46 protein-coding genes (2 of these 46 only partly in view) are annotated in these 57,671 nt (G+C 41.3%); 32 read left to right on the top strand and 14 right to left on the bottom strand.

Annotated elements, in window-relative coordinates; all coding sequences use genetic code 11:
* From E0F88_RS22645 to E0F88_RS22635, 3 genes are all read left to right on the top strand, one after another.
* A protein-coding gene (locus tag E0F88_RS22645) for a DMT family transporter (RefSeq protein WP_131960560.1) crosses the window boundary here: on the top strand, window positions 1–49 show its 3' portion. It extends 398 nt beyond the left edge of the window; 49 of the gene's 447 nt are visible here — the last part of the coding sequence; its start codon lies beyond the left edge, outside the window; it ends in the stop codon at window positions 47–49.
* A 102-nt stretch (window positions 50–151) separates the two neighbouring features.
* A complete protein-coding gene (locus tag E0F88_RS34670; protein WP_220466366.1) occupies window positions 152–259 on the top strand; it encodes a type II toxin-antitoxin system HigB family toxin in 108 nt (35 codons plus the stop codon).
* Between the two features lie 24 nt (window positions 260–283).
* Window positions 284–667 (top strand): helix-turn-helix domain-containing protein, encoded by a 384-nt coding sequence (locus E0F88_RS22635; RefSeq protein WP_131960559.1) that lies wholly within the window; start codon window positions 284–286, stop codon window positions 665–667.
* Between the two features lie 73 nt (window positions 668–740).
* On the opposite strand, the gene E0F88_RS22630 is transcribed toward E0F88_RS22635, so the two are convergent.
* Window positions 741–6,203 carry an alpha-2-macroglobulin family protein gene (locus tag E0F88_RS22630; protein WP_131960558.1) on the bottom strand — a complete coding sequence of 1,821 codons (5,463 nt, stop codon included), beginning with the start codon at window positions 6,201–6,203 and terminating at the stop codon, window positions 741–743.
* A 217-nt stretch (window positions 6,204–6,420) separates the two neighbouring features.
* Between E0F88_RS22630 and E0F88_RS22625 the strand changes: the two genes are divergently transcribed.
* The 7 genes from E0F88_RS22625 to bshC all read left to right on the top strand — a co-directional run bounded on the left by E0F88_RS22625 (window position 6,421) and on the right by bshC (window position 16,993).
* Window positions 6,421–6,654, top strand: a complete 234-nt coding sequence (locus E0F88_RS22625; RefSeq protein ID WP_131960557.1) for a PspC domain-containing protein — start codon at window positions 6,421–6,423, stop codon at window positions 6,652–6,654.
* Window positions 6,655–6,897: 243 nt separating this feature from the next.
* A complete protein-coding gene (locus E0F88_RS22620) occupies window positions 6,898–8,076 on the top strand; it encodes an acetyl-CoA C-acyltransferase (RefSeq protein WP_131960556.1) in 1,179 nt (392 codons plus the stop codon).
* Window positions 8,077–8,178: 102 nt separating this feature from the next.
* A complete protein-coding gene (locus tag E0F88_RS22615) occupies window positions 8,179–9,189 on the top strand; it encodes a glycosyltransferase family 2 protein (RefSeq protein ID WP_131960555.1) in 1,011 nt (336 codons plus the stop codon).
* Window positions 9,190–9,203: 14 nt separating this feature from the next.
* Window positions 9,204–10,316 (top strand): glycosyltransferase, encoded by a 1,113-nt coding sequence (locus tag E0F88_RS22610; RefSeq protein ID WP_131960554.1) that lies wholly within the window; start codon window positions 9,204–9,206, stop codon window positions 10,314–10,316.
* A 13-nt stretch (window positions 10,317–10,329) separates the two neighbouring features.
* The gene (locus E0F88_RS22605; protein ID WP_229213875.1) at window positions 10,330–13,206 is read left to right on the top strand and encodes a putative Ig domain-containing protein; all 2,877 of its coding nucleotides are present in this window, start codon (window positions 10,330–10,332) and stop codon (window positions 13,204–13,206) included.
* 146 nt (window positions 13,207–13,352) lie between these two features.
* Window positions 13,353–15,167, top strand: a complete 1,815-nt coding sequence (locus E0F88_RS22600) for an acyl-CoA dehydrogenase FadE (RefSeq protein WP_131960552.1) — start codon at window positions 13,353–13,355, stop codon at window positions 15,165–15,167.
* 266 nt (window positions 15,168–15,433) lie between these two features.
* The gene (gene bshC / locus E0F88_RS22595; protein ID WP_131960551.1) at window positions 15,434–16,993 is read left to right on the top strand and encodes a bacillithiol biosynthesis cysteine-adding enzyme BshC; all 1,560 of its coding nucleotides are present in this window, start codon (window positions 15,434–15,436) and stop codon (window positions 16,991–16,993) included.
* Between the two features lie 3 nt (window positions 16,994–16,996).
* Here bshC and E0F88_RS22590 read toward each other — a convergent pair whose 3' ends face one another.
* From E0F88_RS22590 to E0F88_RS22580, 3 genes are all read right to left on the bottom strand, one after another.
* Window positions 16,997–18,049: a hypothetical protein gene (locus E0F88_RS22590; protein ID WP_229213874.1), complete on the bottom strand. Its 1,053-nt coding sequence runs from the start codon at window positions 18,047–18,049 to the stop codon at window positions 16,997–16,999.
* Complete coding sequence (locus tag E0F88_RS22585) at window positions 18,009–18,623, bottom strand: hypothetical protein (protein ID WP_131960550.1); 615 nt, start codon at window positions 18,621–18,623, stop codon at window positions 18,009–18,011. Before E0F88_RS22585 ends, E0F88_RS22590 begins: the two co-directional genes overlap by 41 nt.
* A gap of 108 nt (window positions 18,624–18,731) precedes the next feature.
* The gene (locus E0F88_RS22580) at window positions 18,732–19,298 is read right to left on the bottom strand and encodes an RNA polymerase sigma factor (protein WP_131960549.1); all 567 of its coding nucleotides are present in this window, start codon (window positions 19,296–19,298) and stop codon (window positions 18,732–18,734) included.
* A gap of 222 nt (window positions 19,299–19,520) precedes the next feature.
* Here E0F88_RS22580 and E0F88_RS22575 point away from each other — a divergent pair, with 222 nt between their 5' ends.
* The 3 genes from E0F88_RS22575 (at window position 19,521) to E0F88_RS22565 (ending at window position 25,113) form a co-directional block, all read left to right on the top strand.
* Window positions 19,521–20,756 (top strand): 4-hydroxy-3-methylbut-2-enyl diphosphate reductase, encoded by a 1,236-nt coding sequence (locus tag E0F88_RS22575; protein WP_131960548.1) that lies wholly within the window; start codon window positions 19,521–19,523, stop codon window positions 20,754–20,756.
* 213 nt (window positions 20,757–20,969) lie between these two features.
* The gene (gene secA / locus E0F88_RS22570; RefSeq protein WP_131960547.1) at window positions 20,970–24,314 is read left to right on the top strand and encodes a preprotein translocase subunit SecA; all 3,345 of its coding nucleotides are present in this window, start codon (window positions 20,970–20,972) and stop codon (window positions 24,312–24,314) included.
* Between the two features lie 139 nt (window positions 24,315–24,453).
* On the top strand, window positions 24,454–25,113 hold the full coding sequence (locus E0F88_RS22565) for a phosphatidylserine decarboxylase family protein (protein WP_131960546.1): 660 nt from the start codon (window positions 24,454–24,456) through the stop codon (window positions 25,111–25,113).
* Between the two features lie 77 nt (window positions 25,114–25,190).
* On the opposite strand, the gene E0F88_RS22560 is transcribed toward E0F88_RS22565, so the two are convergent.
* Together E0F88_RS22560 and E0F88_RS22555 are read right to left on the bottom strand one after the other, a co-directional pair.
* Window positions 25,191–25,811: a rhomboid family intramembrane serine protease gene (locus tag E0F88_RS22560; protein WP_131960545.1), complete on the bottom strand. Its 621-nt coding sequence runs from the start codon at window positions 25,809–25,811 to the stop codon at window positions 25,191–25,193.
* Between the two features lie 27 nt (window positions 25,812–25,838).
* Window positions 25,839–26,813, bottom strand: a complete 975-nt coding sequence (locus E0F88_RS22555) for a polyprenyl synthetase family protein (RefSeq protein WP_131960544.1) — start codon at window positions 26,811–26,813, stop codon at window positions 25,839–25,841.
* Between the two features lie 218 nt (window positions 26,814–27,031).
* On the opposite strand from E0F88_RS22555, the gene E0F88_RS22550 reads away from it, so the two are divergent.
* A complete protein-coding gene (locus E0F88_RS22550) occupies window positions 27,032–27,862 on the top strand; it encodes an aminotransferase class IV (RefSeq protein WP_131960543.1) in 831 nt (276 codons plus the stop codon).
* A gap of 157 nt (window positions 27,863–28,019) precedes the next feature.
* Here E0F88_RS22550 and E0F88_RS22545 read toward each other — a convergent pair whose 3' ends face one another.
* Window positions 28,020–28,859, bottom strand: coding sequence for a hypothetical protein (locus E0F88_RS22545; RefSeq protein ID WP_131960542.1), 840 nt, complete (start codon window positions 28,857–28,859; stop codon window positions 28,020–28,022).
* Between the two features lie 189 nt (window positions 28,860–29,048).
* Window positions 29,049–30,068, bottom strand: a complete 1,020-nt coding sequence (gene thiL / locus E0F88_RS22540) for a thiamine-phosphate kinase (protein WP_131960541.1) — start codon at window positions 30,066–30,068, stop codon at window positions 29,049–29,051.
* Window positions 30,069–30,240: 172 nt separating this feature from the next.
* Here thiL and E0F88_RS34805 point away from each other — a divergent pair, with 172 nt between their 5' ends.
* The 3 genes from E0F88_RS34805 (at window position 30,241) to E0F88_RS22525 (ending at window position 32,484) form a co-directional block, all read left to right on the top strand.
* A complete protein-coding gene (locus tag E0F88_RS34805; protein ID WP_131960540.1) occupies window positions 30,241–30,516 on the top strand; it encodes a helix-turn-helix transcriptional regulator in 276 nt (91 codons plus the stop codon).
* A 145-nt stretch (window positions 30,517–30,661) separates the two neighbouring features.
* Window positions 30,662–31,885 carry a hypothetical protein gene (locus E0F88_RS22530; protein ID WP_131960539.1) on the top strand — a complete coding sequence of 408 codons (1,224 nt, stop codon included), beginning with the start codon at window positions 30,662–30,664 and terminating at the stop codon, window positions 31,883–31,885.
* Complete coding sequence (locus E0F88_RS22525) at window positions 31,882–32,484, top strand: hypothetical protein (protein ID WP_131960538.1); 603 nt, start codon at window positions 31,882–31,884, stop codon at window positions 32,482–32,484. The genes E0F88_RS22530 and E0F88_RS22525 overlap by 4 nt, the downstream gene beginning before the upstream one ends.
* Before the next feature lie 154 nt (window positions 32,485–32,638).
* Here E0F88_RS22525 and E0F88_RS22520 read toward each other — a convergent pair whose 3' ends face one another.
* Complete coding sequence (locus tag E0F88_RS22520) at window positions 32,639–33,088, bottom strand: hypothetical protein (protein ID WP_165940130.1); 450 nt, start codon at window positions 33,086–33,088, stop codon at window positions 32,639–32,641.
* 136 nt (window positions 33,089–33,224) lie between these two features.
* On the opposite strand from E0F88_RS22520, the gene E0F88_RS22515 reads away from it, so the two are divergent.
* From E0F88_RS22515 to E0F88_RS22460, 12 genes are all read left to right on the top strand, one after another.
* Entirely contained in the window at window positions 33,225–33,458 is a 234-nt protein-coding gene (locus E0F88_RS22515; protein ID WP_131960621.1) for a cytochrome b5 domain-containing protein, read from the top strand.
* A gap of 43 nt (window positions 33,459–33,501) precedes the next feature.
* Window positions 33,502–34,347: an N-acetylglucosamine kinase gene (locus E0F88_RS22510; protein WP_131960537.1), complete on the top strand. Its 846-nt coding sequence runs from the start codon at window positions 33,502–33,504 to the stop codon at window positions 34,345–34,347.
* A 110-nt stretch (window positions 34,348–34,457) separates the two neighbouring features.
* Window positions 34,458–35,714 (top strand): sensor histidine kinase, encoded by a 1,257-nt coding sequence (locus E0F88_RS22505; RefSeq protein WP_131960536.1) that lies wholly within the window; start codon window positions 34,458–34,460, stop codon window positions 35,712–35,714.
* A gap of 27 nt (window positions 35,715–35,741) precedes the next feature.
* On the top strand, window positions 35,742–36,428 hold the full coding sequence (locus E0F88_RS22500) for a response regulator transcription factor (protein ID WP_131960535.1): 687 nt from the start codon (window positions 35,742–35,744) through the stop codon (window positions 36,426–36,428).
* Window positions 36,429–36,521: 93 nt separating this feature from the next.
* Window positions 36,522–36,761 (top strand): 50S ribosomal protein L28, encoded by a 240-nt coding sequence (rpmB, locus tag E0F88_RS22495; protein ID WP_131960534.1) that lies wholly within the window; start codon window positions 36,522–36,524, stop codon window positions 36,759–36,761.
* Window positions 36,762–36,839: 78 nt separating this feature from the next.
* Window positions 36,840–37,331, top strand: a complete 492-nt coding sequence (folK, locus tag E0F88_RS22490) for a 2-amino-4-hydroxy-6-hydroxymethyldihydropteridine diphosphokinase (RefSeq protein ID WP_131960533.1) — start codon at window positions 36,840–36,842, stop codon at window positions 37,329–37,331.
* Between the two features lie 225 nt (window positions 37,332–37,556).
* Complete coding sequence (locus E0F88_RS22485; protein ID WP_131960532.1) at window positions 37,557–39,929, top strand: TonB-dependent receptor; 2,373 nt, start codon at window positions 37,557–37,559, stop codon at window positions 39,927–39,929.
* Between the two features lie 12 nt (window positions 39,930–39,941).
* Window positions 39,942–40,877, top strand: coding sequence for a DUF4249 domain-containing protein (locus tag E0F88_RS22480; RefSeq protein ID WP_131960531.1), 936 nt, complete (start codon window positions 39,942–39,944; stop codon window positions 40,875–40,877).
* A 178-nt stretch (window positions 40,878–41,055) separates the two neighbouring features.
* Window positions 41,056–42,171 (top strand): DmpA family aminopeptidase, encoded by a 1,116-nt coding sequence (locus tag E0F88_RS22475; protein ID WP_131960530.1) that lies wholly within the window; start codon window positions 41,056–41,058, stop codon window positions 42,169–42,171.
* 144 nt (window positions 42,172–42,315) lie between these two features.
* Window positions 42,316–42,708 (top strand): hypothetical protein, encoded by a 393-nt coding sequence (locus E0F88_RS22470; RefSeq protein WP_229213873.1) that lies wholly within the window; start codon window positions 42,316–42,318, stop codon window positions 42,706–42,708.
* Between the two features lie 149 nt (window positions 42,709–42,857).
* Complete coding sequence (gene secDF, locus E0F88_RS22465) at window positions 42,858–45,827, top strand: protein translocase subunit SecDF (RefSeq protein ID WP_131960529.1); 2,970 nt, start codon at window positions 42,858–42,860, stop codon at window positions 45,825–45,827.
* Window positions 45,828–45,956: 129 nt separating this feature from the next.
* Complete coding sequence (locus tag E0F88_RS22460; RefSeq protein ID WP_131960528.1) at window positions 45,957–47,423, top strand: amino acid permease; 1,467 nt, start codon at window positions 45,957–45,959, stop codon at window positions 47,421–47,423.
* An 87-nt stretch (window positions 47,424–47,510) separates the two neighbouring features.
* Here the strand turns inward: E0F88_RS22460 and lhgD are convergent, their stop codons facing one another.
* The gene (gene lhgD / locus E0F88_RS22455) at window positions 47,511–48,710 is read right to left on the bottom strand and encodes an L-2-hydroxyglutarate dehydrogenase (RefSeq protein WP_131960527.1); all 1,200 of its coding nucleotides are present in this window, start codon (window positions 48,708–48,710) and stop codon (window positions 47,511–47,513) included.
* A gap of 272 nt (window positions 48,711–48,982) precedes the next feature.
* Here lhgD and E0F88_RS34800 point away from each other — a divergent pair, with 272 nt between their 5' ends.
* Both E0F88_RS34800 and E0F88_RS22445 read left to right on the top strand, forming a co-directional pair.
* Window positions 48,983–49,183 carry a response regulator transcription factor gene (locus E0F88_RS34800; protein WP_131960526.1) on the top strand — a complete coding sequence of 67 codons (201 nt, stop codon included), beginning with the start codon at window positions 48,983–48,985 and terminating at the stop codon, window positions 49,181–49,183.
* 377 nt (window positions 49,184–49,560) lie between these two features.
* Complete coding sequence (locus tag E0F88_RS22445; protein ID WP_131960525.1) at window positions 49,561–50,508, top strand: carboxypeptidase-like regulatory domain-containing protein; 948 nt, start codon at window positions 49,561–49,563, stop codon at window positions 50,506–50,508.
* Window positions 50,509–50,829: 321 nt separating this feature from the next.
* Here E0F88_RS22445 and E0F88_RS22440 read toward each other — a convergent pair whose 3' ends face one another.
* The 4 genes from E0F88_RS22440 to recQ all read right to left on the bottom strand — a co-directional run bounded on the left by E0F88_RS22440 (window position 50,830) and on the right by recQ (window position 56,893).
* On the bottom strand, window positions 50,830–52,026 hold the full coding sequence (locus tag E0F88_RS22440; RefSeq protein WP_131960524.1) for an anhydro-N-acetylmuramic acid kinase: 1,197 nt from the start codon (window positions 52,024–52,026) through the stop codon (window positions 50,830–50,832).
* A gap of 86 nt (window positions 52,027–52,112) precedes the next feature.
* The gene (locus E0F88_RS22435; protein ID WP_131960523.1) at window positions 52,113–53,315 is read right to left on the bottom strand and encodes a PSP1 domain-containing protein; all 1,203 of its coding nucleotides are present in this window, start codon (window positions 53,313–53,315) and stop codon (window positions 52,113–52,115) included.
* 15 nt (window positions 53,316–53,330) lie between these two features.
* Window positions 53,331–54,620, bottom strand: a complete 1,290-nt coding sequence (gene purD, locus E0F88_RS22430; protein ID WP_131960522.1) for a phosphoribosylamine--glycine ligase — start codon at window positions 54,618–54,620, stop codon at window positions 53,331–53,333.
* Between the two features lie 59 nt (window positions 54,621–54,679).
* Entirely contained in the window at window positions 54,680–56,893 is a 2,214-nt protein-coding gene (gene recQ / locus E0F88_RS22425) for a DNA helicase RecQ (protein ID WP_131960521.1), read from the bottom strand.
* Window positions 56,894–56,987: 94 nt separating this feature from the next.
* Between recQ and E0F88_RS22420 the strand changes: the two genes are divergently transcribed.
* Window positions 56,988–57,671 carry the 5' portion of a KpsF/GutQ family sugar-phosphate isomerase gene (locus E0F88_RS22420; RefSeq protein WP_131960520.1) on the top strand. It continues 291 nt past the right edge of the window, so 684 of the gene's 975 nt are visible here — the first part of the coding sequence; the start codon lies at window positions 56,988–56,990; its stop codon lies beyond the right edge, outside the window.

Here is a 57,671-nt window from a genome sequence, read left to right as displayed (position 1 = left end):
TGGTGCTGTGTTACTGGTTGCAGGTGTTTATTTGATTTTGAAGAATTGAGTAGTAGTAATGACCAAAATTAGAACCAGAGCAAAAATGCTTTTCCAATTTGTTTGCTGTCGCAGTATCAGTGCAGCAGGGCCAGATTTAAAATAGTAGGAAATAAAATATCGTCTGATTGTTGAAATAGACTATGACGATGAAATTGTGGAAATAAGATTTATAGGAACACATAGCGAGTATGATACAGTCGATGCTTCAACAGTCTGAATACTTCCATTCACCATCCTTTTTATGAAAAATAGAATAAAATCTGATTGGTTTCTTATTGACAATGAGCAAGAGTATGAAAATGCACTTACCCGATACCAGGAAGTTAAGTACGCTGTTCAGAACTCAAAAGAGCACAAAGAGAAGCTTCTATTAGCTCATCTGATTGCTGAATACGAAGAAAAAACGAGTGAACTACCAGAGGTAGATCCGGTGGAGTTAATCAAAATCAGAATGGAAGATTTTGGTTATAAATCCGTTGACCTTGCCAAAGAATATGGAGATAAGGGTACAATAAGTAAGGTACTAAACTACAAACAGGCGCTTTCTTTAACAATGGTTCGTAAGTTTAGCAAATTCCTCCACATCCCGGCAGATGCCTTAATTACAGAATATGAACTGAAATGAGGCACAATAAGAACATCGTTAATTTGTTTGCCATTGGCTCTGGTTATTATTTTTGAGTCAATATTTAAAATACTCAATCAACCTTCACTTTCCTGCCACCGGAATAACTCCGGTACTCCCCCTGGTACATAGCATCTGCGGCTACTGGCCCGACGGTGAATGTTCCTTTGGAAACAATCCTGATCTGGTAGTAAAAAGTCTTTTCTGTTTTACCGGCAGTTGTGAAAAAATGAATCCGGTCATCACGAATATCCAGGTAATCCGGTACGGACGCCTGTTTGATCCAGGGCATATCACGGGGTTCGGTAATCCGTGGGTTTTCTATTTCAAAACCTGCCGGAAGAATATCTGTAACCACCACATTTTCCACCGATAACCCATTGGTACTCGAAAGTGAAAGTTTGACGACAACCAGATCATTCTGATGTAATGATCCAACCGGTTTTCCATCTCTTGTCAAAAATTCCCGGCGGATTCGCAAACCCTGGTCTTCTTCAACAAAGGCTCCTGTTGCCGACATGCCTTCATTTTGTGCAAACCAGTATAAATTCCCTTTTCCCTGAGCGTTCACGACAACTTTTTGGTTACTGATACCTTTTGATAACTGCAATTCTTTACCACTAAATACCGCCAGATTTTTGCCGTTTGCATTGATATTTGCTGTCACCGTAGAGGCGGAAGTTTGCTTTGCCACTTTTCCCAGCGCCAGCACGGCAAAAGCTGCTTCCTGCGTGTTGAGGTAAGAAGCTGATTGAAGTGCCTTAGACAATTGCCGGGCGAGAGGTGTTATCTGTAACTGGTCCGCATCCGATTCGAGCAAAGTGTTCAGCACTAGAGCGAGATTCCTTAAAGGTGATGAATAGCTGTCATCAAAGACCTGGGAGCCGTTTTCTGTTGTTAAATTCTTTGGTAATAAAGCATTAAAACTTCTCGAATCTCCGGCCAGCTGAAACGCTCCGGCCAGCAAATATCTGGCGTCGATGGTTAACAACTGCGGATTTTGTTTGTAATAATTCATTGAAGCCCGGTTTGGATTTCCGGTTAACGCCAGTACATACAAAGAGTAAATGGCTTCTCTGCGTGCAACTGTTTTTCGAACCTGCGAACCGGATGAAGGCTCACTTCCATAAGCCAGCCCGTTTCCTGTACTAGCCAAAATAACTTCCTTCGTTGCCGCTATGCTCGTTTTTCCGGTTAAATAATCCGTTGCTTTGCTTAGCGTTTTGCCATTCACTTCAAATCCTGCACGACGCGCTTCCTCCAAAAAATGAACTGCATAAGCGGTTGTCCACCAATCTTCCCGGGTGGTTCCCGGCCACATAACCATGCCGCCATTGAAAATTTGCTGTGATTCTATCTTCCGAATCGCCTGTTGTACATTGGTCATCGGGTTAAAATCACTCTCTCCGTTTTTAACCATGTAAACAGGCGCCGCCATTGCTTTTGTCAAATCAGCGAAGTAAAGCTGTGGAAATGCTTTGGATATGGTTTGCTCCAGACAGCCAAACGGATAACCCAGCAAAGCGGCCAGTGCTTTTCCTCCGCCCTGCACCAGTGGCGAACGGGAAAATACGACCTGGCTCCGGCTTGTTGAAGGAATGAAGGAATTAGCAAGATTGATAATTCCCTGCTGTCCGCTGGCAATTAATCCCGACTGGCTGGTTTTTAACAACGGAGAAGCGGGGCGCACCGTTATTTCAGTTTCCTGTGAAAATGTTTCGCCAAAGGCATTAACTTTCACAGTGACTTTCCCTGACCCGATTGTATTTAATGCTTTCAAAGCAAAAACAGCCCGCGTCTCTTTACCGGCCGGGATTGCTATTTTTTGAACAGAAGGAATTACTCCGGCTGCTAATGGACCGCTAAGCTGTAAAGTTACCGTTGCGCTGGCGGCTTTGTTTTCGGTGTTGCTGATGTTAACAGGAAGTATCAGTTCGTCACCCGGACTTAAAAAACGGGGTAAGCCTGAACTGATCACAACCGGATCTGCTACCTTCATATTTTTTGTTGCAGATCCAAAAGCGTTGTCTTTGTAAGCAACAGCCATCACCCGGAGATCTCCGCTAAATTGGGGGATATTAATATTAAAAGTAGCTTCACCATTTCCATTTGTGGTAAGAACTCCGCTCCAGAATGACACCAGTTCGGTACGTCCGTTGCTTAGCGGGTTGACCCTCCGTTCAAGATCATAACCATCACCGCCACTGCTGGATGTTCCGGAAATATTTAATTCAGGAAAAAGCAACGCATACAAATCATGGCTGGTAACTTCCAATGCCCGTTTTTGATAAAAATGACCGTGAATGTCCGGCGTTTTGGTGTTCTTGATTTGCAGAATTCCTTCATCTACAATGGCCAGCGTTACCTGTGTATTCGGCTGTGTTTTAACCCTTATCTGCTGTTTGGTATTCGAACGGGATTTTTCGATCGCTGTAATCGTGACAGGCAGTTTTCGTTTGGTATCTTCTACCAGAACAGGTGCAAAACCATGCGCAACTGTAAGCGGCATATCTGAAGCGTCTAAGGGTCTTATCAGTGTAGCTGTGACGAAAACATTGGGCAAATGTTCTTGTTTAAGATCAATTTTTAATTCTGCTGCTTTCTTTTCAGTTGTTAAAATATGCTGCTCAAGAATGTTGTTTCGTTCGATTGTTACCAGCAGTCTTCCGTCAAATGGTGTTTTGAAAAGTATTTTTGCCGATTCTGATAAGTTGTATTTTGGTTTATCTGTTTCGATCAGGATCCGTCCTTCATTGCTCACTTCAAAGGAAGAATATTGGGTGTAACCTGAGCCATAGGCGTAGAAGTTTGATACGGTGTAATGCTCCGCACCCGGGCGTCTTACACGAACTTCATATTCTCCCGACACCACCGGGACATACCGGAATGTGCCCTTACCTTTGGAAAGGCTTAAAATATTGGAATAAACAATCTTTTCATTTTTGCGGGAGGTATACTGAAGCCGTTCGTTTTTCTTTTCAACCACCGTTTGATATTCCAATCGTACCACTTCAACTTTTGCCGAAGATCCGCCTTGTAAATTCCCTTTGCTGTTTACTCCGATAATATCAACTGCAACGGGAGCATTCACGCCTACGTAGGAAGCCGGAAGTCTGACCCCGTACATAACAGGTTGTGTAAAAACTTCGAACTGATGAAGCCTGTTGACCGGTCTGCCGTTTTCATCAAAAACGGTAACATAAATTTTCCCTTCCAGTACACCAATATCTTTAAGACCCGGGGCTAGGGCGAAACGTTCTGTTGCCTGCCCCTGCGCGTTGGTTGTTCCCTGTCTTCGTTCTCTTTCGAAAGAGGTTACTGCCGGAATGTCGAATGAGAAATCCGGGAAACCGGCTGCAAAAAAGCCTTTTCTTTTAAGCTGCGACTCCATTTCGTAAGTCCGGTCAGCAGCTGGCGGGCCAAAAAGATTAATGGCCGTTGCTGTAAGGACCACCGTTCCGCCAGAAATATAGCTTTTTAGTCCCCCGGATAAGTCTACTTTAATGCGATCCGGAATGAATTCTTCCACACTTACGGGATGTGAAGCAAGCAAAACGTCGTTGCCGTTGTAAACTTCCAACATATATGTCCCTGTAAGTACCGCTGCATCCAGCTGAACATCAGTCTGTACGGCTCCCTGCTCATTGGTACTTTTACGCCAGGTTTTAAATTCCCTTCCGTTTGGTGTTACAAGTCGTAATTTTAGTGGTATCTCTTTTGCAGTCTGCCAGTTTTGCGTTCTTATTACTGTATTAAAAAACATGGTTTCACCGGGACGATAGATATCACGCTGGCCATAAACGAAAGCCTGTAAACCGGAAATGTTATCTCTCTGACCTTCCACTTCAAACCGGGATGTTGCCACGCGTGTATCGTCCAGCAACAGATAATTGAAATCGTCCTTATTGCCGGCAGTAATCATGGCAATTTTAAAACCCGGCGCCTTTTCGTTCAGTTTATCAGCATGCCCAATTCCTTTTGAATCTGTATTAAATGTATGTACGGACTGATTATTGGAACTAACCAGCGTTATTTCCAGATTAGCCAGCGGTTCATTCGTTTTAATGGAATTGGCAAAGACCCAGATCTCATCTTTTCCCTGTTTGGCAATCAATCCAATATCCGAAATCGAAACGAGCTTGGTGGCACTCATGTAAGCTTCATCTTTGGAACTCACCGAAACAAGATAGATTCCTTTGCGCTGGTTGTCATCCGGTAAGGCGATGTTAAGTGCGGAAATTCCTTTGGCACGGGGCAGATTTTCAGTTTCAACCGTTTTATCAACAACTATATCACTGAAATTACTTTCCGTATCATCGCCATATTGAAAAGCACCGCTCGGCTTCCATTCATCACCTGCATAAGCATAGTCTTCCCAGCGATTGTTGCGAACGTAGGTGAGTATATTATTGGCATAAAGCTTCGCAATTTTGACCTGTACCTTCGGGACATTGACGATCTGCACGCCCATATTTCGCGAGCCTTTGGGCGTCATATACAATGCCTTTTTATTGGCAAAAGAAATTCCGGCGGGCATTTTACCAAAAAACAGATCGCGTGAAGTTTCTTCTCCAAGCGCAGGTCCGAGAATTCCTTTTAAAGATTGATTTATCAAAAGTGCATACGTATCCGTTTCATTAAAATCTCCGCGAATCACAAATCCATTTTCAGTAATTTCAGTTTTTTGAGTTAATACAGGATTTATGCTGAAACCGCTTTCGATACTTTCAGGATTCAGTTCCTGTGTGGTAAGGATCCGGGCGAAGGCCGTATTGTTTTCAAATCCTGTTTTAATATCTACTATTTCAAGATGCAGGGGAGAAGGTAAACTGGTGCTGGAAGAAATGTCGTTCTGGGTAACGTACGATGTGTTTTGCGCCTTGATACCCTTTGCCAATTGTATGGTAACGGGCGTTGGGTTATGATCAGCTTTCCCGATATTGGCTAATGACAGCGTTAAAGACTTTTCATCTGTTGTTGGCAGGATTTTATAGTCAGCAGATTTGCCGACAAGCACAATTTTAAGTCTTTCAGCAACATTTTGGCTGTTTACAGGATAATTGAAAATCAGTTTCAGTCGTGCTTCCTGTCTGCCTGTTTCTTTGGATAGGGTCCACCAGCTCTCTGTTTCAATGAGGTTTAGATATGGGGTGTGAAATTGAATTGGTTCTTTGGAAACACTAAATTTTTTTTCCTTACCCATATTTTTTAAAAGCTCGGAAGATAATTCAGCCTTGTAAGCAGTAGCCGGTGTAAAACCTGCCATCGGCGAAAAAACAACTTCATTTGGTGCAGTCCATTTGAACTTCCCTTTTACCGCAGGCTCAAATGTTAGATATCGGGTAGAATCCCAGCTGTCGAGCTGACTTTTGGTAACAAGGTCTTTGTTAAAAGTAAAAATCAGGTTTTGCGACTGACTAATTTCCTCCTGGAAATTCGTACCTGCAATTTTGATCTCACTGAAGGTTGAGCAGTTTTGAAAAAAACATACAACCATTGTAAGCAGAAGAAGTAACCCGACGGTATTTTTTTTCATCGTGAAGGAGAATTTGAGCTGAGTGTAAATAGTGTGGCAGCCTGATTTGTAAAAATACGGAGTGTAAACATAATTATTTTCCTTCTTGCCAAAATTCTTTATTCCTTAAAAATAACCATTTCTAAATCGGTTTGACCATTCATAACAATTGCGATTTGACTACCAGGCATAACATAGTACCTTTGAATCAACAATAACGATAAAACAGCAAATAGCCATGAACAACAATAGATTATTCCGCAATACAGACAGCAAAGTAATTGGAGGTGTGGCCTCCGGATTTGCAGATTATTTTCAAACAGACGTAACCATCATCCGGGTACTTTTGGTACTGGCCTTTTTTATTCCAAAACCTTTCCCAATCGTATTGATTTACATTATTTTCTGGATTGTTATGCCAGCAAATAACACGCAGCACAAAAGACTTGAACAGGGGCATTCCGTCTCCTGACATCTCAGGTTAGACCTGGCGAGACCCAAATCATTAATCAGAACTTACTGGTAGTTGCAAACCGTCGGATAAAACGAAATCCGGCGGTTTGTTGTTTTGTGGATAATTACTAATTTTACAAATGGTATGCAGGCATACTAATTTGCATTGTTTTGCAACCGACCTCGGAATTCTGTTCATGCGGTTACCTGTAAGTTGTAAGACATTTCCTGAAATATAACTGAACTAAAACCAACCTTATATATGAACGCATACATTGTTGCCGGATACCGTAGTGCTGTTGGAAAAGCGACACGGGGAGGTTTCCGGTTTACCCGTCCTGATAACCTGGGAGCAGAAGTAATTAAATATCTTTTAGAAAAAGTGCCGAATCTGGATCCAGTCCGTGTTGATGATGTGATTGTAGGTAATGCAGTACCAGAAGCCGAGCAAGGCATGCAGATGGGGCGCTATGTTGCGTTGCTGGCGTTGCCAAAAAATGTGTCAGGAATTACAATTAACCGCTATTGCGGATCCGGAGTAGAAGCCATTGCGATGGCAGCTGCAAAAATTCATTCGGGTATGGCGGAGTGTATCATCGCCGGAGGAACAGAATCGATGTCGATGGTTCCGACAATGGGGTGGAAAACAGCACTTAATTATGATATCGCGCATAGCAATCCCGATTATTATCTGAGCATGGGTCTGACGGCTGAGCAGGTTGCAAAAGATTTTAATATCAGCCGCGAAAAACAGGATGAATTTGCATTCCGTTCTCATCAAAAAGCTTTGAATGCGCAGAAGGAAGGATATTTTGCTGATGGAATCGTGCCGATTAAAGTAACCGAAACCTATTTCGATGCAGCATCAGGCAAGAAAAAAACAAAAGAAACGACCATAACACAGGATGAGGGGCCACGGGCAGATACTTCGTTTGAAGCCTTAACAAAATTGAAGCCGGTTTTTGCGGCAGCTGGATCTGTTACAGCCGGTAACTCATCTCAAACTTCTGATGGAGCTGCTTTTGTGATGGTTATGTCTGAAAAAATGGTAAACGAGCTTGGCCTTAAGCCAATAGCCAGAATGCTTTCCTACGCTACCGCTGGTGTTGATCCGCGCATCATGGGAATTGGTCCGGTTGCAGCTATTCCGATTGCTTTGAAACAAGCCGGATTGAAGTTGGCAGATATAGAACAAATTGAATTAAATGAAGCTTTTGCTGCCCAGGCGCTGGCTGTAATCCAGGAATTGGATATCAATCCGGATATTGTGAATCCTAACGGCGGAGCAATTGCTCTGGGACATGCTCTGGGTTCAACCGGGGCGCGTCTGTCTGTACAGATTTTTAATGAAATGCAAAGGCGAAATCAAAAATATGGAATGGTAACAGCCTGTGTTGGAGGTGGACAGGGAGTTGCAGGGATATACGAAAGACTAAATTAGGCCGTTTGATAACTGCAATACTATTTTGAGAGTCTCCCCGGAAGATATAGCAGTCTTCCGGGGAGATTCTTTATTTTTGCCCTTCAAACATTGTATTCTATTATGGATGTATCCATTATTATTATAAATTTTCGCACACCACAGCTTATTATTGATTGTTTAAAATCTATTTATACACACACATTTGATGTAAAATTTGAAATAATTATTGTTGACAACGATCCTGAAAACGGGGGAGGGGATCTGGTTAGAGCCATCTATCCGGAGGTTAATTGGATTGACATGGATTACAATGCCGGCTTTGGAAGAGCAAACAACCGGGGAATGTCCGTAGCCAACGGAAAATACTTTCTGCTTCTGAATGCCGATACACTTCTAACAGATAATGTCATCAAACGCTGTTACGAAAGACTTGAAAATAGACAGGATATAATAGCCTGTGGTGCTTTGCAACATTATGAAGATGGCTCGCCCATGCCATTTTACAAAAGCTTCAACGATTTCCGGAGAACATTTTTTATTCTGCCTCCCGGGGGTGTTGTGGATAAGATCATGCACAGGTTATTTCCCGAACCGTCCCACTCCGATCCGGATCAGTATGACTGGCTGGTTGGGGCTTTCGTTTTTGTCAGGAGAGAGGGATTTGAACAGACAAAGGGTTTTAGTGAAGACTTTTTTATGTACGGAGAAGATGTGGAATGGTCGTGGAGACTTGGGTTACTGGGTAAGCTCTGCATTTTTGAAGATTGCACATTCATACATCTTGAAAATAAAAATCCTTTTCGCAGAACCAATATTTCCTGGATTAACCGGTTTAGTACACAAATGCAGGTTTCAAATTTTCTGTGGATCCGTAAGCAATATGGCGTATTTTCCTATCTGATACTTGTTTTTCATTATCTTCTGATGATTCCGGTTGTGTATATCTGGAAAATGGTATTGAATTTGAAAAACTCCGGTAACCCGTTTTCGGAGCTAAGAACCCAACAAATTTATTACAGAAAAACGAAGGTCTTGTTAAAATACTTTTTCAGGACTTTATTTTTGAAAAAGGAACTATACAAAATTACGCCTGATGAAAATATCGATTTGCTAACTTCATCACATTCATAAGTTTAAATTCAAATATGAAAAAAGATAAACAGCGCATCCTTTTTTTTACACCTTTTGCAACCCGTACCGGTTCGGAAATGATGCTTCTGTACATTTTACAGCAAATAGACCGCAGTCGCTTTGATGTAGGAATCGTGAGTTTTGCAAATGGTGAATTGCTTAAAGAATTTCCTTCGGATATACCCGTTTTTATAGCACCGCGAAAATATAATCTCACGCAAAAGATTATGTTTCACCTGGGAAACAACCCGACGTTGAATTATCTCAGGAAAGTTGCAAAGGAATTTAAGGCTGATTTTTGGTATATTAATACAACAGTATTACCGGAAGTTTTCACGGTTGCCAGAGAATTTCCTGTAAAAATTATTACGCACTTTCATGAATTACCTCTGACGTATGCTTATCTGAGCCGGAACGATATGGAAAATATCATCACACGTTCCGATTTGCTGATAGGTTGCTCTCAGGTTACCTGTAAAGCCATTGAACAGGCGGGAGGCAATAATGTTGCGCTTTTATACGAATTTATAGATACTGGAAAAGTGGTACCTCAACCTGATAGAACAGCCCAGCTGAGGGCTGAACTTGGTATCCCTCAGAATGACTATATTTGGGTATTATCAGGAATGACGTCTGAAAGGAAAGGGTTTGATTTGTTGCCTGATATAGCAGAGGAGTTAGACGATGCGCAGGTACATTTGATTTGGGTGGGAAACATAATAGACGACGGGCTTGTTTATTATATTCAGCGCAGATGTTCCAACAATAAAAGCAAAACGAGAATTCATCTGGTCGGAAAACAAAAGGAGGACTACTACAATTATCTTGACATGGGTAATGGCTTTTTACTCACTTCGAGGCAGGATCCATTTCCTCTGGTAATGATTGAAGCCGCGCTATTGTCGAAACCCATCGTATCTTTTCCTTCCGGCGGAGCTTCTGAGTTTATACAGGAGGGAATGGGATTTATAACCGAAGATATTAGTGTGAAACAGATGGTTCAGGGAATGCGTAAAGTTATGAGTGGAGAGATTGTGACAGTACCTGAAAAAAGTAAAAATCGTGCTGCCGCATTCAATGTTAAAAATGGGTATGAGCAATGGATCGAAATCATTGATAAAATGTAATGGCATGTTAAATATGACTACAATTTTAAAGTTTTTGAAAAACAACAGCATAGCCATTCTGGTTACTCTCTTATTTATCTCAAAAAGCCTGATCACTTATTCGCAGAGCACATCCGAACCGGACAGGCAGCGATATCTGGCATTAATGTGCCTGAACCTGACCGCAGATAAAGGCCCGGAAATTGAGTTGATTAAAATGGCCAAACAAGCTGGTCTTAATTCCGTGTATCTAACCATTCCGTGGGATAAAATATACATTAATTCACCGACAGAAACACCAAGCTGGGCAAGATTTGATGAGCAGATCAAAATGGCAACCAGCCTGGGAATGAAAGTGGCATTACGTATTCATCTTGGGAGGCATACCACGAGAGTCAAAAATTTTTGGGATACTTCTCAGAATCAGGTTAATCATGCCGGACAACCTTTGCTGGCAGGATATCTGGATACTTTTTATGGATTTGACAATCAAACTCTTGTAAATCTTGGAGCAGCATTTGTAAAAGAAGCGACAACAAGATATAAGTATCTACAGACAGAGAAAAATTTATTATTTATTTCTGTCACCAATACATCAACACAGGAAGGCGAATATTCGCATACAATTATTGAAAACGGGAAAGATGAAATCTCGGTTTATGATTTTTCTGCCAGCATGACAAAAGGTTTTCAGCTTTGGCTAAAACCACATTATACAAAAATAGAACGGCTTAATTTCTTATGGGGAACGCATTTCAAATCATTTGACGAAGTTTTGCTTCCTAATAGCAGGTGGGACTTTACGCAATCGTTTAAGCAGCGTTTTGGTAAAGATCTTTACATATACCGGCATACGGTTTTTAAACAATATTTAAACCAAATGATCGCCACCGTAAAATCGGTCGATCCCTCAATTAAATTTGTGGCAGATTACGGGTCCGTATATGATGGCGTTTCAGCAATCAGAGGAACATCCGGATATAAGAGTCTTGGCGAGAAAGCGGATGGTATAAAAGTTAATGATGACCTGCTTGCACATGACCACAGATGGGCTGTGGATGTCATAAAAAGTGATGCACCTGCAAATTTTATCTTTTCAAACGAGGTTTTTCTGCTCGCAGAAGCGGATGACGCCACCCACCTTAAACAGATTAATGAAAATTTCGCTCATGGGACAAATATAATTCCGATAGTCATATCTACCGAAGCTTCTATGCGTCGTGCTACTTCCTTTTTGCAGCAGGCTGCTGCAAATTGGTTGAGTAAGCCTATTACACCTATTGAATACAAGGATGAAGTAACGTACCGGCTTTCCGCGGCTGTTGAAAAAGGAGGGGCATCCAACATTATTTTTAATGATTGGTACAAAAAAGCGTATGCAGATCCCTCCAATCCCAAGCCTGTAAAAGTGAAACTTGAAGAAGACCTGCTTTCTGCTGCCTATTGGAACGACGCCTCTAACTACTCGCCCTATGTGTTCAAGCCAATTCCAATGCAGATCATTCCGGTAAACAGAGATTTTAATTATAAACTTCCGGCAGACACGTTTTCGGATGTTGACGGAACGATTGTGAGGATGGACCCTTCATTGCTTCCTTCCTGGCTGAGATTTGAAGGCGGGCAGCTGAAAGGCAGGCCTACTGTTTTGGGTGACTATCGTATTTTGGTTACCGGTGTGGATGATGAGGGTGGCAAAAGCGAGGCATATTTTACGATACGCGTAGATACAAGAGAAAATGCAAATAAGCCACCTCTTGTCAATACCAACTTTACAAATCAAACCATTGCGATAAACAAGGCTTTTAGCTTTACTATTCCAAAGGACGCATTTTTGGATGCGGACGGTTCGGTAACAAAGGTGGAAATAATCGAGCTGCCATCCTGGTTAACATACAATAATGGAACTCTGAGCGGAACTCCGGTTGCTTTGGGAGAATACCGTGTCAGCTTAAAAGCCTATGACGATCTTAATGCTTTTGTTGAAACGTATTTTAGTTTAAAAGTAGTTGAGCCCCAGTTTCTTAATAGTCCACCTTATGCCAATGGTGCACTGCCGGTAAAATATACCGCACTGAATCATCCATTCTCTTATATTTTACCGGGCGATATTTTTGGCGATAGTGATGGCTACATCTCATCGATCAGTATCCAAAACCGTCCTTCGTGGCTGACTTTGTCTTTAAATGAGCTTTCCGGAACGCCCACTCAGGAAGGTGAATTCAGGATGATTGTAAGAGCTTATGATAACTTTGGTGCTTATGTTGAAATCCCTTTTATCATCAACGTAGAAATTCCAAAGCTGCGATTCGAGCTGGTTCGGGGAGGAAGTGCTGTAAATCAGGAAATTATAAGACCATTACAGCAGGATGATGTACTGGCTTCCAGTGCAATGCCGCCTTTACTTAATATCTTTGCCTATGGTAACTTTGATTACGACCAGGTTATTTTTAATCTGAAAGGGCCTGTTAATATCAGCAGTAAAACATCACGTTTTCCTTATGCACTTTATGAAAATGAAGGTGGTTTTGTGCCGTTTGTGGGGCGATATACATTAACAGTTACGGCAACTGAAAAAGATGCTTCGATTGTGTCGAATTCAATGGAATTTAGTATTTCTTACGGTGACTCAATCAATATCACCAGGGATATGGAGGAATGGCGGTTTTATCCAAATCCGGTCGAATCTGTTTTTAATATCAAACTGCCAAATGACTTGTCGGGAACAGAAATATCATATTATCTGATCACGGCATCCGGAAAAAAAATGCAGATCCCGTCCGTTTACATTGGTAATACCGATCACCTTGCCAATCTGGATCTGACATCCCTGGGAATTCCATCCGGGATTTATCTTGTCCGTCTTGAGAGCAACGGAAAACTTCTTAAACAATTCAGAATCTTCAAAAAGTAGTTTAGCTCGCAGGAACGCCAGGTATCTGCAAAAAAATCTTTCGACAGTATGCTTGCATAATAATTTAGTGATATATTTGCGTTTCAATTATTAGTATGCTTGCATACTAATAATTGAAACCTCAGATCATTCAAAATTTCCTAACCATGGCCATTGCAGAAGATAAAAAAACGTCGATTAAAGGAGGTGAATTTTTAATCAAGGAAACACCTGCATCACAAATTTTTATTCCTGAAGAGTTTAATGAAGAGCAAAGGATGATCGCAGAGACCTGTCGTGATTTCTTAAAAGCCGAGGTGTGGCAAAGACTGGACGAAATTGATCAGGCAAAAAGTCCGGATTTGATATCATCTCTGATGGATAAGGCGGGTGAGCTAGGGCTTTTAGGAACGGTGGTTCCCGAGCAGTATGGTGGTTTTGGAATGGACTTTAATACTTCCATGCTTGTTGCGGAAGCCACAGGAGCCGGAAATTCCTTTTCAGTAGCGCTGTCTGCACATACCGGAATCGGAACCTTGCCAATTCTCTATTATGGAAACGAAGAGCAAAAACAAAAATACTTGCCTAAACTGGCTTCCGGTGAATGGAAAGCGGCATATTGCCTGACCGAACCGGATTCCGGGTCCGATGCCAATTCAGGCAAAACAAAAGCCATACTGACACCGGATGGAAAGCATTATGTGGTTAACGGCCAGAAGATGTGGATCACCAACGGCGGTTTTGCGGATGTTTTTATTGTTTTTGCAAAAATTGATGAAAACGGGCAAACAGATAAAAACCTGACAGCATTTATCATCGAAAAGTCATTTGGTGGATTAACGATGAATGAACCCGAGCATAAGATGGGCATAAAGGGTTCTGATACGCGTCAGATCTTTTTTAATGATTGTTTGGTACCGGTGGAAAATATGCTCTCTGCACGGGAGAATGGCTTTAAGATTGCCGTAAATATTCTCAACATTGGCAGGATTAAACTTGCAGCAGCTGCATTGGGCGGATCAAAAAGAGTGACCATGCAGGCAATCAATTATGCCAATGAAAGGAAACAATTTGGTACTTCCATTTCGAATTTTGGTGCAATAAAATTTAAGTTGGCCGAAATGGCTGTGGCTATGTTCACCACCGAATCTGCCGCTTATCGTGTCGGGCAAAGTATTGATGACCTTACTGCTTCTTTCCTGGAAAAAGGAATGCCGGAAGCAGAAGCGAAACTGAAGGCTCTGGAAGAACTGGCGATTGAATGCGCCATTATGAAAGTGCACGCTTCCGAGGTACTTGATTATGTCGTGGACGAAGGGGTTCAGATTTATGGTGGAATGGGCTTCTCTGCCGACGCGCCTATGGACCGTGCTTATCGTGACAGCCGGATCAACCGGATTTTCGAAGGTACAAATGAGATCAACAGGCTGCTTGTGGTGGATATGCTTTTAAAGCGTACCATGAAAGGCCAGTTGGATCTGATGGGGCCCGCTATGGCTGTCGGTAAAGAAATTATGTCTATCCCCGATTTCAATACAGAAGATGACGACGAATTGTTCGCAGCGGAAAAAAAGGTAATCAAAAATCTGAAAAAAGCAGTTTTGATGATTGCCGGTGCAGCCGTTCAGAAATTCATGATGAAGCTTTCCGACGAGCAGGAAATTATTATGAATATCGCCGACATGGTAATCGAAACCTATGTTGCTGAATCAGTGATTCTTCGTGTAGAGAAACGAATCGGTCTGTTGGGTGAGGAAGCAAACACGCTTCAAAGAGACATGGCAGTAATTTACCTGAACAAAGCCGTGGAAAAAGCCGGTAACGCAGGGCGTTCGGCAATTACAAGCTTTGCCGAAGGAGATGAATTGAGAGTGATGCTGATGGGATTAAAACGATTCACCAAAATTGAACCTGTAAATCTGAAAGATGCGCGGCGAAGGATTGCTGATGAGCTGATTAAGAAAAATGATTATGCATTTTGAAACGATAAAAATTCCGGATGCATAATCCGCACAACTAGAAACCAATGTTAATCAGGAAAGCCGGAGCTGTCTCAGTTTCGGCTTTTTCTTTGGAAACCATTTGCCGGCAGATGGAGGTAAGCCAGACGATAATCCAATAACAATCATTAACTTCAACCGGCATGGCGAAATCCTGAACTTTAACGATATTTGCACGGTTTCCCTAGAACAAATATTCAAAAATAAACGCGTTGGATTCTCTAATAGCTACTGAAAAACCACCTTTCATGACACTTAAAAAAGTGGATCTGCGTAACACGGGGCAGTTTCCTGCGTTGCTTCTTGATTATCTGGACCAGAAACCGGGCCTTGCCGAATTTTACAGTAATTATCCGGCGATTGAAAACGCGGCGGAAGTGATCAGGCAAAAAGCAGGTTTTGATTCTGGAAAACGCAAAACCCTGGTTGAGGTTTTAGAGAAACAATACCACGGAAGTCCTTTCAAGCCCGATTTCTCTGTTTTGCTTGATTCAAAAACATTTACTGTGACAACAGGGCACCAGCTTAATATTTTCACTGGCCCGCTGTATATAATTTACAAAATCGTTACGACGATTAAACTGGCGCAGGAATTGAAAAAAGCATATCCTGAGAACAACTTCGTTCCTGTTTACTGGATGGCAACAGAAGATCACGATTTTGAGGAAATTGCTTCTTTTCATCTTTTCGGGCAGACGCATAAATGGGAAGGCGAGCATAGAGGAGCGGTAGGACGGCTGGATCCAAAAGAACTGGAAAGTATATTAAAACATCTTCCGGTTAAACCCCTGCTATTTGCCAAAGCATATCTTGAAAACAGGACATTGGCTGACGCGGTACGATGTTATATGCACGAATTGTTCGGGCAGGATGGTCTGGTTTGCTTAGATGCCGATCATCCCGATTTAAAGCGTCATTTTCTTCCGGTAATTCAGGAAGAACTGACAACTTCAACATCAGAAAAACTTGTTGCTGAAACCACTTCGAAACTTGCTGCACTTGGGTACCATACTCCTCTCACTGCCAGAGAAATAAACCTTTTTTATCTTCAGGGCAATTTAAGAGAACGTATTGTTCGTGAAGGGGATCGCTTCAATGTTTTAAATACGGGCTTGTCTTTTTCAGAAGAAGAAATCCTGGCTCTGACCGAAGAACACCCTGAATATTTTAGCCCCAATGTTGTACTTCGTCCTTTGTATGAAGAGATCATTTTACCTAATCTCGCGTACATTGGAGGGCCATCGGAGGTACCTTACTGGATGCAGTTAAAAGGCGTATTTGATCACTATCAGGTTCCTTTTCCAATGCTTGTTCCCCGTAACTTTGCTTTATATATCAATGATGCGCAAAGAAAAAAAGCAGAAAAACTGAGAATCAATTATGATGATCTGTTTTTGGATCAGGTCGCGCTGCGCCGCGTTTTCGTTGAGAAAAATACAGAAAAGGTTCTTTCTCTGGATGAGCAAAAATCGGCTTTTGAGCAGGTATTTAGTGGGATTCTGGAAAAAGCTGTTGCTGTTGATAAAACGATGGAAGGCGCTGTGAAAGCGGAACAGGCAAGATTAATAAATTCTCTGGAGAACCTTGAAAAGCGTATCAGGAGAGCTGAAGAAAGAAATCATGAGTCGGAAATTGATCAGCTTCTTAATCTCCAAAATAAATTGTTCCCGAACGGAACCGCCCAGGAACGTTATGATAATTTGCTTAGCTTTTATGTAAATGACTCCTCTTTTATCAGGAAGTTCTTCGATGCTTTTGATCCGCTGGATTTCAAATACAACATCCTGATCGACGACAACAGGGATTAACTGTTAGTCTTTTATTTTAACATCGCCAAATTTAGAGACAATTGTAATTTTTGTTCCGGAACCGGTACCGATTTTACCCTGATACTGCCTGACTTTATCTGTCCTTTCCTCTTTTGAAGGTTGCTGACTGAAGTTTACGTTTGTAGACGGATAGCTAAAATTTCCGTAGGTGACAGTCACGTTAAAACGATTTGCATCTGCCGGAAGCACCACAGATGAGTAAGCCGCCTGTATATCTACATTTTCTGTTGAATTTGTCAGTACACCGATTTTAAAGTTGTCGGAGTAATTGAGTTTTATCTTTCCTACACCTCGTATCGTCCCAATTTTTACGCCTGAATAATCGATATCGGCGTTTAAATCGGTTACATCCCCAATACTCAGCTCCCCAAACTTATTGTTAAGAAGCAGCTTGGTAACCTGTTCCAGTGTGATGTTTGAATAATGGCTTTCGAGTTTTCCGCCGTCCATTTTTCCAATTTTCGCTGTGCCGTAACGCACGTCTATGTTATTATCCGGATTCTTGAGAGAAACTGCTGAAAAATTACCATTTTTTGTGTTGATTGTCAGCGGTGCCTGGAAGGTAGGGATGTCTGTGTTTCCAAATTTATTTTTAACAAACAATGCATTCTCTTTTGGCATAAATACCGTGTAATCGATCTGGATGAAGTTTTTTTCTCCTCTTCTGTTATTCCAACTGTTTGAACTCAGCTGATTTTTACTGATAACGGTAGTCAGGTTGATCCGGTTTTTCTCTCTTTTTTCGTCGATGGCAACCGCGCTTAAGTACTCCGCAGCACGCCCGTCTGTTGGAGCATTTGCCGTAATTACGATTTCTACTTTAATTTCTTTTTTAGCCCAAAGATTGATTTTTACCTGACCAAACTGATTATCAACCAATAGCATGTCCTGATCTTTTACATCAAAAACCTTGACAATATTTCTGCGTTTTTCGACCAGGCTGTTCTGATCAGGATCTGCTGCCAGTACTGCCTGAGGCAGCACCGCAACGACACTATATAACAGGTGAATTATTATTTTCTTTATCGTAGCCATTTTTGACTTGATTAATACGCTGTAAAATTTTGATTTGCTGGTTGAGCAAGTCAACCTGCCATTGCAGATTCTGAACCATTGCCTGCAATAATGCCTCCTGATTGGGTGCATTGGATAAATTGGAACGAAGGTTTCCATAGCTGTTTTCCAGACTTTTCAGGTCGGCTGAAAAATCTTTATAGAGCTCCGGATTGTGGCGTGTCAGCTTGATGATTTCATCCCGCTTCTCATCAATGGCAAGGCTATACTGGTTGAATTCCCGGGCATAGGAAGGTACTTTGAGGGCAACGGCAGGATCCCGTGTGACACCATATTCTTTATTGATGTACACCAGAAATCCAATTCCCAGGGCAAGGATTATACCTGCTGCAATACGCCAGTCGAAAAAGGCGTGACTGTTCCAGGATTTTAAAATTTTACCGTTTTTTTTTGGTTCCGCTGGCTGTACATTGCCTGGAATCTTACTTTCTATGAGGTCCCACAAACCATCCTGAGGCAAGAAGCTGTCAAATCCGTCTCTGTTATCCCGCACAAACCGCTCCAGACGATCTTTTTTATCAGAATTCTTTTTCATTTGTAACTTACTGGTAAGGTGTAAAATTTTTGTCTCAAATGTTTTTATTTAAAATGTTATCTGAACTCCAATCCTGCCTGCAAACTTCCTGCCAATGACGCCATCTTGTCAAACGGCCATCATTTCTACCAATTTACGTTTTGCCCTCATGTACTGTGTACGCGAGGTAGACTCACTGATTCCCAGCACTTCACCAATTTCTTCGTGATCATAACCTTCAAATAAATAAAGGCTTAAAACCACGCGATACCCATCCGGCAACTTTAATACAGCATTACGCACACGCTCCACTTCCAGCGTGGTGTCATCTTCATTCCAGCCTGACATTTCCTCTGATGGTACGCCGGATCCGTCCAGAGATTCCTGCCATTGATCAATTTCAACCCATTGTACTTTTCTGCTTCTGACCTGGTTGATAGCCTTATTAACCACAATTTGTTTTAACCATGCACCAAACGTCGACTGGTTCCGAAACTGATGCAGATTGGAAAATGCATCCACAAAAGCTTCCTGCAAAGCGTCCTCTGCTTCACCATTGTGGTTGATGATCCGCATGCAAATGTTGAACATGGCTTTCGAGTAACTTTTGTATAACTCATACTGAGCCTTACGCTCGCCGAGTTTACAGCGTTCCACCAGTTCGACATGCCGGTCGATGTACAAATTTGTTTTCAAGCAGAAGGTTTAGTTTTTGAACGTTCTGGTACAAAGACATATATCCAGACTAAGATGTTGCATGATATTAAAAATATTTGATAAAAAGCGGTACGCGAACAAAGCCCGGGCTTGAATTGTTCTTTGTATGCGTCATTCGTATCTTTGGGATATTTAATCAAGTTGCATGGCCAACGATAAAAGCCGAAAGCGGGCAGCTGATTGCCGAAAGCCAAAAAATCCATGAAAACCTTTAACATACCTGAGTTTTACAGAAGCCGGATTATTACGCCAATTAAGGAGACACGGCGTAAAAAAGATAAACTGAAACGGGATTTCAGTCCGACTGTACTGGACTTCGGGCCGGTGCAATTTCTTATTGCGCGGCATTTTGGGTTTTGTTATGGTGTTGAAAATGCCATTGACATTGCGTATCGGGCAATTTCAGAAAATCCGGACAAGCGGATTTTTTTACTAAGCGAAATGATTCACAATCCTGATGTGAATCGCGACCTTACAGACCGGGGCGTAAAGTTTTTGATGGATACAAAGGGAAAGCAGCTTATTCCCTGGGAAGAGCTTACACCGGAAGATATCGTTATCGTGCCTGCCTTTGGAACAACAATTGAAAACCAGAAAAAACTATCCGAGCTTGGTATCGATTCTTACGTTTACGATACTACATGCCCTTTTGTGGAAAAGGTCTGGAATCGTGCTGCACAGATCGGAGAGAAAGATTATACTATTGTTGTTCACGGAAAACCTTTTCATGAAGAAACAAGGGCAACTTTTTCACATAGCAAAGAAAATGCGCCCACTGTTGTTGTTGAGGACATAAGACAGGCCGAAACACTTGCCAGGTTTATCACAGGAGAATTGCCGGCACTCCGGTTTTTTGAAGAATTTGCCGGTCAGTTTTCAGAAGGTTTTAATCCGGAAAAAGATTTGCAGCGAATTGGTGTGGTGAATCAAACAACTATGCTTGCTTCTGATACACAAGGAATTGCAGATTATTTAAAAAATGTAATGATCAGGCATTACAGTCTCCGGTCCGAACAGGTAGAAGCGCATTTTGCCAATACACGTGATACACTTTGTTATGCTACCAACGACAACCAGGACGCCACTTACGCCTTGCTGACACACCATGCGGATCTGGTAATTGTTGGAGGCGGATACAACAGTTCCAATACTTCCCATCTTGTCGAACTTTGTGAAGGAAAATTTCCTACCTATTTCATTGAGTCAGTAAATAAAATTCTTGATAGGCAAATAATCAAACATTTCGACTTACACGCGAAAGAGGAAATCGTTACGGAGAACTATTTGCCGGAAGGGTCGCCGGTACGGATTATGTTAACCTGCGGAGCTTCCTGTCCGGATGCTGTTGTGGAAGCAATACTGCTTCGCTTACTTTCGTTTTTTGAAGGAACAAGGCCGGTTGATGAAGTAATGGCGGATCTTGGAGAATTGAGTTGATTTTTTTCCAATTGAGGGTTGTTCTTTTTAAAATCAATTCGTTTCTGACATTAGACTTACATTAGGATTATCATCCATCTTGCAAATAACTATTTGTAAAGAATTACCTTTGCAGTTGAAAATAGTAGCTTTGCTGACAATCTGGCACATATCGTTGGCCCGGCGTAATATTTTTTAAGAAAAAGGAACGATTAAAAATATACAGATACAATCATGTTTAAAATATTTTCGAAGCTATTCGGCACCAAAGCGGAACGGGATTTAAAGGAGTTGACGCCCTATGTCGGGATGATCAATGCTGAATATGCCTTGCTGGCTTCTTTAACCAACGACCAGCTTCGTGCGGAATCAGAAGGCCTTAAATCGCGCATTGCTTCCGAGCTGAAATCCATAGATGAACAAATTGCAGCTTTACGTCAGCAGGCGGCCGATGAGCCCAATGTGGATAGCAAAGAAGCTATTTTTAAGAAAATAGATGCATTAGAGCTGGATCGCAATAAAGAACTGGAAAGGGTTTTGCTTGAAATTCTTCCAAAAGCATTTGCGATTGTAAAGGATACAGCCCGTCGTTTTAAAGACAATGAAACCATTGAAGTAACAGCATCTTATTTTGACCGCGAGATCGCTGCTAAAAAATCACATATTAAAATTCAGGGTGACAAAGCAATTTGGAATACCACCTGGGATGTAATTGGTCAGCCTATCAAATGGGCGATGCTTCATTATGACGTACAGCTGATAGGTGGGGTGGTTTTGCATCAGGGAAAAATTTCGGAGATGGCAACGGGTGAAGGAAAAACGCTGGTTGCAACTTTACCTGCTTTCCTAAATGCACTTGCGGGACAGGGCGTACACATCGTAACGGTGAATGATTACCTTGCGAAACGTGATGCTGAGTGGAACGCACCATTGTTTGAGTTCCACGGAATGAGTGTTGATTGTATTGATCGTCATCAGCCTAACACGACCGAACGCCGTAACGCATACAAGGCAGATCTTACCTACGGAACAAATAACGAATTTGGTTTTGATTATCTGCGTGACAATATGTCACGTACGCCGGAAGAGCTTGTTCAGCGGAAACACCATTATGCAATGGTCGATGAGGTTGACTCCGTTTTGATTGATGATGCACGTACACCATTGATTATCAGCGGTCCGGTACCTCGCGGTGATGAACAGGAATATCTGGAACTGAAACCTCGTGTATCAAGAATCGTAGAAGCTCAGAAAAAGCTGGCTATGGATCTTTTGAACGAAGCAAAGAAAAAAATTGCAGCAGGTGATAAAAAGGATGGTGCTCTTGCATTGTTCCGCGCGCATCGCGGTATGCCTAAGTACAAGCCATTGATCAAATATCTGAGTGAATCGGGTATCAGGCAGTTGATGCAGGAATCGGAGTCCATCCATTTGGCTGAAAACCAGAAACTGATGCCCGTTGCAGATGCGCCTTTATACTTTACTATAGATGAGCGTCATAACAGCATTGAACTTACCGAAAAAGGAATTGACTTCCTGACCGGAGAATCGGATCAAACCAGCTTCTTTATTCTTCCGGATATCGCTGTTGATCTGGATGCGATTGAAAAAGATCAATCTTTAACCGAACAGGAACGTGTTATTCAGAAGGAAGCACTGATTCGCGATTATTCTGTAAAAACGGCTCGTATTCATACGGTTAACCAGCTTTTGAAAGCATATACACTTTTTGAAAAAGATGTGGAATATGTGATCATGGATGGAAAAGTGAAAATCGTTGATGAGCAGACAGGTCGTATCATGGACGGTCGTCGTTATTCTGACGGTTTACACCAGGCTATTGAAGCAAAAGAAAGTGTGCGCGTTGAAGATGCCACTCAAACTTATGCGACAGTAACGCTTCAAAATTATTTCCGTATGTATCATAAGCTTGCCGGTATGACCGGTACGGCGGAAACGGAAGCAGGAGAGTTCTGGGAAATTTATAAGCTGGACGTTGTTTCGATCCCTACCAACGTAGGTATTACACGTAAGGATGAGGAAGATAAAGTATATCGCTCGGTTCGTGAAAAATACAATGCTGTTACAGACGAAATTGTTGAGCTCGTTGAAGCCGGACGTCCGGTACTTGTTGGTACAACATCTGTTGAGAACTCCGAAATTATCAGCCGGATGCTTACACTTCGTAAAATTCCGCACCAGGTACTGAACGCCAAGCAACATCAGAAAGAAGCTGAGGTAGTTGCAGAAGCTGGTAAGCCAGGCACTGTTACGATCGCAACAAACATGGCTGGTCGTGGTACGGATATTAAACTTACCCCTGAATCAAAAGCTGCGGGTGGTTTGGCAATTATCGGGACAGAACGCCATGAAAGCCGCCGTGTTGACCGTCAGTTAAGGGGTCGTTCAGGACGTCAGGGTGATCCGGGATCGTCACAATTCTTTGTTTCTCTGGAAGATAACCTGATGCGTTTGTTCGGTTCTGACCGAATGGCGAAGGTAATGGACCGTATGGGACTGGAAGAAGGCGAGGTGATCCAAAGTGGAATGATCACCAAATCCATCGAACGTGCACAGAAAAAAGTTGAAGAAAATAACTTTGGAATGCGTAAGCGTTTATTGGAATACGATGATGTAATGAACTATCAGCGTGACGCCATTTATACACGTCGCCGCAATGCATTATTTGGAGACCGTCTGGCTGTTGATATTGCCAATACGCTTTACGATGTTTGCGAAGAGATCGCGGGTACTGCCAACACTTATTCTGAGCTTGAACTGGCTGCTATTACCACCCTGGGAATGGAGTTGCCGTTTACCGAATCGGAATATGGTTCGATGAGACCTGGTGAGCGTTCACAAAAATTGTACGAAGCTGCTGAAAAGCAATATCAGGATAAAAACAGTGCGATTTCTGAGAAAGCATTACCTATTCTGCAATCGATCCATGCAGACAGAGGAGCTACGATTACTGAGATTATGATTCCGTTTAGCGATGGTATCCGCCAGACAGGAGTTGTTGTTGGATTGAAAAAAGCCATTGACAATGAAGGCCGTGAGATTACCCATGAAATGGAAAAAGCCATTGTGCTTTCATTGATTGACCAGGAATGGAAAGAACATTTGCGAGAAATGGATGATTTGAAACAATCTGTTCAGAATGCAGTGTTTGAACAAAAAGATCCGTTATTGATCTATAAATTTGAGTCAGTAGAACTGTTCAAACGCTTCCTGAGCAAGGTTAATTTTGACATGATTTCGTTCCTGACGAAAGCAGATATTCCTCAGGATGAAGCGGCACCTGCAACGGCAGTTCAGCAAACAGTGAAACGTCCGGCTCCGGCTCCTGCTTTGCATACCAATCGTGAAGAAGATTTTGAACCGGAAATGGACGGTCCTGGTGAATATGCCCGTCAAATGGAGTCTACTACAAAAGCACAGCCTGTACGTGCCATAAGAATTGCGGATCGAAACCAAAAAGTTTCTGTTCAATATCGTGATGGAAGTATTTTGCGTGATGTTAAATATAAAAAAGTAGAACAGGAGGTTAAAAATGGAGATTGTGTTGTTATTGAATAAGTTAAAGTTCAAATAATGCGCTCATAATATAAGCCCTGCCATTCAAAAAAGGATTGGCAGGGCATTTTTTTAAGAAGTAAATAGGATTTATACGATATTTGTATTTTCCGGAAGCAATAATTACGAAACTTGCCCTTAAATGAAATTACATAAGGAAGGCTATACCATCATGGCGGTCACAGCCATCATATTAATACTGATAAATTTTGGTATAAATTACCTTTTGCCAGAAGGCTACTGGATTCCAAGGGTTGTGCTGGTTGCAAGCATCTTTGTTTTTCTTTTGGTTGTACAATTTTTTCGTGTACCAAAAAGAGTTGTTCACCGCAGCGACCGTCAAATCGTTGCACCCTGTGACGGGAAAGTTGTAGTGATTGAAGAGGTTGTTGAAAATGAATATTTTAAAGGCCCGAGAAGACAGATCAGCATATTTATGTCTCCTTTAAACGTACATATCAACTGGAACCCTGTCAGCGGCGTAATTCAGTATTTTAAATATCACGCCGGTTTATATCTGGTAGCCTGGCATCCAAAGTCCAGTACCGACAATGAGCGTACCACTGTTGTAATACGGACGGTGGAAGGCATTGATGTTCTTTTCCGTCAGATTGCAGGTGCAGCTGCACGTCGTATCCGCTGGTACATAAAGGAGGGCGATACAGTTGAACAAAGTACCGAAATGGGCTTTATTAAATTCGGGTCACGGGTAGATATCTTTTTACCTTTGGATGCAGAAATTAAAGTAAATCTTCAGGATAAAACAGTGGGTAGTGTAACTGTTCTTGCGGAGTTGAAATAAGATATTAAACATAAAAAAGCGGTTGGATGCGAAGATTTTATCTCTGCACTTCCAACCGCTTTTTCATTCTGAATAATTTAAAACAATCTCCAGCTCATAATCTGAGCGAAGAAATTTGGTACCGCGTCCGGATAAACTACTGCCATAAAAAGCATCCCAAATATGGCTCCGTACAAATGGGCACTGTGATTTACATAACTTCTGCCGCGTTTTCCTTCGTAAATGGAGTAACCCAGAAATAGTATACCAAAAATAAATCCCGGCATACAGATAAAGAAGTACAGGCAAATTTCCATTAAGGGTGCATAGAGTAATGCAGCAAATAAAACCGCAGAAACGCCGCCGGATGCGCCGAGAGAATTATAGTTAGAATTTGTTCTGTGTTTCAGAAAGGTCGGAATGTCTGAAACGATAATTCCAACTATGTATAAAAACAGATAATAAAAGGTCCCGCTTGCACCAAACAGCATACCAAAAAGTCGTTCAATGCCTTCTCCGACAAACCACAAACTGAGCATATTAAATATCAAATGTCCGAAATCGGCATGGACAAAACCGGATGTGATAAACCGGTAATATTCGTTTCTTTTGGTAACCTTGTATGGATTCAGGATCAGCTTATCCATAAAGCCATAATTATTAAAGGCGTAGTAGCTGATCCCAGAGGTAATTATGATCAGAATGAGGGTTATCGACATGTATTCGTAAGTTAGATGGTAATAAAATTATTTTTCTCTTTCTACAAGTTGATGTACAAATTGTAAAAGAACTTGTTTCCTCTCATCAGCAATCGGCAGCTTTTCAAGACAATCGATTCCTCTTGCGAAGTAATCGTTTATCTTTTGTTGTGTAAAAGTACGGATATCCAGTTTTTCGTAGATTTCAGTCACAGCTTTTACTTTTACCTGATTCTCGAATTTTTTTAACTCGATCCATTTCTCTAATTCCAGCCTGGTCGCAGCATCAGCTTTGGAGAGGGCTTCAATCAGTAAAAATGTTTTTTTGTTTGAAATAATATCACCGCCAACCTGCTTTCCGAACTTCTCAGGATCGCCGTAAACATCCAGCAGATCATCTTTAAGCTGAAAGCCAATTCCCATATTTTCTCCTGCATCATAAAGAAGTTGGGTGGAAGTTTTATCCGCACCACTTAAAATTCCTCCCAATTCCAGGGCAAAACCAAGTAAAACAGAGGTTTTAAGCCTGATCATTTCAAGATATTCCTCTTCGGTAACATCCCAGCGTGTTTCAAAATTCATATCAAGCTGCTGTCCTTCGCAAACTTCCGCAGCCGTCTGATTGAATCGGGCCAGTACAGGACGTAAAAGGTCTTTCGGAATATCCAGCAACAGATCATACGCCTTGATCAGCATCACATCTCCGGAAAGAATGGCAGTATTCTCATTCCATTTTTCATGAACGGTAGCCTTTCCACGGCGGAGCGGGGCTTTGTCCATAATATCATCATGCATGAGCGTAAAGTTGTGAAAAACTTCTACCGCCATGGCTGGTTTAACCGCATGCTCCCAGTGTTCGCTATATAAAGAAGCAGATAATAAGGTAAGCAGCGGGCGAAAACGTTTTCCGCTGAGTGACATGATATACCTGATGGGCTCATATAGTTCGTCAGGATGATCGCCATAAGTACTTTGATCAAATTCGGTTTGCAGGGTTTGCAGCAGCTGTTCTGTTTGTATCATTCGCAGTTTATTTCAGCTCTTTACTGTTCGAAGCGCTGATGATATGAGTAGTAACGTTTGTTCATTATCCGGAGATGTATGCAAAGTAGCTAAATAGTGTTGAAAAACTCAAAAGGAAGTTCGGGTAAACCATTTGTTTAACATGATTTACCGTTTATGGACAGGCTGTGAATTGATTTTAATATCTTTGATTTTCCAGTCACTCAATTCCTACCGGTATGCCATTTTACCAATATTTTAACGGCGAAATTTTTCCTATTTCTGCTGCTCTTTTCGAAACAAATGATCTCGGTCTGTTGAGAGGTTATGGTCTTTTTGATTATTTCAGGACATATAATGGTGTTCCTTTTCGCTGGGATGATTACTGGCAGCGATTTGAAAACTCAGCCACATTGTTAAAACTAACAGTTCCTTTAAGCCAGCAAGAAACGTCGAAAATTCTTGCGGATCTTCATGCTTTGTCTGAAGAGCAGGAAGTTGCCTTTCGGTTTGTGCTGACAGGCGGATATGCTCCTGACAGTGTCAACGTAGTGAAACCTAATTTCCTGATCAGAACAGAAGCTCTGCCTCAGGATAATCCTGCCGGCCGATTAAAGGGGATAAAAGTGCTTCCCTATGAATATGTAAGGGATTTGGCGGAAATTAAAAGTACCAATTATGTTCACATGGTACTGATGGCAGAGGAAATGAGAAATCAACAGGCAGCGGATTTACTTTTTTATAAAGATGGAGAAATCAGTGAGCTGACAAGAAGTAATATATTTTTGTTTAAAGACAATGTACTGATCACATCTGATCAAAATGTTTTAAAAGGAATTACCCGCAAGGTAGTCATGGAACTTGCCCAACCATTTTTTGAAATCCAGGTCCGGCCGGTTGCTTATGATGAGTTAATGAGTGCCGATGAGGTTTTCACGACCAGCACCACAAAGTGGGTGATGCCTGTTGTACAAATTGGTAACCACACAGTCGGAAACGGAACGGCAGGTAAAAATTCACTTTTCCTGCAGGGTTTATTTGAAGATATGGTAACCGAATGGGGGAAATAATTTGAATGCAATTACTAATTTTGAGATAACATTGCATCATAACTGTAACTAAGGTGACCTAAAATGTCTAAGGTGGTCCATATAAACCTTACATGTTAAAAAAGCCGGTTCCAAAGAGGAAACCGGCTTTGTGCATTACCCCCACAATATATTCGATTTAGTCAGGTGCAACAGGTGATTCTTTATTAACAATTGGCCAAACCCCTGTGCGAGGTGAATCGACTCCTTTTGTCAACCCTCTCTTTTGGTTGTCGTTGCCAAAGTAATACAGTGGCCAGCCTTTATAGGTAAGTTGTTTTTTGCCAAAAACGTCGATTGTTGTGAACAAAGATTTATCCAGAGTAGAAGGCAGATCTTTCAGTTCAGCGACATAAATAGGCCAGCTGGCATCATGTGTTTCTACATTGGTTGTAAACTTATTCTGGTTCTTCTTATCGTTTGCAAAGGCATACAGCGTGCGGCCCATGCCGTCTACAAAAAACTGAGTTTCGCCTGTTCCTTCTTTATAATCAGAAGTATATAGTTTGCCGTCTTTTCCAATTAACTGCGCATTGGCAAACATAATGGTGTAGGTTGGTTTGGCTACAAACCAGACAGATCCCACATTTTCGCCTTTAACGTCACCGGAAGCAAGGTCATTTTTGTAATAGTACAAAGGCCATCCTTTGAAAGTTGTTTGTGATTTACCATCTGCACGGGTAATCGAACCAAAGTCAGTTGCATTCAAAGCGGGATCCAGTTTCGAAGCTGATTTCGAAAACAATGGCCAGGTATCGACGCATCCGCCCGAACAGGCCGAAGTGCCGGCTACATCCTTTGCGAAAAAATAAAGTGTTTTTCCATTTTCATCTACCAGAACTTTTCCGGCTGTAGTTTCTTTCAAAGCAATATCATACGTCGGTTCCGGATTCGTATCTGAATCATTGGAGCAGGACAAGCTGGCTGAGACCAGAAAGGCCAGTGCAATCAGTTTGCGGGAGAAGTTGAACACTTTCATTATAAAATTATGTTAGAGATGAATTGTTTTTAGTGCATACGAAGAGAAAAGAATCAGGGTTGCGTCCGCATAAAATCTTAATTTGTTTCAGTTGAATGCATAAAAAAAGCACGACCCGGGAAGGCCATGCTTTATTAAAATTGCGAAATCGCTAACTGTTTACTTAAAACTGTAAACTAAAGACTAAACTTAACTCCAACCCTGAGCCGTAATAGGCACGCGGTTGTCGCCCTTGGTATGCAGCGCTATTTCTGCTTTATTATCCGTTACATAACCGATGACGCTGATCTTCGGGTTGTTCTTAATCAGTTCATAAGCATCCTGACGAACGGTAAAGAGCAACTCGTAATCTTCACCGCCATTTAAAGCTGCTGTAATCGGGCTGATTTGCAATTCTGTCGCGGCCAGGAAAGTCTGGTCGTCGATAGGCAGCCTGTCTTCGAATACAATGGCGCCAACGCCGGACTGTGCGCAAAGATGCAGAAGGTCAGATGCAAGGCCATCTGAAACGTCGATCATAGCCGTTGGCAATACACCGGCCTCCGCCAGCTCATAGACCACGTCCATACGTGCTTCCGGCCGTAGCTGGCGCTGGATCACGTAATCATTGCCTTCCAGTTCCGGCTGCATGTTCGGATTTGCAAGGAAGACTTGTTTTTCTCTTTCCAATAATTGTAAACCCAGATAAGCCGCACCTAAGTCACCCGTCACACAAAGTATGTCATTCGGCTTGGCGGTATTTCTGTACGTGATCAGGTCTTTTTTTACTTTTCCAAAAACACTTACTGAAATTAACAATCCTGACAAAGACGAAGAAGTATCTCCGCCCACGAGGTCTACATTATAATCAGTACAGGCAGCTTTCATGCCTTCGTACAATTCGTCGATCGCTTCTACGGAAAAACGATTGCTTAACCCCAGATTTACCGTCACCTGATGCGGAATGCCGTTCATAGCGGCAATGTCAGAAACATTCACAGCTATTGCTTTGTATCCCAAATGTTTCAACGGAAAAAACGTCAGGTCAAAATGAACACCTTCCAAAAGCATATCCGATGTCAGCAAACCATAACCTGTGTCCAGATCTATAACTGCTGCGTCATCACCAATTCCTTTTATAGTATCGGGTAATTTATTTTTTATCCCTTGATTGATTCTTTTTATCAGGCCAAATTCGCCTAAACTGCTGATTTCTGTTCTTGCTTCCATGGCGTAAAATTAGAAAATTTTAGAATACAGAAATTTTCTAATTTATTATCAGCGCGTTAGGATGATAATCTTATAGGAACTAATTTGACGGGCTTAATTCAACATCTTCTTTACTCATGTTATGAAAGGCTGATCGATACAATTGTTTCATCACACATTGTTACAGCTTTTTATGAACAATAATCACGACGTCAATAAGGGGTTAAGTGTGGGCGCACTCAACAGTCTTACGCAAGCAGAATGGAAAGTTTTGCTATTAATTGCAGCCGATTCCCCTAATAGTGAAATAGCACAAGTCTTATCTATCGAAATTAAAAGTGTACGGAATTATCGTACAAGGATTGGAGATAAATTATGTATGAAAGGCTATTTCGTGCTGGGTGCAGTTGCCCGTCGCCATCGTGATCAATTAAACAAATTGTATACCGATTGGTACAAAGCTTCATAAATATTTAAAAAGTTTTATTTATTATATTATTTATCATATTTATTGAGGTTGTTTTACTCTTTTCTGTCGAAAAAGTGAGTTGTAGGTTTGTAAGGTCATGACAAACATCTAACCTGTATAATCCTAACAATTAATCAATTGAACTATGAAAGCCACACTTACCGTAGTATCTAGGACACGTATATTGACACGAGTAATCATTGGAATGTATTTGCTATGCATGGCGTTGGGCTGCGAAACACCTGGTGCGAAAGAGAAAGAACCAGATAAAAATAGCATTTTTAAAGTTGGCAAAACAGAACTCAATGGGTTCAATATGCTTAGCTCAAATCAAATTCAAGAGAGCTATAATCCGAAGCAGCCCAAATTCTCCCAGGTTCGTGTTGAGCTAACCAAAGAAATGGGGAAAGTTCTTGTGAACAAGCTGGAATCATATTTCCACCAGTCCATCAGATATAAGGATCAGCAACCAAAGTATATTACTCTTTTTACAACCAAATCCACTACTGATATCGAAATGTCAGATATAAAAGGAATAGGTACTTTAAGTACGCATGAATCCGGAATGTTTCATCTTTTTTATACGGTTAACGGAAGTACTCTGCAAAAAGATGATAGATTTAGCCTGTACACTGATTATCTAAGGGTTGCTGATATGGATTTGCTAGGAGCGGTGGTGTTTAATAATCCCTCCCTCAAATGGACGATGGTAAACATTCCGGATTCAAAAATGGCTGTTTCAAGTGAATTTAAGAGTAAATCATACAGAGACAAGGAGAATAGCCTCGGTTTGGCAATTGCAAATTCATCAGAAATACCATTTGATATGGTCGCATCGGATTGCACCTCGTGTAATGATCCATATTCCGGATTTTGTGAGCCTACTAGCTCGGGTTACCCACAGTGCAATCCATGGAATCCTGATCCCATAACCTGTGGAGAAAGTAAAATAAATGCTGAAATGGGGGCCAGGGTTTCGAACAGTGAGAAATCTCTGAATACGGCAGAAGCATATAATTTCCGGGACAATTTCATGAGCAAAACCAAGATTGGTAAAAGTTATACTGACTTTTACTATACTATCTCCAAGGTTGCGATTAGAAACAATGGTATAAACGCGAAAAATGTGGTATTACATTTTGATTTTGCTACCAAGATACATGGTATTGCCAAGAAGTTACAATTTGGTTCAGACAATGATATTGTGTACCAGGACGATTTTAGGAATGAGGCTCAGTCGTTTATCAATACTTATCGTAAGCTGTCAAATGATAGCACTTTTTTAAACGCGTTAGCAATTATTGAAAATGATTTAAACAGATTTAAAGGTAAATCGCGTAGAGAAATTCTAATTAGCATTGGTTTATGAACTCCATAGTAACGCGAATATTTAACTTGATTAACCGGGCAACACTGTCCGGTTATCTCTTCGCATTTACAGTATGGGTTCTTTACAATAATGTGCTAGTTAATCTTATACGAAACGTTCCTCTATTTCCTAAATATCGTTTTGAACTTACACTTGCTGCTCGTGTTTGCAAATCTGTTAATCCAGCGATAGTAAGTTGGCCTTTCGTAAGTTTTTTATTTCTTAAAATAGTTGGGCTATTAGTTACTTTCATCTTACTGAAGAAAAATTATTGGAAAGTGTTACATGCTCCGATGAGGTATTTGCTCACTATAGAATTCACTTGCAGCGTTCTGTTCTTTCTATTGCACCTCGCTTCAGCAATTCGTCCTTTTGAGATAGATGCATATTTTTTTGCAGCGGAACCATTCCATTTTTTCTTTTTTGTTCATAAAATGGGGCCTTGGCCTGGATTTGCAGTTGTTGGTATTATATCTGCATTTTTACTAAAAAGGCTTGGCCTACTTACTGTTTGGGATACTGTTTTAAAGGTAGCGTTCACTCTCCTTTCGTATCTGATGTATTTAGGTTTAGCATGGCTGTGGTTTGGACGAGTTTAAATTATTTGATATACCAGGGAATAAAATCGCGATTATTTATTTACCATTAGTTTTAAAGGTTACACATGAACAAAAAAACGAAGCCATTTCCAATACGGAAATGGCTTCGTTGGTAAAATTGTATCCTGACACGAATTATTATTGCCAGATCGGATCAGGGATTTGAAAGTGTATATTCGTTGATCGAATCGCCGGTCTTTTTGCTTGCTGTAAGACGTTTGATCACAAGTTTAGCATCATCAACCGAGACAATAGAAAATTCCAGTGTTCCGCCGCTGCCAGTTGGCTGGGGAGTCAGATTTTTAAGGATCAGTTTCGATTCTCCGTCAAGCTCCCAAACTCCGGTAAAGCTTGTTCCGTCGAATTCAGTATAAGTGACTGCATTGGATGCCGCAGTTAAAGTAAGTCTGAAAGCAGAGTAACCGGGAACTGTGTTTGTTGAGCCGCCTCTTGTATAAACCGTAGTTGTATTGTGCTTAACAGATTCTGCTGTCCAGGCTTTTGCGATACGCTCCGATAAAGGTGCTACTTTTTTCTTGCATCCTGCTGTTATCAAGGCCAGTGCAAGTATCATGCAGCAAAGTAAAGAGTAACTTTTTTTCATATTTTCTTTTGTGAATTCCGTAACAAAACGCCAAGTTCATACTTTTTAGTCTTATTATCAAAATATTCCGTTCTCCCGGTAATTAAAATTTATCGTAAAAGCCATTATGACTAAATTGCCGCGATAAAGGGAAATGATGAAAGATTATACGAAGGCGCAATTGGCGCTGCGAAACGGACAGGACCGGGAAGAAATCTGGTGTGCGTACCAGGGAATTATTTATGACGTAACCACTTCCAGATTGTGGAGAAATGGTCATCATTACGAACACTGGGCCGGTCAGGATCTTACCAAAGAACTCGGTGACGCGCCACACACCGATCGTGTTTTTGAAAAATTCAAGGTCATCGGTAAGTTGATCGTACCCTGATTTTACGTAAACCGTCAATCGCCGGAAACCTGGTTTTAAAAATATGAATGTACTTATCGCTGACAGCGGCTCAACAAAAACAGACTGGGTTTTCAGAACTTCTGAACAAAATATAATACGTTTTTCATCTGCCGGATTAAATCCGTTTTATCAGAATGAAGCGGAAATTTCGCTGGTAATTAATCAGGAAGTTTTGCCAAATATTTTGGTAGATGTGGATAAAATATTTTTTTATGGCGCCGGCTGTGCAGATGAAGTTTCGGGCCGTCCCGTTCGGAATGCGTTGGTGAGTTGTTTTCCTTTCATTAAAAACGTTGAAGTAGCCTCAGACATGCTGGGCGCTGCAAGAGGATTATGTGGTAAAGAACCCGGTTTGGCCTGTATTTTGGGAACAGGAGCAAATAATGCCTTTTATGACGGAAAAAGTAATATTCGTTCGATCGGTTCGCTGGGTTTTTGGCTTGGAGATGAAGGGAGTGGTTCTTATTTAGGAAAAACACTGGTCGTTCATTTTTTGCAAAACGAGCTGCCAGAGGATCTGCATGAGTTATTTGCTTTAAATTACCCCGAAGTTAACCGGTTGGCAGTGCTTGACAAAGCGTATAAAAAATCTTTTCCTAATCGTTATTTTGCATCTTATTCCAAATTTATTTTTGAAAATATTACCCATCCTTTTTTACAGAAAATGGTGACAGCAGCCTTTGATATTTTTGTAGAAAAATATGTTTTGAAACACCAGGATGTACATAACTATCCGGTTCACTTTACGGGTTCAATAGCGTATCACTACAAAGATATTTTGGAACTTTCACTCACAAAAAAAGGTCTCACAATAGGCAGGATTTTGAAATCCCCGCTGGAAGGTTTGCTTCTATATCATGATGAATAAAAACATGGCCGGATATTTTAGCAGGTTTTAAAACGTTTAGTATTCAAGGCTCAGAATTTTCTGAAAATGACTTGAATTTGCAGCCTGATTTGCCTTAAAGAAATTTAGAAATGTCCCGCCGTACCATACAAGCACTTACCATATTTTCCGCGTTGCTGATTATCAGTGTTGTTATCACCCAGATTTATTGGGTAAAACAGGCGCTTGATTTAAGGCACCGGCAGTTTAACCAGAATGCACACGTCGCATTACAGGATGTGGCCGGAAAGCTGGCACAGGTAAACGGCGTGATGCAAACCACAAATCCGGTCGAACAGCTGTCGCCGGAATATTTCCTGGTCAACACCAACGCCACAACCCAGCCGGATCTACTTGAATTGTTTATTAAAGACAGTTTTCAAAAACATAATCTGATTACAGATTTTGAAATTGGTATTTATGACTGCACCACAAACAGGATGCGTTACGGGCTTTCTTTAAGCACAAAAAATAACGACAAATCGCCCACAGCCACTTCGAACTGGATCAAAACCGATAAGTACCCTTATTATTTTGGCGTGCGTTTTCCCGAACAGGAAACCTACTTTGCCGGCAGCATGACAGGAGCGATCTGGTCGTCGGTGCTGGTGCTTGTGGCGGTTTCTTTTTTTGCTTACGCGCTGTTTATTATTTTACGGCAAAAACAATTGTCCGAAGTACAGCGTGATTTTGTAAACAACATGACTCACGAACTTCAAACGCCGATTTCTACCATACGAATAGCGGCAGATGTGTTGAATTCTGAAAATATTGTCAAACAGCCCGAACGGTATACCCGCTATGTGAGAATTGTTCAGGAAGAGATTTTACGTTTGCAGGGGCAGGTTGAAATGGTGCTTTCCATGGCTAAGGCGCAGAGAAACGCATTAATTTTACATGAAGAGGTCATTGATGCCAATGAAGTGATTGAAAGTTTGTTGCTGCCTTTTGAAAGTAAAATTCAGTTTATTCACGAAGCAAGTCATGTACTGATTAAAGCAGATCCGTTTCATTTTCGCTGTATGGTCACCAATTTGATCGATAATGCTTTAAAATACTCTGACGGCGCTCCGGAAGTTATTATAAGAACGGTCAACAAGGGAAATAATCTGATTGTATCGGTGCAGGATCAGGGAATTGGCATTGCGCCTGAATACCAGAAGAAAATATTTAACCAGTTTTTTCGGATTCAATATGGCGATGTACACAATGTCAAAGGCTTTGGAATCGGACTGAGTTATGTTAAACAGATCGTTCGTGCACATCACTGGTTGCTTGAATTACAAAGTGAACTTGGAAAGGGAAGTACATTTAAAATTACGATTCCGCAGAGCAAAAGAGCTGCTTAAATCTTTAAAACCTAAACAGAAACCGAGTTGAAAAAGAAAATTTTATACGTAGAAGACGATCCGAATCTGGCTTTTGCTACCAAGGATAACCTTGAACAGTATGATTATGAAATTGTTCATGCGCACGATGGAGTAGAAGCATTGGAAATTTTTGGCAAAGAGCATTTCGATATTTGTGTTCTTGATGTGATGCTTCCAAAGATGGACGGATTTACGCTGGCTGAAAATATCAGGAAGTCCGACAGTCAGGTTCCCATCCTTTTTCTGACTGCACGCTCGTTGCAGGAAGACAAAATCAAAGGCTTGAAACTGGGTGGCGATGACTACGTTACCAAGCCTTTCAGCATAGAAGAATTGAAACTCAGGATTGACGTTTTTTTGCGCAGAAGTAAGTCCGACAGCCCCGTTTCTGCAAAACCCGATGCCAATGCCGTAGGTAAATATACTTTTGATTTTCAGAAACTTACGCTGGCAATTAATGGCGGTTCGCAGAACCTTACTTTTCGTGAAGCAGAGGTACTTAAATATCTGGCTGAACGGCCTGATCAGGTCATTCGCAGAGACGATTTGCTGAAAGCAATCTGGGGGGATGACGATTATTTTATGGGCAGAAGTCTGGATGTTTTTATCTCACGTTTACGTAAATATTTATCACAAGATCCTGATATACGGATAGATAATATTCATGGAGTCGGGTTCAGGATGAGATGGTAATCTGAAATGTTTTATAAAATTTATTCGTGTAACACTTGCGTTTAAAAAAAACAATGCGCATATTTGCACCCTCATTTGGAAAAATAGTAAGTCATGGCTAAGATTTGTCAAATAACTGGTAAAAGAACTCGTGTTGGAAATAATGTTTCCCACGCTAACAATAAAACAAAACGTAAATTCTTCCCGAATTTGCAGAAGAAACGTTTCTTTCTTCCATCAACAGGGGAATGGGTTACGCTTAGAGTAGCAACATCTGCACTTCGTACCATCAACAAAAATGGTATTGAAGCGACTATACAAAAAGCTTACGATAAAGGAACACTTACGTTCTAAGAAATTTACGAATTTATTGGAAAGGACTTCTCTCTATCGGGAAGTCCTTTTTTTCGTGTCTGAAATGTTGTACCGCTTATGAATTCTGAAAATACGGTTTACTTGCTTCTGGGTTCTAATCTTGGCGACAGGGTGCAGGTCATGCTGTCAGCGGCAGAAATGATACAGAATGAAATCGGGCAGATCATTCGGGCTTCCTCTGTTTACGAGACAGCTCCCTGGGGTGTCATCGACCAGCCTTCGTTTCTTAATCAGGTTCTTGCAATTAACACAGTTCTTGTTTCGGAAGAAGTACTTCGATTGATTTTAAGTATTGAGCATGAATTGGGCCGCGTCCGCTATGAACGCTGGGGAGCACGCGTGATCGATATTGATATTTTATTCTTCCAGGATTTGGTTGTAGATAGCGCCCGGCTAACGATCCCTCATCCGCGCCTGCATGAAAGACGTTTTACGTTGACTCCGCTGGCAGAAATCGCTCCTGATTTAGTACATCCCGTTTTACAAAAGACCATAAGTGCGTTGCTGAAAGACTGCCAGGATGATAGTCATGTAAGTGTTTTCTCCTGAAATAATTCAAAAATTTAAAAAGCATTTTAAATAACCGGCCTTTCCATTCACTCCCCGTTTCTGTCAGTTCATCATTAATTGGTTTCATTACACGCGTTTTCTTGCTTGTTTTGCGTATCAGATAAAATCACCTTCTTTATTTTTTACTAAAATAATTTAGGGTAAGAACCAGGGAAGTTGTCACGTCATAAGAAAAATTCAATTTACGCCACACAAGAATGAGTCATGATGAATAAACTATTGAAAAAATTCATTACCCTGATGCTGCTGTTATGCAGTGTATCTGCTTACGCCCAAGACAAGCATACCGTAAGTGGTTTTGTTAAAGACGTCTCCAATGGTGAGGGACTGATTGGTGTTTCCGTTTATGTTCGGGAAGCTGAAACAGGTGTTGTTACCAATCCTTATGGTTTTTACTCGATTACTTTGCCCTCCGGTTCCTATACATTGGTTTATACCTATATAGGATATCAGAAAACAACAAAAACAGTTATTCTTGATGCGGACAAAACTGTAAGTATCGAAATGGGTGACGAGAGTAATGAGCTGGCCGAGGTAACCATTTCTACCAAAAAAGCAGATGAAAATGTAAAAAGCATTGAGATGTCTGTAAATAAAGTGGAAATGAAAACCATCAAAAAAATGCCTGCCCTTTTTGGGGAGGTTGATTTGGTAAGAAGTATTCAGCTTTTGCCGGGTGTTACAACCGTAGGAGAAGGTGCCTCAGGATTTAATGTCCGGGGTGGAGATATTTCTCAAAATTTGGTATTACTGGATGAAGCTCCGGTTTATAATTCATCTCACTTGTTCGGTTTTTTCTCGGTATTTAATCCGGATGCTGTAAAAGACGTGAAGTTGATCAAAGGCGGGATTCCGGCTCAATACGGAGGAAGGATTTCTTCTATTCTGGATGTCAGGATGAAGGAAGGAAATTCCAAAAAACGGGAAATCAACGGCGGTTTGGGTACTATTTTTTCCAGACTTACCTATGAGCAGCCGTTTGCTGAGGGTAAGGGTTCCTTTATTGTTGCCGGGCGCAGGTCTTATATAGATGTTCTTGCCAAACCTTTTTTGAACAAAGATCTTCGTGACTCGAAATTTTATTTTTATGACCTGACAGGTAAGGTTAATTACAGGCTTGGAGATAAGGATACGTTTTTTGCCTCAGGATATTTGGGTAAAGATGTTTTTGGCGGAGGAGATTTTGGTTTTGGATGGGGGAATGTAACGGCAACCGGGCGTTGGAACCATATTTTTTCCAATAAACTGTTTATGAACCTGACTGCTTTTTACAGTAATTATGACTATTCTCTTGGCCAAAATCAAAATGATGAAAATGCTAAAGATAAATTTGACTGGAAATCCAAGATCATCAGTTCCAGTATCAAACCCGATTTTACTTATTATCTGACGCCGAACAACCAGCTGACATTTGGCGGCCAGTATATTCGCTACGATTCCCGTCCGGGTAAAGCTATTGCCGTGTCGGAAGGAGAAGGAACGGACATTAGTCTTGATCCCCGATATGCGGATGAATCTGCTTTATACATAGGGAATGAACAAAAACTAACTGACAAAATTTCACTTCAGTACGGATTGAGATACTCATATTTCCGCAGCCTGGGACCAGGAACTGAGTTTGACTATCTTGAAATAAATAAAGGGGAAAGAAAGCTTCCCATCTTTCCGGCGAAAGAATATGGAAAGAATGATCTCATCAAATCTTATGCAAACTGGGAACCTCGTTTTTCTGTAAACATCGGCGTTTCTCCGTCTACTTCTATTAAGGCAAGTTACAATCGCACGGCACAATATCTGCATTTGCTTTCCAATACGGCGGCCAGTTCGCCGCTTGATGTCTGGACTTTGAGTTCTTTCAACATCGCCCCTGAAAAAGCGGATCAGGTTGCGCTGGGATGGTTTAAAAACTTTAAAGAAAACACGTATGAAGCTTCCGTTGAGGTTTATTACAAAAAGCTTTATAATCAGATTGATTACGTTCCCGGCTCAGACTTGCTGCTGAATCAATATGTTGCCGGAGATTTACTGTTCGGTAAAGGCAGAGCATACGGAGCGGAATTTTATCTTAAAAAGAACAAGGGTAAACTGACGGGCTGGGTGAGCTACACACTATCCAGAACGGAGAGGCTCGTTGAAACAATCAATAACAACGACTGGTTTCCGGCCAGATTTGACAAACCGCATAACTTCACCTCAGTCGCTATTTATGAATTGAAAAAAAGACTGACGCTCTCTGCGAATTTTACAATTGCAACCGGAACGCCAGCCACTTTCCCTACAAATAGCTACAACGCACTGGGTTTTGTTGTTGGAAACAATTACAACGGAGCAAGAAACAACAACAGGATTCCGGCTTATCACCGCCTGGACCTGGCTGCGACATTGAAATCTAAAAGGAAATTATTTGGGTCTGGTGACGGAGAATGGGTGTTCTCGGTTTATAATGTTTACAACCGTCGCAATCCGTTTTCTGTTTATACAAGAGCCAATGAAGACAATCCGCTGAAAACAGAAGCAGTGCGTTATGCTGTTATCGGTAGCCTTATTCCGGCCATTACTTATAATTTCAAGTTTTAAAAGTCATTGAAAATGAAATATTTAAATAAAATATCAATCTTAAAAAATACGGGTTTGGTATCCCTGGCTTTTATTCTTCTTGCAGGATTGACAGGCTGCGAGGATGTAATTGATCTGGAAACAACAACCGGGCCGCCACAGCTTGTCGTTGACGGATGGATTACCAACCAACCCGGACCGCAAACAATTAATCTATCCTGGTCAGCTTCTTATTTCAGTAACACAACGCCGAAACCTGTGCTGGCTGCGGAAGTTACTGTAACTGATAACCTGGGAACGGTATACCAGTTTAAGGACCTGGCAGGTAACGGAAAATATGTTTGGGCAGGTACAGGCAAAGACACGCTGGGTCGTATCGGGCGCACATATACCCTGAAAGTCAAAAATCAGGCAGATGTATTTACTGCCGTTAATCAAATCAAAAGAGTTCCAACTGTTGATTCCATTGTTTATCAAAAAGAAACGCTTCCTTTTAAGCCGGATAAAGGTCCGAAAGAAGGTTTTATTGTATCTTTTTATGCAAGGGATTTTGTGGGAGAGGGAGATACTTACTGGATCAAACCTGTAATTCGCGGAAAAGCTGTTGTTGATAAAGCGCCTTTTATTTCCACAGCCTACGATGCAGCATTTAACGCAGGCGCACCTTCTGACGGGTTGATCTTCATACAGCCGTTACGCCAGTCCATCACAACTGATTCACTGTATTCGGCAGGTGCATCAGTGGGGGTAGAATTGCATAGCATTACGCAGGAGGCATTTGCTTTTTTAAATCAGGTTCGGGAACAGGCTGCAAATGGCGGACTCTTTGCAACTCCGATCACGAATGTTAAGTCTAATGTAGTAAATGCAAATCCGGCCGGTGAAAAGGCGTTAGGCTATTTTGGAGCCTCTGCAGTTAGTAAGCTGGAAACAGTTATTGACCCTAAAAAAGCGCGGCCTGAAGAGTGACAAGCCAGGAAATTGCTATTGTTTTAATCCTGCCGATACTAATTTATTAGATTCAGCAGGATTTTTTGCTTTGTTAATTTTACAGGCATTTTAAAAATAAAGTTTTTGATCTATAGCATCTCCACTAAAATAATCACAGGCCTTTTTGTAATTTAATGCGTATTTCAAACTCATCCAGGTGAAAAAGTTTTTTCTGCTTTTATTATCCGTAAGTACTGCTGTTAATGTATATGCTCAAACCCGTCCTCGTGAATTGGGGATAAAAATTGGTGTTTTGCCAACGGGCACCCTCAATGCCATTACGGATGTTACCGGGGTCAAGGTAGGTCAGATCACGCTTTCGGAAGGTACGGATATTCGCACAGGAGTAACTGCTATTGTGCCGCATGACGGTAATATATTTCAGCAGAAGGTGCCTGCTGCTATTTACATTGGAAACGGTTTTGGAAAACTTGCAGGGTATTCGCAAGTTGAAGAATTGGGTACGATTGAAACACCTATTATTTTAACCAATACATTAAATGTCCCGACTGCGGTTGATGCTTTGCTTGACTGGACGCTTGGGCAAACAGGAAATGAAAATGTACGCTCCGTCAATCCGGTTGTCGGGGAAACAAATGATGGTTATCTGAATGACATTCGCAGCAGATATGTAAAAAGAGAGCATGTTCTCAACGCCTTGGCACAGGCCGGAAGCGGGCCGGTGGCGGAGGGAAATGTAGGTGCAGGAACAGGTACGGTATGTTTTAACTGGAAAGGCGGTATAGGAACTTCTTCACGAAAATTACCTGTTAAACTGGGAGGATATACAGTCGGCGTAATTGTGCAGACAAATTTTGGAGGTGTTTTAAAAGTAAACGGCGTTCCGGTTGGGGAAGAATTGGGAAAATATGCTTTTAAAGAATCTCTGGATAAATCTTCTGACGGATCCTGCATGATTGTGGTTGCCACGGATGCGCCTTTGGATGCCCGTAACCTTAAACGTCTTGCGAAAAGAGCTATAATGGGAATGGCACAGACTGGCGGAATCGCCTCCAACGGAAGCGGAGATTATGTTATTGCTTTTTCAACTGTAAACCGCGTACTTCAAGACGCGCCTCAGTCTACCTATGGAGCAACTTTGCTGAATAATGATTATGTATCACCCCTCTTTTTAGCAGTGATCGAAGCCACGGAAGAAGCAATTATTAATTCGCTTTTCATGGCCAAAACAACAACAGGTACTCAGGGGCATCTGGCAGAAGAATTACCAAAAGAAAAAGTTTTGGAACTGATGAAAAAATATGGACACTAAAATGCCGTTTAACGATTTGGAACATATTCAAACACGGTTTTTACCACAATTATTTATTCCGCGAATCTGATAATGCAAAATTTTATTTGCGATTGTGATATTTTACTTTAAAATTTGCGGTTTAAACGAAGGATCATAAATACTGTGAAGAGCCGAAGCTTTATAAATCAGACAATTACTTTACTAATGGCTGCCATGCTTTTGATGGTAGCAGGGGTGAAGTCGTGGTCGGTTGATAATGATCAGGATCACAAATATTCGGGAAGCAGTAAATCGGTTATCCACGACGTATCGCAAAATGATGATTCCAATACTGCCGATGGTGACCAGGCCAGGGTAAGTTCTCTTTCTCTGGATGCGGTAATCACTCCCGCAATTTCATTTGACTTCTTTCAATACTTTTATTTTGTTCCTCAGCCGGCCTGGAGTTTTATTCAGGAAGAAACGGTTTTTGAGTTCGCTTTCAGAGAACCTGCTTACTTGTTCTCCTGTTTCAACCGGATCTTTGGCCGGTATATCGTCACCAACGCTCCCTGATTTTCAGTCGGTTCTGCTTTCATTTTGAATACGTTGATTTTGATATGCTTTGGCGGAAGCCATACTTATTGTTAACTGTTTAAAATTGAGATTTTAATGGCTCTCAGCCATCCCTTGTTTTTGTAAATCCAATCAATTTAATAATACCAATGACCAATAAAAATGGAATATTAGGGCTAACCATTGTGCTTGCCCTGATCAGTGTCTATTACCTCTCCTTTACGTTCGTTTCGATGAACATCAAGGGAAAAGCGGAAACCTATGCTACCGGTTCGGACGGTAAGGTCGACATTTCAAAAAAACAACATTACATCGACTCATTGTGGCGTGAAGATGTGTACATCGGACACACTTTGCAGGAAGTAATGGAACGTGAGCTAAGTCTTGGACTTGACCTTCAGGGTGGTATGCACGTAGTATTGGAAGTTTCTCCGGTTGATATTCTTAGAGGAATGGCTGGTGGAAATGCCCGCAGTGCAGCATTTCAGCAGGCTATTAAAAAAGCAAGTGAGGATAAAAAAGCCAGCAACAGTTCTTTTGTCAATCTTTTTGTAAAAGCTTACAAAGAAGCAGCGCCTAACACACCTCTTGCCAGCGTATTTGCAAACAGTGCAAACAGAAGCAAAATCAACAGTAATTCTTCTGACGGAGATGTTGTAAAAATGCTGAACACTGAGATTGACGGATCTATCGAAAGAGCATTCCAGATCACACAGGCCCGTATTGACAAATTTGGTGTAACAAACCCTAACATTCAGAGATTGCCTGGTAAAAACCAGATTTTGGTTGAACTTCCGGGTGTTGATAATCCGGAACGTGTACGTCGTTTGTTATCAGGTGCAGCGAAACTTGAATTCTCAGAAGTTTATCTTACCAACGAATTAGCATCAGGACTTGATCAGCTTGGTAAATTCCTTACAAGAGAAGATGCAGCTCAAAAAGCATTGGCAAAACCAACTGCGGCAGCGGCAACAGATACAACAAAAAAAACGGGTTTAGGCGGTCTTGCTGCTCAGCTTGAACAAAAAGGAGCAGATTCTACCAAAACGGATTCTTCTGCTTTGGCAGCACAGAGCGCAGCATTGACGAACCTTTTTGTTCCAATGCCACAAGGACTTGGTGTTTATATGAAAGATACAGCCCGTGCAGGTGAAATTCTTCGTCGTCCGGAAGTGAAATCTTTCTTCCCTGCTGACCTTGTTTTCATGTGGGACCGCAAAGGAACCGAAGGTGCGAACAACCAACTGATCCTGCCTTTGTACTTTATTAAAAAATCCAATGGCCAGGCTGCCATGGAAGGTGATGTGATTGTAGATGCAACGCATGATTACGATGATAGAGGCCGTCCGGAAGTAACCATGCGTATGAACGGCGAAGGTGCCCGTAAATGGCGTACACTAACTGCCAGAAGCGTAGGTCGTCCGGTTGCTATCATCATCGATAACCTTGTTTATACTGCGCCAACGGTTCAGGGTGAAATACCAAATGGTAACTCAAGCATCACCGGTAACTTCACAGTTGAAGAAACGAAGGATATGTCCAACGTTTTGAAAGCAGGTAAACTGCCGGCTCCAACAAACATCGTTGAAGAAGCGGTTGTGGGTTCAACTTTGGGTGCTGAGGCGATCCGTGACGGAGTTGTTTCTTCGCTTGTTGGTTTGGCAATTGTTTTGGTATTTATGCTTGCTTATTACAGCAAGGCAGGTTGGATCGCGGATTTAGCTCTTTTAATTAACCTTTTCTTCCTGTTGGGTATCATGGCATCAATCGGTGCAGTGCTTACACTTTCGGGTATTGCCGGTATTGTTCTTACAATCGGTATGGCTGTGGATGCGAACGTACTTATTTATGAGGGTATTAAAGTTGAAATTGAAGAAGGGAAGCCTTTCCGCCAGGCAGTAACAGACGGTTTTAAACACTCTCTGACTGCGATTATTGACTCGAACGTAACGACACTTTTAACGGGTATCATTCTTTATATTTTTGGTACGGGTCTGGTAAAAGGATTTGCAACAACGCTGATCATCGGTCTTATCACTTCGTTGTTCACAGCGATTTTTATCACCCGTTTGTTACTGGAAGCGCAGATTAAAAAAGGAAGAACTTTCACCTTCTATTCTGCTCTGACCAAAAACTGGTTTAAAGACAATTCATTTGACTTTGTATCACAGCGTCGTACGTTCTACATCGTTTCTACTGTAATTATGGTAATTGGTGTCGGATCGTTCATCTTCAAAGGATTTGGTCTTGGAATTGACTTCAAAGGCGGCCGTTCGTATGTTGTTCGTTTTGACAAAGAAGTTGAAACGGATGATTTGCGTGCAGCAATGAAAGAAACACTTGGATCAAGCCCTGAGATTAAAACTTATGGCGGTTCTTCTCAGGTGAAAATTACTACTGACTATCTGGTTGAAGCTACAACACCGGATGCTGATCAGAAAGCAGATACCAAAATCATGGAAGGTGTTGCCAAGCTGAAAGACAACCCGGGTAAAATTGTAAGTTCTTCGAAAGTAGGTCCTACAATTGCTTACGATACCATGATTTCAGCTGCTTATGCAATTATCCTGGCACTTGTCGCCAACTTTGCGTATATCTTTCTGCGTTTCAAACGTCTTGCATTTAGTTATGGAGCGGTAGTATCACTTGGTCACGATGTAATTATCATTCTTGCGGTTTATTCGTTATTTAATGGCTGGATCCCTTATATCTCTCTGGACATTGACCAGGCATTTATCGGTGCCATACTGACCATGATTGGTTATTCCATGAATGACACGGTTGTAATTTATGACCGTATCCGTGACTACCTGTCGGATGAAAGATCAAGAAATGAAAGTCTGCCTACGGTTATTAACAATGCCCTGAACAGTACTTTGAGCCGTACAGCGGTTACCGGTATATCTGTAATCCTTGTATTACTTGTTCTGATGATTTTTGGAGGAGAAGTTTTACGTGGATTTACATTCTGTATGCTTCTTGGTGTAATCGTTGGTACTTATTCTTCACTGTTTGTTGCCGCACCGATTGTGGTTGACTTACTACAGCGCGAGAAAAAGAAACAGCCGCTTGCAGTAGCTGTTGAACCGGTTGTACCTGGCAAAAAGATCAAAGCGTAATAAAATAGAGGACAAAAAGGGGAAAGTAATTTACTTTCCCCTTTTTTATTCTGCCATTGCGCATAGTGTGCAAATTTTATTTTAGTTTTATAGATTATTGATTAACCAAATACAATTAAAGAGCTCTTTATGGCAAATCAACTTTGGGTAAAAAAGCCTATTGAAAAACTATTACTAGAATCTACCGGAGAAGAAAATCAGCTTAAAAGATCGTTGGGGTCGGCAAGTTTGGTCGCACTTGGCATTGGTGCAATTATTGGTGCCGGACTTTTTTCATTGACAGGAATTGCAGCTGCTGAACATTCAGGTCCTGCGGTAACCATTTCATTTATTCTGGCAGCAGTTGGCTGCGGTTTTGCCGGACTTTGTTATGCTGAGTTCGCTTCCATGATTCCAATTGCGGGAAGTGCCTATACCTATTCTTATGCTACCATGGGTGAATTCGTAGCCTGGATCATCGGCTGGGACCTTGTTTTGGAATATGCACTTGGAGCAGCAACAGTTTCAGTTAGCTGGTCTCGGTATCTACTTGAATTCCTGAGCAAGTTTGACATACATCTTCCTACACAACTTGTTTGCTCGCCTTTCGAGGTAGTTAAGCTAAGTAACGGTACCATTATCGATAACGGGATTGTTAACCTTCCTGCTATTTTTATCGTGTGTATGCTTTCTCTGCTTCTAATCAGAGGTACAGAAGGATCTGCATTTTTGAATAACTTTTTGGTAGTATTGAAAGTAGCGGTTGTAATGATCTTTATTGCACTTGGATGGAGTCACATCGATCCGCAAAATTATGTTCCTTACATCCCTGAAAACACAGGTAACTACGAAAACTTTGGATGGTCGGGTATCGCAACGGGCGCGGCTGTGGTGTTCTTTGCCTTTATCGGTTTTGATGCTGTATCTACGGCAGCTCAGGAAGCTAAAAATCCACAGAAAGGTATGCCGATCGGTATTCTTGGATCTTTGGTTGTTTGTACCATTTTATACGTTCTTTTTGCGCACGTTATGACAGGTTTGGTAAAATATACCGAATTTGCAAATGACGCAAAACCTGCTGCAACTGCTTTTGCAAAAACAGGTTATGACAGTCTGCAGACTGCCCTGATCATCGCGATTCTGGCTGGTTACACTTCGGTTATGCTTGTTATGCTTTTAGGTCAGAGCCGTGTGTTTTATTCAATGAGTAAAGACGGGTTGCTTCCTAAATTTTTCAGCCAGGTACATCCTAAGTTCAGCACGCCATGGAAAACTAACCTTTTCTTCATGGGTTTTGTAAGTATTTTCGCTGGTCTTGTTCCAGTAAGTGATTTGGGACACATGGTAAGTATCGGTACATTATTCGCATTCTGCCTTGTTTGCGTAGGAGTTTGGATGTTACGTGTTAAAAGACCTGAACTTCATCGCTCATTCCGTACTCCGCTGGTTCCTTTTGTGCCAATTATGGGAATTGTAGTTTGTCTATACCTGATGTATTCACTTCCAATCGAAAGCTGGTATCGTCTTGCGATCTGGCTGGCAATCGGTTTAGCGATTTACTTCGGATACGGTAAAAAGAACAGTAAATTAGGAAAGGAAAATAATTTAGAGCTTTAAGCTGGATAAGAATAAAGTAAAAGTGCCTGGTTTCATTACGAAGCCAGGCACTTTTTTATTAAGGTGATAAAAGAATTGAGTCAAAATTTAAATTCTGGCGAGTACTCTTTCGGAAACAGTTTGTCCGATAGAGAGCGAAGACGTTGCCGCCGGAGACGGCGCATTGCACACATTGATTGCCCCTTTGTTTTCGATAATGGAGAAATCATCCAGCAAACCGCCATCATAATCACAAGCCTGCGCACGCACACCTGCTCCTCCGGGAACCAGATCGTCCGATTGGATTTCGGGAATGAGCTCCTGTAATGCTTTCGTAAAGGCTGCCTTTGAAAAAGATCGATAATATTCACCCATACCGGTACGCCAGTATTTTGCGGCAACTTTGCGGAATCCGGGCCAGGCAAGCGCCTCAAACAGCTCGGGGAAATTAATATCTGTCTTTTTATAACCTTCTCTTCTAAAAGCAAATACGGCATTTGGCCCAGCTTCAACACCGCCTTCTATCATTCTTGTAAAATGCACACCAAGAAATGGAAAATTAGGATCCGGAACGGGGTAAATCAGGTTTTTTACCAAATGATGTTTTTCCGGTTTTATCTTAAAATATTCACCTCTGAAAGGAATGATACGCACTTTGATGTTTTCCGGTTGGGTTAACTGTGCAACCTTGTCGGAATAAAGGCCCGCACAATTGACGATCAGACGGGTTTCAAAAACTTTACCCGTTGCTGAAACCACTTCCGAATGCGTATTCCGGTTTTTGATATCAATCACTTTTTCTCCAAGAGCGATTTCCCCGCCCGCTTTCTGAAAACATTCCGCATATTTTTCAGATACGGCTTTATAATCTATAATTCCGGTGTAGGGTACCCATATCCCTTCAACGCCTTTTACATGCGGTTCAATCTCTTTAATTTCGCCCGCAGAGATCATTCTGTTTTTCGTCAAACCATTTTGCATTCCTCTGTCAAACAGGTTTTTGAGCAAAGGCTTTTGTTCGTCACTGGTGGCAACCACCACTTTACCACAAAGGTCATAGGCTACACCTTCCCGGTTACAGAAATCCAGAAGCATTTCATAGCCGCGGATACAGTTTGTAGCTTTTAGGCTGCCGGGTTTATAATACAGTCCCGAATGGATTACTCCGCTGTTGTGCCCGGTTTGGTGTTTTGCTACTTCATTCTCTTTTTCAAGAAGAAGTATTTTTAAGGAAGGTTTTTGTTCTTTGATGCGCAGGGCGGTGGCCAGGCCAACAATCCCTCCGCCAATGACTATAATATCATGCATAAGTCAATCCGGATTCTTTTTTACAAAGAAGGGTTAAATTAGGAGAAAGTACAAAAAGCGTCATGGGATTTGTAAAGCAACCTGGTAGCATATCAATTACCAATACTCAAATCCCAGTGCTGTCTTTAGAGGTATTAAAAATTGGCCATTACAAAGACTGGTAATTTAAAGGGAATTCAGGGCAAGGCAAAATATTATGGCTGAGGAAATAATATTCAGGTTTCAGTGGCCTTCGTAACTTTTTTAGTATCAAGTGCATATACATCTATGCCATGTTTACTAAAAAAGAAATGGTTATTCTGTCACTTATTGCCAGTGGCTTAACATCAAAAAAGATCGCTTTGCATCTGCACCTAAGCATTGATACGATAAAAACACACAGAAAAAACATTATAAAAAAAGCCAAATCCCGGGGTCTAATCTTCGATTCACTGCTAAGATTAGCTATTCAAATGAAAGAGAATAGTAAATAATATACCCATTAAAGGGGTATATTGGCACTTTGTGCAGATATTTCTATATTTTAATTGTAACTAATTTGTTAATTATGTATTGTCATTTTCAATTAATAATTAACTTAACTAATCATTACAAAGAAAACAAAATTTACTATCCTTGCTAGAAGAATTCCACTCGTGCTTTTTTTCGTAGTAGCCGTTGTTCATGAATCAGAAGCAAAAAGATTTTGGGGCAATGAAGATCAGTACATTGGTTGTCAATATGCATATGATGGAATTTGTCAGGCTATCTATGAAAGAACATACTATGTTATGGGCATTGCCGTTTCACAGTCTATGCATTTTGAATCTGGTTCTTGCGATACAGTTTGCAGGAATGTAAATTAAAATTAATGATTTTAAGAATTATAATAATCATGCTCCACATTTTTCCTTGGCTATCACAGGCACAAGAAAAATGTGGAGTTGTTGTTGATAAAGCAAGTAAGTTATATATACCTTATGCCACGTTAGTTACCCAACCCTTCACAGCAGGTACATATACTTCCGAAATTGGCAAGTATTGCATTTCTATTCATCCGGATACAGACAGCATATTAATATCATGTGTTGGTTACCAAAATTTTTCAGTTTCAAAATCGCAATTTTTATTGCAGGATACTCTTTTTCTAGAAGTATCCATTAATCAACTTAAGGAAGTTGTAGTAAAAAATGAAAAGAAAAAAAGAAAAGTTATTCAGGTAGGATATGCAGACCACGCTGTTAAAAAGAGAGCTTTTGGTGGGAGTATAAGTTTTAATTCAGGAGTAAGGATAGCAACATACGTGGCAAATGATGGAAATTTGCAAGGGGTTATCAAAAATGTGATTTATGTACTCAGTGGAGCAAGAGAAACAAAAACCGTGGTTGTTCCTTTGTTTTACAGGATAAGGCTTCGTATTTATGAAAACGGAAGTAATCATTTGCCTGGCGCTGATTTACTCAGAGAGCAAGTTGTTGTTGATGTACCAGATGCTCAAAAGGAAATAGTCAAAGATGTAAGCAGTTACAACATAGCGTTTCCAGGAAATGGATTTTGGGTAGGAATGGAATGCGTTGGTTATATGAGTTCCGATTCAGTTTATCATGAAATAAAAGTGAATGAGACAGGAAAGTATACCTTGAAAAATTCACGCAAGCTTAAATTAGAAAAGCTTTATGCAATTTCACCGATGATTCCACTGACCAAGACAAAGATTACACAAAGTACCCATTCTTCGTTAAAAGGTAACTGGCATTTGCATGAGCGTTCAAATGGACTCTCAACATTTTCATTTGGTGCTGAAATAGAGGTCGATTAATAGATATATATATTAAGATCAATAGCTGAAATACTTAGGATTGTTCCGGATATTGGTCAGGGCAGGATTCTGCTCAAGTCTTATTATAATCCCCTAAATATCATTAGGTTTAAGGCTTATTAGGTACTTCGAAATTCGGTGGTACTGCCTTTGTGATGCGCAAACCCTTTGTGATAAACATTTAAGTTCGTTTGGGCTAGTCTCTGCTTAAATTACTCCTGAGATATTGCATAGGAAAATAAATGAAATATCCCCTTTGGAAACGAGTTGACAGCCAATTATCAGCCGGTTAAAAATATTATCCCGGCAGATTCAGAATAATTATTGAGGAAATGACACTTTTCCCATGGAGATACCTGGTACGCCTTCCTTTGATCCGAATGATACGTTGGCTCCCGCAACTGTCTCATTGGCCAGGACAGCAAATAAAACAGCCTCCTTCGCGTCACCTGAAACACCAAGCTGCTCCAATTGTAAGATCGTAAAAGCCGGTAGTTGTTTTTGGATGGCTTTCATCAGCACCGGATTGTGAGCACCGCCTCCGCTGGCATAAATGCTGTACGTTTCATTGACATCGATTACCCTTTTTATTGCACTGACAATCGTATCCGCACTAAGCTGCGTTAACGTTGCAATGATATCATTTCTGGAAAGAGAAGACAGTCTGGATTTTTGAATGGCGTTTTCAACGTAATCAAAATTGAAAACCTCCGGACCGGTGGTTTTCGGGAATGGGGCCTCAAAGAAAGATTTATTTTTCAACGCTTCCAACAGTGTTTCATTCACTATCCCATTGTTTGCTACCTCGCCATTTTCGTCATATGGCTTACGGAAAAAGCGGCGCATGTACGCATCGATTAATGTATTGCCGGGTCCGGTGTCGGTTGTAAAAATTAGTTCAGGATTTAGATTGCCGGGGAGCAAGGTAAAATTTGCAATTCCTCCCATGTTGAGCAGAATCCGGTTTTCTCCTTTTTTTGAAAACAAAAAATAATCTCCGTAAACAGCCAGCGGAGCGCCTTCTCCCCCTGCTGCAATGTGTTTCTGGCGGAAATCGCTTATTGTAATAATATTTGTCTCTACAGCAATGTGATCTCCGTCACCAATCTGCAGAGTTGAATTCGGAAAATCTTTTAATGCGTGCTGTTTTTTAGGGGCATGAAAAACGGTTTGTCCATGGCTGGCGATCAGGTCAACTTCTTCCGCATTGATATTCCATTCTTCAAGGCAATCCAGGATCATTTTGCCATGTTCAATGCCAATAAATGGATTCAGGACACATAATTGCTGAAAGTCGATTTCTCTTTTGGCAAATATTTTACGGATCTCTTCCCGAAAAGAATCTGTATAAGGAACGGTTGCGAAATTTTCAACTTCCAGTTTCGTATCAATTCCGCTGCCAGTTACTTTACATAGCGCTACATCCAATCCGTCGAGAGAAGTGCCGGACATGAGTCCAATAATTCTTCTGGATTTCTGATTCGCAATTTTATGCAGTTTCTCTATATGCAGCTTCATAAGTCAAATGTCTGGTAAAAGAAAAAGTCAGGTTACCGGGAATCTCCCTGCCTGACTTCTTCTATTTTAATCACGTCCAAATCCGATCATTGTGCTGACGGAGTAGTTGGCTGTGGCTTATTGTTATTTGGATTATTATTGTTGTTCCTGTTTTTCGGCTTACTTTTTTTCTTTTTCTTCTTTTTTTGTTCTTCGCTGTACTTGCGATCCAGGTTTTCAAGATCACTGTTGAGTTTCGGAGAACCTTTTTCCAAACTTCTTTCAACTTGCGGAGTCAATATTTCCAGCGATTCCGGAATAATATTGTTCTTATTAAGCTCAACAATTTCCAGAACCTTGTCAATTGCTACCGGATACCAGTTTGTATCTTTTTCAAAACCAAACCACATGATTTTCTTGAAAATATCCGTTTTTTGTAACGTTGCAACTCCCTTTTTTGTCTTTAACGGAGCTTCAACCGTCGGAATATCCCGCAAAGCATCAATGTAAGTTTCAAGCTCATAGTTCAGGCAGCATTTCAATCTCCCGCACTGGCCCGAAAGCTTGGCAGGATTTAGCGAAAGGTTCTGATACCTTGCAGCTGAGGTTGAGATGTTCTTAAAATCAGTCAGCCAGGTTGAACAGCAAAGTTCTCTTCCACAGGAACCCAGTCCGCCAAGACGGCTCGCTTCCTGCCGCAGACTGATCTGCCGCATCTCAATACGTACTTTAAATTCCGAAGCCAGCGATTTGATCAGCTCCCGAAAATCGACACGTTCTTCTGAAGAATAGTAAAAAGTAGTTTTGGTATTGTCCGACTGAAATTCAACATCCGACAATTTCATATTCAGTTTCATCTCCCGGATTATTTCCCGGGTACGATAAAGCGTTGGCATTTCACGTGCCATTGCCTGTGTATGTTTGTCAAGGTCTTTCTCGTTGGCAACCCGGTAAATCACATGCAGGTCATCACTGATCACTACATTTTTACGCTTCATCTGAAGGCGTACCAATTCACCCTGTAACGATACGGTTCCCAGATGCTGACCGGACGCCATTTCGCAGACAACATAATCGCCTGTAATGAATTCCAGTTGATTTATATTACGGAAATATTCCTTTCTTCCTCCTTTAAACTTTACTTCAACAACATCAAATCGCTGGCTGGTAGGCACATCCATGTGGCTCAACCAGTCGAAGACGTTCATTTTATTACAGCCACCTGTTCCACAGGTTCCATTACTTCCACATCCGGAGACAGCCGATCCGCTGGTACTGCATCCTCCCGATGAACATGATCCACATCCCATAGCTTATCCTCTTCATCAATCGTTATAACGAATTAAATCCATACCGATGTCGTGCCGAAAATATTTGCCTTCATATTGTATAACCTGCGCAGCGCGCTGGGATTTATGTACAGCGTTTTCAAGAGAATTGGCCATGCCTGTTAGCGCCATTACCCTTCCTCCGTTCGTTACGACTTCGGTATTTCCATTAAAGGTAGTCCCTGCATGATATAAATGCACATCTTCTACCTTGTCAGTCCCGGAAATTACCTTTCCTTTTTCATATTCTCCAGGATAACCGCCTGCAACCAATACAGTTGTTACAGCGACCTGAGGAGAAATTTTTATTTCATAATCATGGAGTGTCCCTTTTGCTGCTGACACCAGAAGTGCTGCAAAATCAGATTGAATTCTTGGCAATACAACCTCAGTCTCAGGGTCACCCATGCGAACATTGTATTCAATTACAAAAGGTTCGCCTTTTACATTCATCAAACCGATGAAGATAAAACCAACATATTTTATGCCTTCACTTTTTAATCCGTGCAGCGTTGGCTTCACAACTTTTTCCTCAACTTTTCTTAAAAAGTTTGCATCTGCAAAACTTACGGGCGAGACGGCTCCCATACCTCCGGTGTTCAGGCCGGTATCATTTTCACCGATTCTTTTGTAATCCTTAGCTTCCGGAAGTATTTTATAATTTTCCCCGTCGCAGAGAACAAAAACGGATAATTCAATTCCTTTCAAAAATTGCTCCACCACCACTTTGTTTCCGGCTGATCCAAATTTACCGTCAACAAGCATTTCATTAAAAGCCTGTTCAGCTTCGATATGTTTTTCTGCGATGATAACGCCTTTTCCAGCTGCCAGACCATCCGCTTTTAAAACGATCGGTAATGGCAGGGTTTCAAGATATTCAAGTCCAATCGCCAGTGTTTCAGCCGTAAACGTTCTGGAAGAAGCAGTTGGTATTCCGTACTTCTGCATGAAGTTTTTAGAAAAATCCTTACTTCCTTCTAACTGTGCTCCGGCTTTATTTGGGCCGATAAGCTTTACTTTGGCAAGATCTTTACGTGATTCAAAATAATCTACAATTCCATTAACCAGCGGTTCTTCCGGTCCTACAACAACAAGCTCAATTTCATTTTCTAAAACTGCCTTGGCAACTGCTTCAAAGTTATTATACGAAATGGGAATGTTGGTACCTACCAACGCGGTTCCTGCGTTTCCCGGTGCTATGTATAAACCATCACAAAGGGGGCTTTGAGCAATTTTCCAGGCAAAAGCATGCTCTCTACCTCCTGAACCTAATATAAGTATATTCATAATTGATTATAAATTTTGCCAAACAATAACGATCCTGACTGGGTTTAAGGCCGGATGTTTTAGTTTGCCAATTCCGATAAAAACTTAATTCGAACCAACCTCAGTTCTTCTTCACTTATTTCATCACCTGAAAATTCATCCAGTGCAGCGGCAATGTTGTCCGTTTCTGCGGTCATGAAGTAGTCGTAAATGTCCTGCTGTCTTTCACGATCTACCACCTGATTGATGTAATAATCCAAATTGAGTTTGGTACCTGAGTAACAAATGTGTTCCACTTCTTCGATCACCTCGGCGAGTGCCAGATCTTTCACCTCAGCTATTTCGTCAAGACTTACTTTCCGGTCCACCTGCTGGATAATGAAAATCTTGATCTTCGATTTGTTAACGGTGGTTTTGATAACGACATCCTTAGCGGTTTCGATATCATTTTCTTCAACATAACGCGTAATTGCGTCCAGAAACTGCTTTCCAAATTTCTGAACTTTACCCATGCCAACACCGTTGATCTGGGCCATTTCCTGCTGGGTTGTAGGATATGTAGTCGCCATTTCTTCCAGAGAAGGATCCTGGAAAATTACGAACGGCGGTAGATTTTTCTCCTTGGCAACCTTTTTTCTCAGCGCTTTGAGCATTCCCAGCAGCGCTTCGTCGTAGGCATGAGCACTTCCGTTGCCATTTCCGCCATCTTTATCGTCATCATCTGCTTTCACTTCTTCTTCCTCGAAGTTGTGATCTTTGTGCAAAGTGACCTGGTAAGGATCGTTCAGGTAAGCGATACCTTTTTCTCCGATTTTCATGACGCCATAATTTTCAATATCTTTTTCGAGATAGTTGAAAATTACAAGCTGACGGATGGTTGAAATCCAATAATCTCTGGATTCATTCAATTCCAGAGCTTTCCCAAATACATCCAGCTTGTCATGTTCGTAGCTTCTTACGTACTGATTGTCAGTAGCCGTAATCAGGTCCGCGATGTGTTCGCCATCAAACCGCTGTTCGGTAAGCTGAACAGCGCGCAAAATGAGAATTACTTCATCCTGTACCTTTCTTTTTTCGGTTGGTTTCAGACAGTTGTCACAGGCACCGCAATCCTTATCCATGTATTCACCGAAATAGCTCAGCAGCTGTCTGCGGCGACAAACACCCAGTGTTGAATATGCAACCATTTCATTTAGCAAATGGCGTGCATTATCACGTTCGGTAACTGTTTTGTCCTTATTGAATTTTTCCAGCTTCTGAATATCTTCATAGCTATAAAACATAAGGCAATTTCCCTCGAGTCCATCCCTTCCTGCCCGTCCTGTTTCCTGGTAATAACCTTCCAGAGATTTAGGCACATCATAGTGTATCACAAAACGAACGTCCGGCTTGTCGATACCCATTCCAAAAGCGATGGTCGCAACAATTACGTCACACTCCTCATTCAAAAATGCATCCTGATTACCCATCCTGGTATTGCTGTCAAGACCAGCGTGGTAGGGAAGGGCTTTTACATCATTGACAGCAAGTAATTCAGCAATTTCTTCAACTGTCTTGCGGCTCAGGCAATAGATGATCCCTGATTTGCCCTTGTTATTACGGACATAACGGATCAGCTGCTTTTTTGTGTCCTTTTTAGGGCGTATTTCGTAGTAAAGATTCTTACGGTTGAAAGAAGATTTGAAAGTCTCCGCTTCTTCCATCTGTAAATTTTTGCGTATATCCTGCTGTACCTTAGGCGTGGCTGTGGCAGTAAGTGCAATAATCGGAAGGTTACCGATATTCTCAATAATACCATAAATTCTGCGGTATTCCGGGCGGAAATCATGTCCCCATTCCGAAATACAATGTGCTTCATCAATGGCTACGAAAGAAATTTTTACTTTCTTTAAAAAATCAAGATTATCCTCTTTTGTTAACGATTCAGGTGCGATGTAAAGCAGCTTCAGACTTCCGTCTAATGCATCGTTTTTCACACGCGTCATTTCACTTTTTGTGAGTGTGGAGTTCAAAAACTGTGCATTAATGCCAAAAGCAGTTAACTGATCCACCTGATTTTTCATCAGTGCAATAAGCGGGGAAATAACAATTGTCATTCCGTCACTGACAAGCGCGGGTAATTGGTAGCAAAGTGATTTGCCTGCCCCGGTGGGCATAATCACAAAAGTATTTTTTCCAAGCAGGATGTTTTGTATAATAACCTCTTGCTCTCCCCTGAACTGACTATATCCAAATATCTCTTTAAGTCTTTCTTTTAACGTGTCTAATACGACAGTTTCAACCTTCTTTACCATACTCTGTTAACAAAATGGTTATCCCAAACTTCTCTATCTTTGCTTTTTGAAATGAATAATTGCAATTGGTTCTCAATAAAACAGTGTTTCAGATTTGAAATTAATAAAAAATATTCAGTCCATAGCAAAAGAAGTGTTACTGAAGGAGGCCACAGCGGTACATAATCTCATTGAAAGGATTGATGATGAATTTGAAAAGTGCGTACAGCTCATTCTTAATTCAGGAGGACGTGTCGTTGTATCCGGAATTGGTAAAAGTGCCATAGTAGGACAGAAAATCGTGGCGACGCTCAATTCTACTGGTACGCCTGCATTATTTATGCACGCCGGCGACGCCATCCACGGTGATCTGGGAATGATACAGGATAATGATGTCGTAATTGTCATTTCAAGAAGCGGTGATACACCGGAAATAAAAGTACTGGTGCCGCTTCTGAAACGTATTGGTGTAAACATCATCGCGATGTTGAGTAATAAAGATTCGTATCTGGGCCGTAATGCCCGTTTTGTTCTGCATGCACATGCCCCGAATGAAGCAGATCCTTTAAATCTGGCTCCAACAACAAGTACTACTGTTACCATGGCGCTTGGCGATGCCCTTGCGATATGTTTACTGGAAGCCCGCGGTTTTACACATCAGGATTTTGCAAAATACCATCCCGGTGGTTCTCTGGGTAAAAGGCTTTATCTGAAAGTCTGTGATATTTACCCGAATAACGCTTTGCCGGTTGTTTCGGAATCGGCCACGCTGCATGAAATCATTATGGAAATCACCTCC

This window comes from Dyadobacter psychrotolerans (assembly GCF_004349265.1).
GTDB classification, from domain to species: domain Bacteria; phylum Bacteroidota; class Bacteroidia; order Cytophagales; family Spirosomataceae; genus Dyadobacter; species Dyadobacter psychrotolerans.
The sequence above is the reverse complement of the archived record's forward strand: the minus strand, read 5'-3'. Positions and strand labels throughout refer to the sequence as shown.

Excerpts from the sequence above, each read along its gene's own strand:
- E0F88_RS22635 (WP_131960559.1), top strand. The coding sequence starts at position 284 with ATGAAAAATAGAATAAAATCTGATTGGTTTCTTATTGACAATGAGCAA.
- E0F88_RS22630 (WP_131960558.1), bottom strand. The coding sequence starts at position 6,203 with ATGAAAAAAAATACCGTCGGGTTACTTCTTCTGCTTACAATGGTTGTA.
- E0F88_RS22625 (WP_131960557.1), top strand. The coding sequence starts at position 6,421 with ATGAACAACAATAGATTATTCCGCAATACAGACAGCAAAGTAATTGGA.
- E0F88_RS22620 (WP_131960556.1), top strand. The coding sequence starts at position 6,898 with ATGAACGCATACATTGTTGCCGGATACCGTAGTGCTGTTGGAAAAGCG.
- E0F88_RS22615 (WP_131960555.1), top strand. The coding sequence starts at position 8,179 with ATGGATGTATCCATTATTATTATAAATTTTCGCACACCACAGCTTATT.
- E0F88_RS22610 (WP_131960554.1), top strand. The coding sequence starts at position 9,204 with ATGAAAAAAGATAAACAGCGCATCCTTTTTTTTACACCTTTTGCAACC.
- E0F88_RS22605 (WP_229213875.1), top strand. The coding sequence starts at position 10,330 with ATGACTACAATTTTAAAGTTTTTGAAAAACAACAGCATAGCCATTCTG.
- E0F88_RS22600 (WP_131960552.1), top strand. The coding sequence starts at position 13,353 with ATGGCCATTGCAGAAGATAAAAAAACGTCGATTAAAGGAGGTGAATTT.
- bshC (WP_131960551.1), top strand. The coding sequence starts at position 15,434 with ATGACACTTAAAAAAGTGGATCTGCGTAACACGGGGCAGTTTCCTGCG.
- E0F88_RS22590 (WP_229213874.1), bottom strand. The coding sequence starts at position 18,049 with ATGGCTACGATAAAGAAAATAATAATTCACCTGTTATATAGTGTCGTT.
- E0F88_RS22585 (WP_131960550.1), bottom strand. The coding sequence starts at position 18,623 with ATGAAAAAGAATTCTGATAAAAAAGATCGTCTGGAGCGGTTTGTGCGG.
- E0F88_RS22575 (WP_131960548.1), top strand. The coding sequence starts at position 19,521 with ATGAAAACCTTTAACATACCTGAGTTTTACAGAAGCCGGATTATTACG.
- secA (WP_131960547.1), top strand. The coding sequence starts at position 20,970 with ATGTTTAAAATATTTTCGAAGCTATTCGGCACCAAAGCGGAACGGGAT.
- E0F88_RS22565 (WP_131960546.1), top strand. The coding sequence starts at position 24,454 with ATGAAATTACATAAGGAAGGCTATACCATCATGGCGGTCACAGCCATC.
- E0F88_RS22560 (WP_131960545.1), bottom strand. The coding sequence starts at position 25,811 with ATGTCGATAACCCTCATTCTGATCATAATTACCTCTGGGATCAGCTAC.
- E0F88_RS22555 (WP_131960544.1), bottom strand. The coding sequence starts at position 26,813 with ATGATACAAACAGAACAGCTGCTGCAAACCCTGCAAACCGAATTTGAT.
- E0F88_RS22550 (WP_131960543.1), top strand. The coding sequence starts at position 27,032 with ATGCCATTTTACCAATATTTTAACGGCGAAATTTTTCCTATTTCTGCT.
- E0F88_RS22545 (WP_131960542.1), bottom strand. The coding sequence starts at position 28,859 with ATGAAAGTGTTCAACTTCTCCCGCAAACTGATTGCACTGGCCTTTCTG.
- thiL (WP_131960541.1), bottom strand. The coding sequence starts at position 30,068 with ATGGAAGCAAGAACAGAAATCAGCAGTTTAGGCGAATTTGGCCTGATA.
- E0F88_RS34805 (WP_131960540.1), top strand. The coding sequence starts at position 30,241 with ATGAACAATAATCACGACGTCAATAAGGGGTTAAGTGTGGGCGCACTC.
- E0F88_RS22530 (WP_131960539.1), top strand. The coding sequence starts at position 30,662 with ATGAAAGCCACACTTACCGTAGTATCTAGGACACGTATATTGACACGA.
- E0F88_RS22525 (WP_131960538.1), top strand. The coding sequence starts at position 31,882 with ATGAACTCCATAGTAACGCGAATATTTAACTTGATTAACCGGGCAACA.
- E0F88_RS22520 (WP_165940130.1), bottom strand. The coding sequence starts at position 33,088 with ATGAAAAAAAGTTACTCTTTACTTTGCTGCATGATACTTGCACTGGCC.
- E0F88_RS22515 (WP_131960621.1), top strand. The coding sequence starts at position 33,225 with ATGAAAGATTATACGAAGGCGCAATTGGCGCTGCGAAACGGACAGGAC.
- E0F88_RS22510 (WP_131960537.1), top strand. The coding sequence starts at position 33,502 with ATGAATGTACTTATCGCTGACAGCGGCTCAACAAAAACAGACTGGGTT.
- E0F88_RS22505 (WP_131960536.1), top strand. The coding sequence starts at position 34,458 with ATGTCCCGCCGTACCATACAAGCACTTACCATATTTTCCGCGTTGCTG.
- rpmB (WP_131960534.1), top strand. The coding sequence starts at position 36,522 with ATGGCTAAGATTTGTCAAATAACTGGTAAAAGAACTCGTGTTGGAAAT.
- folK (WP_131960533.1), top strand. The coding sequence starts at position 36,840 with ATGAATTCTGAAAATACGGTTTACTTGCTTCTGGGTTCTAATCTTGGC.
- E0F88_RS22485 (WP_131960532.1), top strand. The coding sequence starts at position 37,557 with ATGATGAATAAACTATTGAAAAAATTCATTACCCTGATGCTGCTGTTA.
- E0F88_RS22480 (WP_131960531.1), top strand. The coding sequence starts at position 39,942 with ATGAAATATTTAAATAAAATATCAATCTTAAAAAATACGGGTTTGGTA.
- secDF (WP_131960529.1), top strand. The coding sequence starts at position 42,858 with ATGACCAATAAAAATGGAATATTAGGGCTAACCATTGTGCTTGCCCTG.
- E0F88_RS22460 (WP_131960528.1), top strand. The coding sequence starts at position 45,957 with ATGGCAAATCAACTTTGGGTAAAAAAGCCTATTGAAAAACTATTACTA.
- lhgD (WP_131960527.1), bottom strand. The coding sequence starts at position 48,710 with ATGCATGATATTATAGTCATTGGCGGAGGGATTGTTGGCCTGGCCACC.
- E0F88_RS34800 (WP_131960526.1), top strand. The coding sequence starts at position 48,983 with ATGTTTACTAAAAAAGAAATGGTTATTCTGTCACTTATTGCCAGTGGC.
- E0F88_RS22445 (WP_131960525.1), top strand. The coding sequence starts at position 49,561 with ATGATTTTAAGAATTATAATAATCATGCTCCACATTTTTCCTTGGCTA.
- E0F88_RS22440 (WP_131960524.1), bottom strand. The coding sequence starts at position 52,026 with ATGAAGCTGCATATAGAGAAACTGCATAAAATTGCGAATCAGAAATCC.
- E0F88_RS22435 (WP_131960523.1), bottom strand. The coding sequence starts at position 53,315 with ATGGGATGTGGATCATGTTCATCGGGAGGATGCAGTACCAGCGGATCG.
- purD (WP_131960522.1), bottom strand. The coding sequence starts at position 54,620 with ATGAATATACTTATATTAGGTTCAGGAGGTAGAGAGCATGCTTTTGCC.
- recQ (WP_131960521.1), bottom strand. The coding sequence starts at position 56,893 with ATGGTAAAGAAGGTTGAAACTGTCGTATTAGACACGTTAAAAGAAAGA.